Genomic DNA, 57671 nt, shown 5'->3' with positions numbered 1-57671 from the left:
AACGATTAATAAAATGCCACCCGCAGACTCTTGGCTTAAGAAGTTCTTAATTGCTCGTTCCATATAACACTCCTAAAAAAACAATGGGATCAGTCTATCTGATATGTTCAAACAATAATAATCGATTGTTTCTTGATGTTAACTCGGCTTAACCGAGGTGTCGATCGTAAAGTTAGCTCTAAAAGTAAAAATAATTAATTGAACCTGCATTTCATTTGGCAATGATTTGCCGGCCTTGATTAGGTATAATCGATAAAAGCAAAAAAGGAATTGGGACCAATGAAACAGTATTTAGACCTGTGTAAACGCATTGTCGAAGAAGGCGAATGGGTTAATAATGCACGAACAAACAAAAAGTGCCTAACTGTCATTAATGCCGACTTAGTTTATGATGTTGGTAACAATCAATTCCCTTTGGTGACCACACGTAAAAGCTTCTGGAAGTCTGCCATAGCGGAGATCCTCGGTTATTTACGTGGCTACCAAAATGCGGCCGATTTTAGGGCATTAGGCACTAAAACATGGGACGCTAACGCCAATGAAAACCAAGCATGGCTAGATAACCCAAACCGTAAAGGGCCCGATGATATGGGACTGATATACGGAGCGTTAGGGCGTGCATTTCCAAAGCCTGATGGTGGCCATGTCGATTTACTGCAACAAATCGTCGATGATCTCAGTAACGGTATAGATAATCGTGGTGAAATTTTAACCTTCTTGCACCCTGGCGCATTTGACTTAGGCTGCTTACGGCCATGTATGTACGAGCACCATTTTTCATTACTCGGTGATACTTTATACCTTAACAGCACACAACGCAGTTGTGATGTTCCACTAGGGTTAAACTTTAATATGGTACAAGTATATGTATTGCTTGCGTTAATGGCTCAGATTACTGGCCATAAACCGGGTAAGGCATACCATAAGATAGTCAATGCTCATATTTACGAAGATCAACTCGAACCAATGCGAGATGTTCAGCTCGCGCGTGAACCCTTTGCATCGCCTAAGTTAATCATCAATCCAAAGATTAAAACCCTAAAAGACATCGAAACCTGGGTAACCTTGGATGACTTTAGCGTTGAAGACTATCAACATCACGATGCGATTAAGTATCCTTTCGCTGTGTAATAGCTGTTAGGTTAACTAAAAACGCCTTTGTTCAACTACTTGAACAAAGGCGTTTTTGTAATCATTTAGAACAATTTAGAATTAACTTAATAGTAGTTTTAGCCCTACCACAACAAGCAAACAAGCAAATATTTTTTTCAATACTGGTGTCGGCCAAGAACTCGCCGCTTTTACGCCAATAGGCGCACACAACATGGAACTAATGATAATGCCGATTAATGCCGGCAAATAAATAAACCCAACCGAGCCCTCGGGTAAATTGGGTACATCGAAACCTGCGATAATGTAACCAATGGTACCGGATACTGCGATAAGCATCCCGGTTGCCGACGAAAACCCAACAGCTTGACGCATTTGCAAACCGCAATAACTTAAAAATGGCACCAGCAGAACCCCGCCACCAATGCCCATTAAACCAGCAATTAACGCTATCGCTGTCGATATCACCAGTAACACGGCAAAATTTGGCATACTGCCACCCGTTTTGACTTTAAACGGAAATGCCATTTGTACAGCCATTAACACCACAAAAATAGCAAAAGCCTGTTGCAAATCATCTGATGCAATTTGCTCAGACACAAAAGCTGATGCTAACGACCCTATTACAATACCCGGAAATATAGGCTTAAATAGCTCCCAAGGTATATTTCCACGTTTGTGATGCGCGGTGGCTGATGACATAGACGTTAAAATAATCGATGCCAGTGACGTAGCGATAGCGACATGAGTAATTTGGGTTGAACTGATACCTACTGAAGGTAAAATATACAATAGCGCAGGTACGATAATTAACCCACCACCAATACCTAACAGCCCAGCCAAAAAACCCACGACAGAACCTAAAACAAGGCAAATTAAAAATACCTGCAGTAAACTATCCACGATGACATCCTTAAAATGACGCTTGATTATGTTACGAACCACTAGGAAAATCATTTAAGGTTTTCCGAAGCAGATTCAATCGTACTGCTAATCGATGTTGATTAAATCTAAAAGGTTATGTTTTCGCAAGAAACTGGCTAACAAGCCGCGAACCTGGTTTCCATTTGACTGTTGTAAAATAGATCCTAATAACTCAGTGAGCTCTTGCTTTGATACACGCCTGAGTAAAAAATTGATTCTGGCTAAGCTGCCTTGGTTCATACTAAGTTTGTTATAGCCCATTGCGACTAAAAGCAGTGCACCATAAGGTTCACCAGCAAGTTCACCACAAACACTCACATCTAAATCATACAATTTACACTCATCGACAGCTCGTTTAAGTGCCCTAAGAATACCTGGATGATAACTATCAAATAACGAACTCACACTCGGATTATTACGATCGACGGCCAGTAAATATTGCGTTAAATCGTTACTGCCCACCGACACGAAGTCGACCCGTTTTGCCACATCTTGCAATTGATACAACAATGCAGGAACTTCAAGCATAACGCCGACCTTCGGCCTCACTAAAATAGTCTTTAGTTCTTGGCTTAGTTCGGTAAACGCTTGCTCTAAATATTTTAATGTTTGATCTATCTCATCCAGATTACTCACCATTGGTAGTAATATTTGTAATTGATTGCCGTTTCCAGCAGCTTGCAGCATCGCGCGCAATTGCACTAAAAACAACTCAGGATGATCAAGCGATAAACGAATGCCACGCCAACCTAAAAACGGATTGTCTTCTTTAATTGGAAAATACGGTAACGGTTTGTCGCCGCCAACATCCAATGTACGCATCACAACAGGTCTATCACCAGCGGCACTCAATACCTGACGATATACATTGATTTGTTCACTTTCGCTCGGAAAGCGTTGATGGAGCATAAAGGGAATTTCAGTTCGATACAGCCCAATACCATCTGCGCATTCAGCAATTTCAGAAGCGATACCACTCAATAAACCTGCATTTAAATACAAATGGATCCGCTGACCATCTGTAGTCACTGATGGTAGGTTTAATTCGGCAGAAAATTGCTTTTGCTTTTCAACATCGGCATCAATCAGTAATTGGTACTCTTCAATCACTGCTGGCGATGGCGATACCAATAGCTGGCCACGATTCGCATTGAGGACTAATAGTTTTTGATCGATGTCGATTGATAACACATCATCAACGCCAACAATGGCAGGTACACCCAAGGCTCGCGCTAAAATAGCCGCATGGGCATTAACCCCACCACGTTCAGTGACAATACCAGCGAGTTTTTGCCGTGGAAACTCAGCCAATAAAGTGGCATCCACTTCTTTAGCGACTAAAATAACCGGTTTATCTGGCTCTAACTCTAACCGACCCGGTTCAATAAGCTGTCGAAGTAGTTTTTGCCCAAGCTCACGAATATCACTGGCGCGCTCTTTTAGATATGGATCTTCCATTTCTAAAAACTGTTTGATATAGCGCAATGACACTCGGCTCACCGCAGACTCAGCCTGCCAGCCTAAAGCGACTTCACGGGCATATTCACCACCAAGGCTAGAGTCGTCTAGCAATAATTGAAATGCGGTAAAGATAGAGGCCACATCAGCAGACTTTTCACGCTCAAAACGTTGCGATATAGACGACAACATGTCTTTACAACGCTGCATGGCCAACTTTAAGCGCTGAATTTCAACATCTATATCGAAGCAGCTGACCTCGGGTTGTTCCAGAGAAATAACACCGCCTAATACCAGGCCATGAGCAATCGCAATACCACTTGATGCATTAACACCACTGAAAACCACTTGCTGTTGCACATTAGTAACAGCCGCTTTGTGTTTCAAGCTGCGCACAACCACCGCCAACTGAGCGGCTAAGGTCATTAAAAATGCTTCTTCACTTTCACTGAACTGACGGGCTTCTGGCTGTTGCACCACAATAACGCCCACAACCTGTTTTTGAAAAATAATCGGCACAGCCAAAAATGCACGATATTCTTCTTCTTCAGCTTCGGGAAATAATTTAAAACGAGGATGAATACGGGCATCGGCAAGATTAACGGCTTCTTCACGCTCAGCAACTAAGCCTACTAAACCTTGCGATAATGGCATGCTCACTCGGCCAACGGCAGATTGTTGTAAACCTTCGGTAGCGGATAACACTAGATGTTGTTGTTCAAGGATATAAATAGAACAGCAATGGGTAGCCATCGCTAATCGAGTTTGTGACACTAATATATTTAATGCACTTTCAAGGCTGCTGGCTCTGGCAACAGCTTGAGTGATATCCCTGAGCATATTTAACACTGTTTCAATCCTCTTTGAAATCAGTTAACTCCGTTGTTTGCTTCGTTTTTTACTAAACTCGCGCGTTTGCAGCGCTAATGTCGTCGATGCGAACTCTTTCATTACCTTTCTATATACGTCGCGCTTAAAAGACACAACCTGACGAACAGGATACCAATAACTCACCCAACGCCAATCATCAAACTCAGGATGACCAGAAGAATTCAAGTTAATAGTATTATCGTGACCTTTCAATTGTAGTAAAAACCATTTCTGTTTTTGGCCAATGCAAACAGGTTTGCTTTCTTGGCGTACCAAACGCTTGGGTAACCGATAACGTAACCAAGATCGAGTGGATGTTAAAATTTGAACATGCTCAGGTCTGAGTCCCACTTCTTCGTAAAGTTCGCGATACATGGCTTCTTCTACTGATTCGCCATCATCTAACCCACCTTGTGGAAACTGCCATGAATGTTGACCAAAACGTCTGGCCCACATAACTTGTCCAAATTTATTACAGATAATGATGCCCACATTTGCGCGAAAGCCGTCGCTATCAATCACATGGACTCCAAAAATAACAAATTTTATATCGTCTGATTGTTTCACAAAGCATGCCTATCGGCAAACCTCTATTTACTGTGGATAATTGAATAACAATGTTAATAAATCAAAATTATCAACAATTAAACCAAGCTACCCTGTGGATTATCCACAAAATCTGTGGATATCTCTGTTCGAAACTTTGCTAAAGCTTGATAACAGGCTAAAATTTAGTTGCACCCTTTCTAAGGTAAACTGCTTTTTATTATAATATACTGCAATATAATTAGTAACTTAAAAAAAATTGTAAATTAACATTATAGCAAATCGCCGCTATCGTACAAAAAACAAACAACACCAATTAAGATAGCCAATCACTCATTTAGCAACTTAAGTTATACACAAATAACAAGGCTTATTTTAAATTAAACCCGCTAAAAAGCTGTTTTATTGCGTTGACTTGGTGTTTTTAATCAGTTAAAGACAGGTTTTATTACACTTATCCATTAAATCTGTGGATAAGTATGTGTGAAATGTAGGGGAAAAACGAGTGTAACTCGGGACAAGTATAATATAAAAACAACCACAACCTAAAAAGAACTTTTAAAACAACCGATTACAAAGGAATTCAATCAAATAACTTTAACCAACTAAAACCTGGTCGTTTTTCAACCACATCGCAAATAACTAACTAAACTTGTTCTCGACGAATATTACTTGATAGCATAGCCTGTTGATTTTGATCGTCTATTCATTCTTTTTTCCAGAGGAAAATACTCATCCATGGCTAAATCATCGCCATTAGATATAATCGAATTAATGCAAAGAGCGCACAATATGGCTGGCATTCGTTTAGCTGATATTGCGGCCGATAATGACATCATTGTACCAGCCGATTTACGCCGAGATAAAGGTTGGGTAGGCCAACTGATTGAATCTGAATTAGGCGCGCTGGCAGGATCAAAGCCTGAACAAGACTTTTTACATTTAGGAGTTGAACTCAAAACGATCCCGATTGATCGCAAAGGCAAACCGCTTGAGACCACTTATGTCACCGTGGCACCGCTGACAAACATTCAGGGTATGACTTGGGAAAACAGTTTGGTTTATCATAAATTGCAGAGAGTGTTATGGGTTCCTATTGAAGGCGAACGTAGTATCCCAGTCGGTGATCGTCGTATAGGCACCCCCATATTGTGGCAACCGAATACGACACAAGCCGGACAGTTGCAACAAGATTGGGAAGAGATAATGGAGTTAATTGCACTAGGTCAAGTTGATAAAATTACTGCACGTCATGGTGAAGTACTGCAATTACGTCCAAAAGCAGCTAATAGCAAAATACTCACCGAAAGCATCGCCGAAGACGGCAGCATTCAGTTATCTAATCCCCGAGGCTTTTACCTTAAAATTGATTTTACTCAACAGATATTAACCAATGCCTTTTCATAATCTGCCGTTGTTACTTTGCTTGGTATCTAGGGTCTGTTGATCATTAACATCAATTTTTTAGTGGTACATGGCAATGTTTTACAAAGCAGAGCTTACGACATCTCGTGATACAACATGAGTAAGCGATAACACACAGAAACAAACCACAAATGCAGCTCAAACGAACCGGCTAAAGGGTGTTTTTAATCTTTATCGAATAAATTGGTTACAAACCGTTAGCCTAATTGGAAGTTTCGTCTCTAATATTTATGCCGCCTTGTTAAATAAATAACAAGCCGTTTATCTCGAACAAATTTCAGCCACTAAAGTTCAACAAGCCCTAGTAATGTTGAAAAAACTTTGCGTTAGTGCACATATTTCTTCACTTCTATTGATCTAAATCACAAATAAACTATCACATGTAAGCAAATTTTCTATAGACTACCCCCCTTATATACTAAGTCATTTGGGCAACCACATCCTCCGTGAAAGCACGCCGTCAAACTCAAAAATTATTGTTCGCTATTTTTGCCTGGTGTGTAGCAATGGCTTCTTTCGTTTTTTTTCGCTACTCACAATCATCGCAACTGCCTGAATGGGCTGTTGGCAATGCCGATCTCGCCACGCTTGCCATAATGATGGGTGTTGTATTTGGCGGCTTGCATTGGATGTCCAATCTCATTGCAGATTTTAGCGCCATCAGCCGTTTACCTTATTTATTTTCAGTGGTGTTTAAAGGATTGTTTTTGCTCCTTGGGGCAACAACCTTGGCGTATGTGACACAATTTTTAAACATGTGGGCCATAGAGAACCACATGGTGACATTACGACAAATGCTCACAGTGCAGATTATTTATAGCCCATCGTTTCAGGCATTAGTGGTTTATCTTGTTGTGGTAAGGGTCAGCTTAGCTTTTATCGAACAAATGTCGCTGTTGGTTGGCCCTAAAGTCTTGCTCAATATAGGCCTTGGCAAATACCACAAACCACGTTACGAGCAACAATTATTCTTATTTATCGATATGGTCTCATCAACAGCTCATGCAGAAACCTTAGGTGATTACCGCTTTAGCCGCCTAATTCAAGATAGCTTTAGCATGTTAGCGGACACAGTAACCGATAATGAAGCTGAAATTTATCGTTACATGGGTGATGCCGTACTTATCCACTGGCCATTAGAGCAAGGTATTAAACAAGACCGTTGTATGAATATCTATTTCGAATTTTGCCAGCAATTGCAGTGGCAAAGGCAATACTTTGAACAACAATATGGTTTTGTGCCAAAATTTAAAGCTGCGGCGCATTGTGGCCAAGTTGTAGCAGCGGTAGTCGGCGTACATAAGCAAGAGATTAGTTTTTTCAGTGATGTATTAAATACCTTGGCACGGCTACAAGACCAATGTAATCCGCTCGGTCAAAGAATGTTGCTATCTGGAGATGTGGTACATCGACTTGAGCAGCAAAATAGTCAATATGACCTGACTGATTTAGGCCCAATCATGCTTAAAGGTAAAAAACATCCGACTGAAGTGTATGGTGTTGCACCGATAAAACTGACCAACGCCTAAAACTGAGGTTAATTGAATTTAGTTAAGCTCAATTTCAATCATAAACATGCCTGAAACGCACATTGCTACGCGACAGATAACAAAAAGGCTATTGACGCTTCAATAGCCTTATTAACGACACAAATCGCACCTTTGATATTGCTAACCTGAAATAAACCATTTTATCGATTCATCCCATATCTCATTTATCCCAAGTTGCGGTTAACCTGGTAACGATTGTGCTAGCAGCTTTTGTTGAATCGCTAAGCCTAAGGTTCTAAACGTTGAAATACGGCTGGTAGTTTGACGCCAAACTAAGCCAATATCACGATAAGGAGCTTCACCCGGCGGATCCATTGCAACAAGATCAGTATCAGTTAAAATACCGGTATCAATGGCCATTTGGGGTAAAAATGTGGTGCCTAATTTACTGTTTACCATCTGCACCAAGGTATGCAAACTGGTTGCAGCAAATGGATTGATTTTGGCACTATCACCCAATTGGCATGCTGTTATCGCGTGACCGGTAATACAATGTTCAGCTTGGAGTAAAAAAATGCTTTCGTCTGGCATTTTTTGATAGTCAATGGGTTGCAAAAATTGTTGCGATACCTCTTTATGCATCACCATTTTAAACGGATCGATGCCGACTTTCATGCTATGAAAACCACTGGTGTCGACAGGTAACGCTAATATTAATAAATCCAACTCACCTTTTGCTAAGGCATCTAATAGACGCTCGGTCGTGTCTTCTTTTAATAACAAACTGAGTTTGGGGTAGTCTTGCTGACATAACTTAACGACTCGGCTAAGTAAGAAAGGCGCGATAGTGGGAATACAGCCTAAACGAATTTCTCCGGTCATCGGTTCGCCTTGATTTTTCACTAATTCAACTAAGTCATCAACATTAGTTAAAATATTTCGAGCACGCTCAACCACTTCTTCACCGATAGCGGTAAACATAAATGATTTATGATCACGTTCAATCAACTGATAACCCAGTTGTTCTTCAAGGTTTTGGATACCACTAGATAAAGTCGATTGACTCACAAAGCACATCTTAGCAGCACGATTAAAATTTTGCTCTTGATGTAAATGAACCAAATAATAAAGGTTCTTGAGGCTAGGAAGATTTTTCATATAAACGATTACCCTTATCCATATTAATTCAAATAATGAATTAATTTAGCCAAAATAACAAGACACTGATGGTCAATATTGAACAAACGGCCATAAAAAATGCCTCTTCAATAAAGAGGCATTTCAACAAACCGATTGTAGGCACTAATGTAGATGTTAATCTAAACTGATTATGCTGCCTACTCTACTCGTAATTACGCTTTCGCTTCTAAGTAAACTTTCAGTTGTTGTAAATCTTGTGCAGCATGCGCAACGATTTCAGCAAGCCATACTTTATGTTCTGTTTCCCATTTAGCTTCTTCACCGTGTTGTAGTAACTGTGAAAATTGCTGAATGCGTTTAAGGCCAACAGATCCTGCTGCACCTTTAAATTTATGAGCTTCTGCACATAACGTTTCTTTATCATTTGCATCGCCAGCTTTCACTAGGCTACTGACATACTCAGGCATTAACTGCTCGAATAACACTACGCTTTTCAATAACGTTCCAGCACCAATGGCACTGATATATTGCTCAAGCGTATTGAGATCCAATATTGAGTCTAACTGCGTTGTGGCCATAAAGGCACCTCTATCAAAATCTAACTCTATAAAATTACAAATATGATACCGAGTAAAATACCCTATGCAAGGCTTGCTAATATTTAGCCGCTATTTAATGGTAAAAAATCACATTTTTACAACATAACTACTCAACTGGTATTACCAATGTTTAAAAAACACTCACTTTGGTAATGTTTCGTCCAATTTATAACTAATAATAGCGATTAGTCTGATACATCTTCACAAAACCTAGCGCTATCTTTACTTTGTCCATATTCAACAGAGACATAATATATCTGCCTAAATACACCACACTAGGCCGTTTTACTTTGGCTAAACATTAATGCACTGCCTTGGCCACCGTATTCTTTAAGCTCATCCACAATGGCCACTAGTCCATCCCATCTAAATGCGCACCAATGAGGGGCGAGTAACATTGGTTTTTTGGCATAGGCGGTTACGCGGTGAAAGATAATCTCTTTTGGGGTGTGGCGGATAAGTTTTGCCGCCTCATAGGCATACTCTTCAAGACTTATTAGCGGCATAGGATGATAGCGCCATTGTTTCGCCATAATACTGCCTTCTACAATATGCAAAGGGTGCAGTTTTAGTCCGTCAACGCCAATTCCTAATACGGTTTGTAAACTATTAAAATAATCAGCAGATGTTTCACCCGGCAGCCCTAATATTAGATGGGTACACACCTTAATGCCTTTATCGCGAGCCTTTTTAACTGTCTGACGATACTCACACAATTGGTGACCACGATTAATCCGTTTTAACGTGTGATTATTGGCCGTTTGTAGGCCAAGTTCCAACCACACCTCAATACCTCTTTGTTGATACTCAACGAGTAAATCAAGTACTTCATCGGGTACACAGTCAGGACGAGTGCCTATATGAAGCCCGACAATATCGGCATCTTCAAGTGCTTGATCATACTTTTGCTTTAGCACTTTATACTCGTCGTAAGTACTGGTATAAGCTTGAAAATAAGCGATGTATTTAGCGGTAGGAATAGAATTAATATCCGCAGAGGTAGTACATTTTTTTGCAGATTGGGCGCGTACTTTACCTTCGGTTAACTGCATCGCAATCGGCTGTTCTCTACCTTGTTCGCCACTAAATGAAACAACATTACAAAAAGTACAACCGCCTACCCCTAACGTGCCATCTCGATTGGGACAGGTAAATTGGCCATCAATAGTTAATTTTTTTACTCTTTGGCCATATAAATGTTTGCAATGTGCCCCAAACGTATTAACGTAATCATCTAAACCCACAACTTACTCTCATCATCATTCCAAAGTTCGCCAGTGTAGTCAGACGGTAAACATCTGTCTTGGTGCTAAATCAATAAATGCTCTATCAATTCAAGCGCTCGCTAAAGTTGTGCACAAACTCAAAAAACGTTTAAAACAATTTAAGTAATTTATACATCACCTAAAATGAATATTTAGTCATTTAGAATAATTTTTTACCCAAAGACTGTATTTGAAATAAAATTCACTATTTTTATTTCAAAAATAATTCCCTGTTGTTGTTGCAAAAAGGTAAACAATTGTTTGAATATTTTCTAAAATTCTTTTTATTCAGAACGTTATAGGTGATATATCACAGTTTACGTTAACGTAAGGTTGGTGGCTTATAACGTTTTTTTAGTAATAATATTTCAGTTTGTTGCATTTTTTTGGTTTGACCTTTATTCATTCTCAGTTTAATTTGAATGGTTCGGGTGCATATCTATGGATATTCTTCAAATTTACCCCGAGTCGTATCAAGTAGAGGTTTAGGGGGTTTTTTGTATGAGCTTGTATCATCCCAGTTTTGAGCGTGACAATTGCGGATTTGGTTTGATTGCACAAATGGACGGCGACGCGAGTCACCGCATTGTGCGTACCGCGATTCATGGTCTCGATCGAATGAAGCATCGTGGTGGTATTGCAGCTGACGGACGCACAGGTGATGGCTGTGGTTTATTAATGCAAATGCCTACAGATTTTTTTGAAGCTATTGCGGCAGAAAACGATTGGCATTTAAGCCGAAAGTTTGCCGTAGGTATGCTATTTCTCAGCCAAGATGAGCAACGCGCTGATGAAGCGAAGTTTATCTTAGAAAAAGAACTACAACGAGAAACACTCAGTGTCGCTGGCTGGCGTAAAGTACCGATTAATCCGGATGTCTTGGGGGAGATTGGCCGGGAAAGCTTGCCACAAATTTATCAAGTATTGATCAACGCGCCGGTAGGCTGGCGGGAAAAAGATCTTGAGCGTCGCCTATATATGGCTCGTCGCCGTCTTGAACAACAGATCACCGATGACAAAGACTTTTATGTCGCCAGCCTTTCTGGACAAGTCATTGTCTATAAAGGCTTAATGATGCCAGCAGATCTGCCATCATTTTATACCGACCTAGCAGATATTCGTTTGAAAAGTGCGATTTGCTTATTCCACCAGCGCTTTTCAACTAACACATCGCCAAAGTGGCCATTAGCTCAACCGTTTCGATACCTCGCTCATAACGGCGAAATCAATACCATTACCGGTAACCGCCAATGGGCAAGAGCGCGCGCCTATAAGTTTAATTCGCCTTTACTACCAGATTTACAACAAGCCGCCCCTTTTGTTAACGAAACAGGTTCAGACTCGTCTTCTTTAGACAATATGCTTGAAATGTTGTTATCTGGAGGGATGGATTTATATCGAGCCATGCGCTTGCTTATTCCACCTGCATGGCAATCAAATCCTGAAATGGATGACGAGTTAAAAGCCTTTTATGATTTTAACTCAATGCACATGGAGCCGTGGGACGGCCCTGCAGGCATTGTAATGACCAATGGTCGCCATGCTGCCTGTGCGGTAGATCGTAACGGTCTACGCCCTTCTCGTTACGTTATAACCAAGGATCGTATCCTCACCTTAGCGTCTGAAGTCGGTATTTGGGATTATTCCGCCGATGAAGTGATCGAAAAAGGCCGCGTTGGGCCCGGTGAGTTACTAGTACTCGATACCTTGAATGGTCGTTTGTATCATTCATTTGAAATTGATAATGACTTAAAGCGTCGTCATCCTTACAAAGAGTGGATGGCTAAAAACAGTCAGACATTGATCCCTGCTGAGGAAATGGCTCCAACCAAACAAGGTTCAAGTGGTTTTGATAGTAAAACATTACTGCAATATCAAAAACAGTTTGGTTTTACCCGTGAAGAATTAGAACAAGTTATTTGGGTACTTGCGAGCAAAGGTGAAGAAGCCATTGGCTCAATGGGTGATGATACGCCTATGGCAGTATTGTCGAAAAAGTCGCGTTCACTATACGACTATTTCCGTCAAAAATTTGCTCAGGTAACCAACCCGCCTATTGATCCATTACGTGAAAAACACGTGATGTCGTTAGCCACTTGCGTCGGTCGCGAGCAAAATCTATTTAGCGAAACCACCGGTAATGCTTACCGAGTGATGTTCAATTCACCGATTTTGTTATTCAGTGATTTTAATCAGTTACTGGGATTAGACAGCACTAACTATCGCGCCAACACAGTTGATTTAAACTATGATGCCAATGAAACACTAGAGCAGGCTATTCGCCGTATTACCGACGAAGCTGAACGCTTAGCTCGCAGCGGCACAACATTGTTAGTATTGTCTGACCGTGCAGTAGCGAAAAGTGCTCAAGTTATCCCTGCCGCTATGGCTGTGGGTTCTGTGCAAACTCGATTAGTCGATAAAAGCCTACGTTGCGACACTAACATTATTGTTGAAACAGCTTCAGCACGCGATCCGCATCATTTTGCGGTATTAATTGGTTTTGGTGCCACGGCTATCTACCCTTACCTCGCCTATGAATCTATTTCAGCGATGGCAAAACTGCATCAAGTCGATGATGTAACCCATTTAATGCTTAACTTCCGTTACGGCATTGAAAAAGGCTTACGTAAAATCATGTCTAAAATGGGCATTAGTACCGTAGGTTCATATCGTTGTAGCCAACAATTTGAAGCTGTGGGTTTAGCCAGTGATGTGATTGAGTTATGTTTTAAAGGCGTGATAAGCCGTATTGAAGGTGTCAGTTTTAACCATATTGCCGATGACCAGAAAATACTCCATACCGCCGCCTATCGAGCCCATGTACCGTTACCACAAGGTGGTTTATTAAAGTACGTTGAAGGTGGTGAATATCACTGCTTTAATCCAGACGTGGTGAATACCTTACAAGCATCATTAAAAGACAAAAACTACGCTGAGTACAAAAAGTTTACTCACTTAGTTGATGATCGCCCAGTGGCCACTTTACGTGATTTAATTGGTATTAAAGGTCAACTTAACGCCATTGAAATAGACACGGTAGAAGGCGCTGAAAAGCTTTACTCTCGCTTTGATAGCGCAGCCATGAGTATCGGTGCATTAAGCCCTGAAGCTCATGAAGCGTTAGCGGTTGCGATGAACCGTCTTGGTGGACGCTCAAACTCAGGTGAAGGTGGCGAAGATGCACGTCGTTTCAATAGCGAACGTAACTCGGCCATAAAACAAATTGCATCGGGTCGCTTTGGCGTGACCGCGCATTACTTAGTTAACGCTGATGTGTTGCAAATTAAAGTAGCTCAAGGTGCAAAACCGGGTGAAGGTGGGCAATTACCTGGCCATAAAGTTAGCGTTGAAATCGCAGGACTTCGTCATGCTCGTCCAGGTGTGACCTTGATTTCACCGCCGCCACACCACGATATTTACTCAATTGAAGATTTAGCTCAGCTGATTTTCGATTTAAAACAAATCAATCCAAAAGCCTTAGTGTCGGTCAAGCTAGTATCAGAACCCGGTGTTGGCACCATTGCAACCGGTGTTGCAAAAGCCTATGCCGATATGATCACCATATCAGGTTACGACGGTGGCACTGGCGCAAGCCCTATCACCTCGGTGAAATACGCCGGTTCTCCTTGGGAGCTTGGTTTAGCGGAAGTGCATCAGTCGCTAGTAGAAAATGGTTTACGTCATAAAATCCGTCTACAAGTGGATGGCGGGTTAAAAACCGGCACCGATGTTATTAAAGCAGCCTTATTGGGTGCCGAAAGCTTTGGCTTTGGTACAGTGCCGATGATTGCGCTTGGGTGTAAATACTTACGTATTTGTCATCTTAATAACTGTGCGACAGGTGTCGCAACCCAAGATAAAAACTTACGCGAAAACCATTATCACGGCTTACCAGAACGTGTCATGACCTACTTTGAATTTGTGGCTCAAGAAGTGCGTGAATGGATGGCTGCATTAGGGGTAACTCAGTTCGAAGATTTAGTCGGACGAAGCGACTGGTTATATACACTTGAAGGTCAAACAGACAAGCAACGTGGTCTTGACCTTGCGCCAATTTTATATAAACCCAAAGTGCAGGCAAACTCGTCACTCACATGGAAAGAAATTAACCCTCCATCTGATATTGGCAAGTTAAACCAAACATTGGTTGCAGATTGCAGTGCTGCAGTTGATGCGGGTGAACCGTATTCAGGTCAATATACAATCAACAATACCGACCGTTCAGTTGGCGCGGCATTATCTGGTTATATTGCAACTAAAATTGGTGTCGCAGGCGCAAAACAACCAATCAAACTTGGCTTTAGCGGTAGTGCAGGCCAAAGCTTTGGCGTATGGAATAGCCCTGGCCTTGAACTTAAGCTGTGCGGCGATGCTAATGATTATGTCGGCAAAGGTATGTCTGGCGGTAAGATCGTTATTCACCCACCTATTGGTAGCCCGTTCCAAAGTGAACGCAGTGCCATTATGGGGAACACCTGTTTGTATGGTGCTACTGGCGGCAAACTGTTTGCCGCGGGTCAAGCGGGTGAGCGTTTTGCTGTGCGTAACTCAGGGGCCATAGCGGTCGTTGAAGGAACGGGTGACAATGGTTGCGAATACATGACCAGTGGTATCGTGGTTATCCTAGGCAAAACGGGGGTCAACTTTGGTGCGGGGATGACTGGCGGATTTGCCTATGTATTTGATCAGTTTGGTCGCTTTAATCGCCGAGTAAACACCGAAATGGTCGATACTCAAAAATTAGAATCGACCATCCACCAGCAACACTTAAAAGGCCTGATTGAAACTCACTATGCTGAAACCGGCAGTGAACATGCTCATATGATTTTAAGTGATTTTGAAAACTGGTTGGATTGTTTCGTATTAGTTAAACCAAAGAATATTGCCGTTGCTGACCTGCTAAAAATTGAGCAGAAGAGTCCGGAATTAGTAGTAAAGGCAGGGTAATTATTATGAGCAATGACTTTCAATTTATAGAAGTGGGTCGAGTAGACCCCATTAAACTTGAAGCGAAAAAACGTGCTACACAATTTATTGAAATTTATCAGCCGTTTACGCAACCAGAAGTAAAACAACAAGCCGATCGCTGTCTTGACTGCGGTAACCCGTATTGCGAATGGAAGTGCCCACTGCATAACTACATTCCAAACTGGTTAAAACTGGCAGAAGAAGGTCGCATTATGGAAGCGGCAGACTTGGTGCATGAAACCAACACTCTGCCAGAAATATGTGGCCGGGTGTGCCCACAAGACCGTTTATGCGAAGGTGCTTGTACCTTAAACGACGACTTTGGTGCGGTCACCATTGGCAGTGTTGAAAAATACATTACCGATACTGCAATTGCCCAAGGCTGGCGTCCAAACATGAAGGATGTGACGCCACGTAAAGAGCGTGTTGCCATTATTGGAGCGGGTCCTGCGGGTCTTGGCTGTGCTGATGTGTTGGCTCGTAATGGTGTGCAAGCCGTGGTGTATGATAAATACCCACAAATTGGTGGTTTGCTCACTTATGGCATCCCTTCTTTCAAGCTTGATAAAGATGTTATGGCCACTCGCCGTTCAGTGCTTGAAGGCATGGGCATTCAATTCAAAATGGGTGTGACTGTCGGCAAGGATGTGAGTTTTCAAAGCCTATTAGACGAGTACGATTCTGTCTTTCTGGGTATGGGTACTTACACGGCCATGAAAGCTAAACTGCCCAATGAAGACGCTCAAGGCGTGATTCAAGCGTTACCGTATCTTATTGGCAATACTCATCACATTATGGGTACTCACGACGATGCAACACCGTATTTAAGCCTTGAAGGTAAAGATGTGGTGGTGTTGGGCGGCGGTGATACTGCAATGGATTGTGTGCGTACAGCCATTCGTCAAGGCGCAAAGAGCGTGACATGTGCTTATCGTCGTGACGAAGCCAACATGCCGGGCTCTCGCCGTGAAGTGCAAAATGCGCGCGAAGAAGGCGTTAACTTCTTATTTAATCGTCAACCAGTGGCAATTAAAGCTGAAAACGGTCAAGTAGTCGGGATTGAATGTGTTGAAACTCAAATGGGTGAAGCTGATGCTAGTGGACGTCAACGCGCCGAAATCATTGCTGGTAGTGAGCAAGTATTAGCAACCGATGCGCTGATTATCGCCTTTGGTTTCCAAGCGAGCCCTGCTGCTTGGTTTAGTGATTTTGGCATTGAAACCAACGAATGGGGATTAGTTAAGGCCAAGAAAACCGACGACAACCCTTTCCAAACCACTAACCCTAAAGTGTTTGCCGGTGGTGATATGGTGCGAGGTTCTGATCTCGTTGTAACGGCTATAGCAGAAGGACGAGATGCTGCATTAGGCATTTTAAACTATTTAGATTAACAGCTTGCTAGCCTATATAGGGCTAAAGACAGGCTAAAGGTAGCTTACCTTTAGCCTACTTTCAGACTAACAATAAAAGCTGTAATACCGTGTTTGCTTGTGAATTTTCGCGCATCTTTTGATGCGTTTTTTTTTATCTTTTTTAAGGACGATGATTCACACGGATAGCCCACAACTAGGATTCACTTAGGGTCATGATTTTGTAGTTGAACTGACTAAAAAATAGCTGAAAATATTATCTTTTAATTGTGGATGCTCATCTGAAAACCTCACCCCAATATTCAATACACCTTCAATGTTTTGAACTTTGACCATGCTACCCGTTAAGATCCCTGAAAGATCAGTGTTAATAGAGATAGCCACATGTATCTCTTCGCCTTGTTCAATATTCACCGTTTTGGCGTCTACCGTCAGTAAGCAGCCAGTAGAAGAAAAGTCGAGCATTTTTGCACTGATTTTATTGTCATTGTGCATAATAAACACTTCTTGCTCGATATTAACTCGCAACTGCTCTCTGACTTTTTTCTTGATGATGGTTTTAGGCACACTAAGGCACAGCATTCTAATCGGTTGATTAACCACAGAGAATATGGTCGACTTAAAAGCAATAATGTCTTTAAAACCACTATTCGTCATCGCCCTTACCACAATTTCAGCATTCACTAGCATATGTTGATAAGCCTCAGAAAAACCTTTATTGGGATACTCAATCAAGATAAACCGCCCAACCTGATAACCAATTAAGCTCGAACGTGACTGCACTGTTTTACCATTGGCAAAATGAATTTCAATAAACAATTCCATACCTATGTCAATTAGGCGAAGATCAGCATACAACGAAGCACTTACTGGCGTTGTCATTGGTTATTTACCATAGTGTTACTCATCATAATGGACCTCATTTCTATCAATCTATCGACTCCAATAACACTTAATAACATTAACATATCAGGTTTAGTTTGCTAGTAACTAGCGTAGTGCTAATCCTAGCTAACCTCAAGCCTGAGCAATCGATACAAAAATCATTAGCGGCCATGGATAATTATTTCGAGACTGGCTGATGTCGAAATTATGATAGCAAATTTGGCATGTATTTTATTAATAATACGTATTGGCACATCAATCGTTAACCTACAGTAAGTCCATAAAATGCAGATAACAGCACAAAGGCTGTTTCATAACCTTCAGTTATAAACATCTAAGGTCACTTATACCAAACAGCAATAATTAATACTGACTATTGTATATCAGCAAGGCACAAGGCTAATGCTTATATGGTACCAATATAACAATTATCTAATTGTTATAAATAGACAATATCTATTTGAATGCTGTCTCGAAATAATTATCCATGGTCAACAATCTCATCTCAAATCGCTTTTTACACTGACAGTATTATCTAACAAGCCTTCAGAGTGATTGATTAGCCTCAAGCAAGAAAGTAGAATAGAAATCATTATCATTTATTTAATTTAGTTTAAAGAATAATTCCTTCATTCCTATTAAGGCAATACCTTGAATACTTTCTTAAGCAGCTTCACGTTATGGCGACAACAGCTCACATCTTCGGTCTTCAATAGATGCCTATTGATTGTCATTACTTCGGTGTTTTCAACTTCTTTATGGGCACAGAGCCCGGCAGTCTCGTCACAAGAGATATCACCAGAGACATCGCAAGATCTCTTAAAACAAACACGACAAATTCTTCAATTAGCTGAATACATTGGTGTTGATTACTCAGAAGCGGTGACCGAAGGTCGTATCTCTAATCCTGATGAATTTGCTGAAATGCAACAATTTGCTAGCATCATTATCGAAAAAACTAACCTGCTCGCCAATGATGTGCCAAATTCATTAACAGCCGATGCATTGCAATTACAGCAAGCCATTGCAGAAAAAACATCACTGGATGTTATTCAAGGGCTTAGCCAAAAAATACGTAACCAGTTATTAAGCCAGTCTCCAGCATTAGTGTTACCAACACAGCTATTAGCCAAAAACCATGTTAAACAGCTGTTTATCGAAAATTGTTCGACCTGTCATGGTGATTTAGGCCAAGGCGATGGGCCTCTGGCAAAATCATTGTCACCAGAGCCAACCAATTTCACCGATCAAGAAAGAGCAATGAATCGTTCATTATTGGGACTTTACGATGCGATTTCCGACGGTTTAGATGGCAGTGCTATGCGTGCTTTTAGTGAGTTAAATGATCAACAGCGTTGGTCACTGGCTTTCTATGTAGGTAGTTTAGCTTTTGAGCCAACAGCTACTGCCACGGAGCACATCAAGTATGATGCGAATATTGAATTACAACAGTGGGTCAATAGCAATCCAACCCAGTTAATTCAGCAAAATGTCGGTATTGATAAAGCCCAACTATCATTACTACGCTCACAACCTGAGCGACTGTTTCAACATGCTGACTCACCTATTTCAGTCGCGCGTACTAACTTGCAGGCTGCTGTAAAAGCATATAAAGCCAATGAGTTTGCTCAAGCACAAACCTTAGCAGTGAGCGCCTATCTCGACGGTTTTGAATTAATTGAAAACAATTTAGATGCTCACGACAGTAGTTTACGTAAATCAATCGAAAGCCAGCTGCTTAATTTTAGAAACATCCTAAAAACAGCAGGACAGGACAGCCAGGTAAATCAACAGTTGACCAGCATATTGGCTCAACTAGACCAAGCCGACACCTTATTAACAGGGCAATCACTATCGAATAACGCCATGTTTTCGGCTGCATTAATCATCCTGCTACGCGAAGGATTAGAAGCACTGCTCGTTATCATTGCTTTAATGACAGTGTTAATTAAAACCGAACGTCAAGATGCGATTAAATTTGTTCACTTTGGTTGGATATCAGCACTCGCTGCTGGCGTATTAACCTGGTGGGCAGCAGATAACCTAATTAGTATTAGCGGAGCCTCAAGGGAGTTAATGGAAGGCGGCGCGGCATTGCTAGCCGCTTTGGTGTTGTTTTATGTTGGTTATTGGATGCACAGTAAAACCCAAGGTTCTAAATGGCAAAGTTACATTAAAAATAATGTCGACCGCCATTTAAACACTGGCACCTTATGGGGTCTCACTGGGCTTGCATTTATTTCGGTCTATCGTGAAGTCTTTGAAACGATTTTGTTCTATCAATCATTACTGACACAAGCCATAGGCTCTGCCAGCAGCAATGAACAAGTCAGTTACTTGGTTTACGGCTTGCTAGCAGGTATGGCTATTTTAGCGGTGATTGCTTGGTTAATGATGCGCTACTCAGTTAAATTACCATTAGCCCGCTTCTTTGCGGTGAGTTCTTACTTCATGCTTATTTTAGCGTTTATCTTGGCAGGAAAAGGGATTTCAGCGTTACAAGAAGCAGCAGTAATTAGCCTTACTCCCTTCCCTATAGATGTGTCGATTAGCTGGTTAGGTATAGCATCAACATGGCAAGGCTTGAGTACGCAAATGGTGATTGTAGTGTTATTTAGCTTTTTGGTTATCCGTAATCGTGACACAAAATAAGGTTTAGCTTTGACAACTAAACCTTGAGTGCTTAACGCTTAGCATTAGCGTTTAACATTGAGCGTCTAATAAAAAGGCCGGCTAAATATATTTAGCTGGCCTTTTTGTGTCGATAAATCGTTAGTAATTTATTTCACTGTAAACTTAGTGTCTTCATCTCTTAACATGTACAACGCAAAACACGCGGCCCACATTGGCCATGCAGCAAAAAACAATAGGTTATTAAATGCATCAAAATATTGATTAAATGCCGATAACGTTGAAGCACCGTGCATTAGAAAGATAACCCCGTAAGTGATACGCTTTTTAATACCCAATACAAACGCAAATACTAAAGCTAATTGCAGTGCGCCCATAACATAAGCAGCAACCTCACTCATTCCGCCGATGCCATAAAACTTTTCGAAAATCTTCATACTATGGCCAGGATTGACAAACTTATCTAATGTCCATACCAGCATCACCACAAACACGCCTAAGCGTAAAGAAAGTAACGACCACTGCAGTTTTTTCTGAGTATCATTGCTAATTGATGTTTGCATCTTAATTCCTTAAAAAATATATAAAATAACATCATCTAGGGTCTGTTGACCGTCTAAATAAGCTAAACTGACTATTACTGAAAATCATCAGCCGTTAATTGACCGAGTAAAACGCAACTATGTTGCACTAGCAGTTATGCCATTTAGATCTAACACAATGAAAATTGGCATAACATGATTGAAATAAACTTGTTAACAACAAGGTCTTTTTCACCAAGTTCATTACAGCAGAAAAAATTATGCCTATTTATCGTTATCCTAATCGTTCACTTACCGCACTCGCTATTAGCCTAGCCCTGTACTCATCAATAACGTCATCAATGGCTACAGCAGCCGAAAACCCTGAATCTATTGAAGTCATTCAAGTATCAGGTAAAGCGATTAACGATAAAGGCATGTCACCTAAAAACAGCACTGTAGATGGCCCATTTGGTGATGGAATAGCATTGAAAGATATCGCACGTTCGGTTACGCCTATCACCAGTGAAATGATTGAACAGCTCAACATCACTGATTTATCTGACATACAAAAAGTCAGCCCAAACAGTTATTCAGCCAGCGGCTTTGGCGCATCAAGCCTACCCACTATTCGTGGTCAGTTAGGTGAGTTATATCAAGACGGTGTGCGTCGCCAAGCGGGCAACAATGGCTTTGGTGTACCCATGTCATTTAACGCTGTCGAGCAAATTGATGTGGTAAAAGGTGCGCCGCCAGTGCTATTAGGCACCAGCCAACGTAACGGTGGATTTGTTAACATACATTCTAAAGTCGCGCCTACTGACGAGCAATTTAATAAGCTCACCCTATCTGGCGGCAGTTGGGATCATTACCGAGCTCAAATAGATGTTGGCACTGACATTGTCGCCAATCAAAGCGGTGTTCGCTTAAGTGCAGAACATATCGATAATGGCAGCTACTACGATTATTCAGGCTTTAAAAGCGACAGTATTTTTGTGGCATTTCGTTTACTGCCAGACGATGCCAGCACCTGGGACATTAATGTCGAATACTATGATGTTGAGTTTACCGACAACGCGGGGATTAACCGTCCAACTCAAGCATTAATCGACAACGGTTTATACGTTACAGGTCAAGGTGTACAACCTAACGGCAGTACTATTGCTGGCGCCAATGCTATCGTATCGCCAACAGGGTTAGTTGAGATAGATCGCAGCCAAGTATTAACCGACCCCGACAATATCAATAACGCCCAAACCTTCTTACTTCACAGTACTTATGTGCGTGAGTTAAGCGATAAAGCGACCTTTAAAAACATTACCTATTATCAGCATTTAGAACGTGAAGAAATTGCTCAAAATAGTTTTGTTGAAATTATTGATGGTGCAGATACTGCACAAAACAGAGTTGAATTAGCCTATAAATGGAGCGATGCTCAAAGCACCATTACTGCGGTGGATATCCGCTACAACAAAGTGTTAGGTTACAGTCAATTTACCACCGAAGCTGACTTACCTATCGATTTAACTGGCCCCATTGAAAACCGCCGTATTCCGCTTACTGCAGCACAACAAGGTCGATTAGTTGAACTGCGCCCTGGTGTGTTTGTGTCACCCGGTGCGCAGTACGATACCAATGCCGATGGCAGCGGCGATTTTTCATTATCTGACACCACTGACTCAACCAGCTGGCAAACCGGTCTAGCCATTCAGCATAACAGCCAATGGACAGATAAGTTTTCCACCAGCGTAGGTTATCGTGCCGATTTTTATAATGTAGATGCGCGCGATGCTATTGCCCCACAAGGACAAGTTGCTGCTAGCGATTCGATAAGTGAAATGCTTGAATCTGGTCAAGTCAGTTTGAGCTATCGCCTTAGTGACGATATCACTACCTATGCCAGTGCCAGTTATAACGAATCAACTTCAAACAGCATGGCTGGCGGCACCACGTTAGGCGCCAACAACCAAATTAGTAGCCAAAACTTTGCCACCGAAAATACCTTAACCGAAGTGGGCATTAAATATTCACCCACGGACAGTGCTTGGTATGTTGACGCTGCCGTGTTTGACCAAAAACGCAGTCTACGTAACCGTGATGGCAGCAATACCGGCATTCGCACTAAAGGCTTTGAAGCCCAAGCTTTTTATGATGCCGATCCGTTTTGGTTAAGCGCGGGCTACAGTTATTTAGACGCTCGCTATGATGATTCAGCCAGTAGCCAAGATACGGTACAAGTTGCCGATACATTTGATAACTCAAGACCAGATATCATTCAAGGCACAGGTATTGGCGCACCAAACTTCGCTTCATTTGCACCGTCGGACCGCCGTGTACAAGGCTTACCTGAACAAACGTTCACAATTAATGGCGGAATGTCTATTACTGAGAAATGGAAAGCCGGTTTCTCCGGTCTATATACCAAGAGTTACCCATTGGACTATTTAGCGACTGTGTATATTCGCGATCAATACACGCTTAACATTAACACTCGCTATGATTTTACCGAGCAAACAAGTTTAAGGCTTGACGTCAATAACGTGACTAACCAAAAGAACTGGCGTCCGGTGTTTGAAGGCGGTTATTTCGGATCAACATTGGTTTTTCCTGAACTACCGGTTAACGCTACCCTTACCTTACAGCACTCATTTTAAGGCTATAAATTATGTTTAAAAAAATTGTGTTATTACTGATTGCTGCATCATTAGTGGGATTATTTTTCCACTTTAACTTGCATCAATTACTGACCTTAGAGGGCTTAAAAAGCTCGATGAATGACTTTAGTCAATTACGTGAAGAGTCACCTTTGTTGGTTATTGGCGGGTTCTTTTTATTGTATGTGGCAGTAACAGCATTGTCCTTACCTGGTGCCGCGATTCTTACCATTGCATCGGGTGCCTTATTTGGCATCATCGAAGGATTAATTATTGCGTCGTTTGCCTCTAGTATCGGCGCAACACTAGCATTTTTAGTGTCGCGTTATTTATTGAGGGATTCAATTAAACAACGTTTTCCTGAGCGCTTAGCGGCTATTGATGCCGGCATTGAAAAAGAAGGTGGCTTTTACTTATTTACCTTACGTTTGGTACCAATATTCCCGTTCTTTTTAATCAACATGTTAATGGGTGTGACCGCCTTTAAATCGTGGACTTTTTACTGGGTAAGCCAAGTTGGTATGTTTTTGGGCACCTTTGTGTACGTTAATGCGGGTACCCAGCTGGCGCAAATTGACAGCTTATCGAACATTTTATCGTTTAACCTTATTGTGTCGTTTGCACTATTAGGTTTATTCCCCATTATTGCAAAAGGTATTGTTAACATGATCAAAAAACGTCGTGTATACAGCAAATGGACCAAGCCAGCTAAATTTGATCGCAACATGATTGTGATTGGCGCAGGTGCTGGTGGCCTAGTAACCAGTTATATTGCTGCCGCAGTAAAAGCTAAAGTGACCTTAATTGAAGCCGGCGAAATGGGCGGCGACTGCTTAAACTATGGCTGTGTGCCGAGTAAAGCGATTATTAAAAGCGCTAAAATTGCTCAGCAAATACGAAACGCCCATCATTACGGCTTAGAAGACAGCACTCCTGAATTTTCATTTAAAAAAGTCATGGCGCGCGTGCATCAAGTGGTTGCCGATATTGCTCCTCACGACAGTGTTGAGCGTTACACTAATTTAGGTGTCGACGTAGTCAAAGGCTATGCAAAATTAGTCGACCCATGGACAGTTGAAATTAGCCACCCAGACGGTAATACCAGCCGCTTAACCGCGCGCAGCATTGTTATTGCCACAGGTGCTCGCCCGTTTGTGCCACCGTTACCAGGCATAGAAGAAGTCGGTTATGTTACCAGTGATACCTTGTGGGATGAGTTTGCAAAACTCGATACCGCACCACAAAAATTAGTGGTACTAGGCGGCGGCCCAATTGGCTCTGAACTGGCACAAAGCTTTGCCCGTTTAGGCTCACAAGTGACTCAAGTTGAAATGGCTGAGCGCATCATGATCAAAGAAGATCTTGAAGTGTCTGAGTTTGCCACCCAAGCCTTGCAAAAAAGTGGCGTGAATATTTTAACCTCACACCAAGCGCTGCGCTGCGAACTGCGTGACGGTAAAAAATACCTTATCGTTAAACATCAAGAGCAAGAGTTAGCGTTAGAATACGACCAACTATTATGTGCAGTCGGTCGTAGTGCTCGCTTAAGCGGTTACGGCTTAGAAGAGTTAGGCATTGAAACCAACCGCACTATCGTCACCAATGAATATTTAGAAACCTTATACCCAAATATCTATGCGGCGGGTGACATTGTTGGGCCTTATCAATTTACTCACGTGGCTGCGCATCAAGGCTGGTACGCGGCAGTCAATGGACTGTTTGGCCATTTGAAAAAGTTTAAAGTGGATTACCGCGTTATCCCATGGACTACGTTTATCGATCCAGAAGTGGCTCGTGTGGGTATTAATGAATATGAAGCCAAACAACAAGGTATTGATTACGAAGTGACTCGCTTTGATTTTGCCGAGCTTGATCGTGCCATTACCGACAGTGCTACCGAAGGGTTTATTAAAGTGATTACCCCTAAAGGTAAAGATAAAATATTAGGTGTGACCGTGGTGTCTGAACACGCTGGTGATTTAATTGCTGAATTTGTGTTGGCAATGAAACACGGCTTAGGGCTTAACAAGATTCTAGGCACCATACACAGCTACCCAACGTGGGCCGAAGGTAACAAGTACGCTGCGGGTGAATGGAAGCGTAACCACGCTCCGGAAACCGTATTGCGCTGGTTAGAAAAATACCACACTTGGCGTCGTGGCTAACCCTACAGAGTAATCGCTAAGGCTCGTGAAAATGGGCCTTAGATTATTGATCCTAAAAAGATGAAACTTAAGTAAATGCTCTTGATTATGACGCTTAGAAAATAACTCGAGATAACGGTTCTTACAAACTCAAAGTAGGTCTCAGATAATGAAAAAATTAACACGATGTACTCAATCGTTTGTACTGACAGTCGGTCTATTGCTGAGCTTGCTTGGCAGTAATGCGGCTATTGCGGCTGTGGATGAGTCTGAAGCGCTTTCTGATGCGAATCGTCTTGTGGAGACCCAGACGAAAATGGTGCTACATGATGAGTGGAACACCTTACTCAACCGTCATGTTAAACCGATTAATTCAGGCCACAGTAGCGCGATAGATTACGCAGCAATACAACAAGATCGAGCCATATTGACCAGGTATCTCAACCAACTGAGTCAGATAACCCAAGCTGAATTTGATGCTTGGGACAAAGCATCGCAATTGGCATTTTTAATCAATGCTTACAACGCGTGGACCGTTGAACTTATCTTAACTAAATACCCTGATATAGACTCAATCAAAGAGTTAGGCGGGTTATTTAGCTCACCTTGGGATAAAAGTTTTATTCCATTATTAGGTAAAACCCGCAGCCTCAATGATATTGAGCACACACTCATTCGTGGTAGCGATCGTTACAACGATCCCAGAATCCACTTCGCGGTAAACTGTGCCAGCATTGGTTGCCCTGCACTGCGTGAAGAAGCCTATACAGGTGCTAAACTCGAACTGCAATTAACCGAGCAAACTGAACGTTTTCTTGCCGATAACAGCCGAAATTATGCCAAGGGAGACAGCTTGTATTTGTCTTCTATCTTTAAATGGTATGGCGATGACTTTACCAAAGGGTTTCGTAACACTCATTCGATTGAAGCGTTTTTACTGCTTTATTCTAATAGTGATAAAGGTGTTCTGACACTTACGCCAGCACAGCGTCAAGCGGCAGAAAAACAACAACTTGATATTGAATTTTTAGATTATGACTGGTCACTTAATGTTGCTGGCTAATTTACGCTGGCAGCATATCGTTAGCACAGCCTTTTACAGCAACCTTATAAAATCTAAGGTTGCTGTAAGCTTTGGGCTTAGTGCTTTTTTGCTTACTGCTAGTCTTTGGGCTGGTATGGCTAATGCATCTAGCAACGGTGTTGTAAATGTTGCAGACAAACCGTCAACACGAATTCAAACATCAACATCAATCCGTGAGTCTGCTCAAACATCAGTTCAAGCATCAGTTAAAACAGCACAAACATCAAAGTCATCATGGCCAGAGGTTGAATCTCGAGGCGCTAATCAAGATGTGTACTTTCATGCTTGGGGTGGCGATCCGCAAATAAATCGTTATATTCAATGGGCCGCGAAACAAGTTAAGCAGCAATATCAGATCAATTTACACCATGTAAAACTCACCGACACCAGCGAAGCCGTCAGCCGAGTATTAGCCGAAAAATCAGCAAGCAATGATCATCAAGGACAAGTCGATTTAGTGTGGATTAACGGTGAAAATTTTGCCGCCATGGCCAAGCATCAACTGCTAGCGCCAAATTGGGTTACGCAATTACCCAACTTTGGTTTAACCGATCCAGATAACAATCCCGCGATGACCCGTGACTTTGGCGTGCCAACACAAGGGATGGAAGCACCATGGGGTAAAGCTGCGCTGACGTTTTACTACGACAGCATAGTGACCACATCACCACCGCAAACTTTGCAACAACTAAGCCTATGGGCCAAACAACACCCAGGCAGATTCACCTACCCTAAGCCACCTGACTTTTTAGCCACCAGCTTTTTAAAGTACGCCTTAATTGTACTGAACAACTCACAACCTGAGGCGATTAAAAATCTGCTTTATCAACCCGCAACAACGCAAAGCCAGGCTTTGTTATTACCGGTATTGTGGCAATATTTAGATGAGCTACATCCGCATCTATGGCGCAAAGGTCAACACTTTATGTCCAGTGGCATGGAGCTACGTCGCTTAATCGGCGATGGTGAACTTGCCCTAGCGTTTACCTTTTCAGCCGCCGAAATTCCCGCGGCCGTTGCACGTTTTGAATTACCCGACAGCAGTCGTAGTTATCGTATGCAAGATGGCAGTTTGAGTAATATTCACTTTATCGCCATTCCCTATAATGCCGCTCACCTGGACAGCGCTAAATTGGTAGTCAATTTTTTACTGAGTCCACAAGCTCAAGCACACAAACAGCAAGCGAATATATGGGGCGACACCAGCGTGTTAGCACTATCAAAGCTGACAGCCGAAAAGCAAACTTGGTTTGAGCCACCCGCTCAGTCACATCCCAGTGCCACTATTGCTAACCAAGCAATCAGCCCAGCGTTAAGTGAGCCAGATCCAAGTTGGAGTAAGGTTATTACAAAGCTATGGTTACAACGCTATGGAGTGATGCAATGAACACGGTAGCCAAGCTGTTCAATCCAATTGTGCGCTTCAGTCCATTTATGATGATGGCTTTGTTACTGATCCCGGTATTGGGTGGGTTAATTGGCGTTATTCTGCCTGCATTTGGTTGGATCCCAGCACTGGATCAAACCTATTTTAGCCTGAATGGTTTTAGCCAATTATGGCAAACACCAGGCATTGGCCACATGGCGTTATTGAGTATCACCACCAGCTTTGTTAGCACCTTGTTGGCCTTTTTAATCACAATATTGATCCTAGCAAGTTACTTTACCAGCCCGTGGCTGGGTTATATTCAACGCCTTTTAGGGCCAATTCTGGTTATCCCTCATGCTGCCGCGGCCATTGCTATTGGATTTCTGATTACCCCGTCGGGCATGTTGTCTCGCTTGGTATCGCCTTGGTTAAGTGGTTGGGATGCACCACCCGATTGGCTATATCCACACGATGCGATGGGACTGAGTATTATTCTAGGCGTGACCTTAAAAGAACTGCCTTTTTTATTGCTGATGGCGCTAGGCGTATTAGCACAACCCGACCTTGGGCAAACACTACGGGCGCAACATAAAGTGGCATTGAGTTTAGGTTATTGCCCAATGACAGCATTTTTAAAAGTGGTGTTGCCAAGCCTCTATCCTCACTTACGCTTGCCAATATTGGCAGTATTGGCCTACGCCAGTGCCAGTGTAGAAATCCCATTAATTTTAGGCCCCAACAATCCGCCGACATTGGCTGTAGCGATTATGCAGTGGTTTCATGACGTGGATTTAAGTTTACGGATCAAAGCGTCTGCGGGGGCGATATTACAAATTCAACTGACGTTATTCGTATTAGCCTGCTGGTGGTTACTGGAACGCTTGGTGAGTCGATTCGCTCAATCGATGTTAACCAATGGCCAGCGCGAATACGGCGGCGCTATCATCCAAAAGATAACCCATGTCATCACCGCCTTAATGTTGACCATCATAGGTTTGGCATTAGTGGGAATGCTGCTGTGGTCTTTTGCTGGCTTTTGGCACTTCCCTGATGCCTTGCCGCAACAATTTGTAATGCTGCACTGGCAAACGGCATTGCAACAAATGCACACGCCACTTATCGACACGGTACTGATTGCCCTCTGCGCAACCGCCCTAGCGATAACCTTAACCTTACTCACCTTAGAAGCGGAGCAGCACAGCGGAAAATCGCTATCGCTGCTGGGCAGTGTATTAATTTATCTGCCCTTGCTTATTCCAAGTATCGCGTTTTTATTTGGTTTGGTGTGGTTACTTGAGCAAGTAAACAGTCAACATACCTTTATCAATGTGGTACTGGCCCATTTGTTATTTGTATTACCCTATGTGTTTTTATCGCTGGCCAGTAGCTATCGTCGTTTAGACCCACGCTTTAGTATTGTTGCGGCCAGTCTTGGGGCCACCAAAGCAAAAATATTTTTCCGGATTAAACTGCCCATGCTAATTGGGCCGATATTCATTGCTTGCGCACTCGGTTTAGCCATTAGCTTTAGCCAATACTTACCAACCTTACTCACTGGTGGTGGACGCATCAATACCATTACCACTGAAGCTGTTTCGCTCGCCAATGGAGGAAGCCGCAGGATAAGTGCCGTATATGCGTTAATGCAAATGATCCTCCCAGCTTTAGGTTTTTTACTGGCTTGGCTATTGCCTAAAATGTTAGTCAAACGCCACCAACAAGGATAATAATGCAAACATTCGCGAGTACAGCCAACGGCTCAAATACCACCTCAACATCAGAACTCACCATTGATGGGCTGATCTTGCGTCGTCAGCAACAAAGCTTATTATCATTAAGCGCGACCATTCGTGGCGGTGAAATATTGACTATTATGGGCCCATCTGGCAGCGGCAAATCAACGCTATTAAACTGGTTAACTGGCATGTTGCCAACGGGATTTAGTGCTGAAGGTCAGTTGCATTTAAACGGCCAAAATATCACCACAACAGCCAGTCATCTACGCCATATTGGTTTGCTCTACCAAGACCCATTATTATTTCCGCATTTATCCGTGGCAGGAAACATCGGCTTTGCCATGCCGCCAAGCCCCAAAGCACAGCGACAAGCCGCAATTAGTGAAGCGTTAACCCAAGTGGGTCTGGGTGGATTAGAACAACGTGACCCGCAAAGTTTATCTGGCGGTCAGCAAGCTAGGGTGGCATTGCTGCGGGTATTGCTTAGCCAACCCAAAGCCATATTATTAGACGAGCCCTTTAGTAAGCTAGACAGTCAGTTACGTCAAGAAACCCGACAATTAGTATTTGATCAAATACGCCAGCATCAGCTACCTGCCATTATGGTGACTCACGATCAAACAGATGCCGATGCCGCTCAAGGTAAAGTCATCTCACTTTGAGTTGTGGTACTAAATGACTAAAACCCTACTCAAATAGAAAGTACTGTAATCAACTGTACTGATGTAGGTAATACACAGATAGCTAAAAAATAGATAAGTCGTGGCATAACAAACTCGCGACTTTAAAAAATTGAACAGATAATCAAGAGATTAATTGGAATGACATCATGTTAGATAAATTTATCACCCCAGTAATAAAACCACTGTTAGCCCCAGTTGTGCTGCTACTAGACAAAAAGAATGTCCATCCCGATCAGCTCACATTAGTCGGTTTCGGTTTAGGCATGCTGGCAGTGCCGTTACTGGCATTACAACTTTGGTATGGCGCCTTGTTTTTTATCACACTGAATCGGATTATCGACGGACTCGATGGCGCCCTTGCTCGCCACCAAAAACACACCAGTGCCGCAGGTGGCTATTTAGATATTTGTGTCGACTTTCTATTTTATGCGGCCATTCCGCTAGGATTCGCCTTGGCCAACCCTAATGAAAATGCCTTAGCCGCGGCAGTGTTGTTAACCGTATTCATTGGCACAGGCTCAAGCTTTTTAGCCTTTGCCATACCGGCCGAAAAGCTGAATCTGCCTCGACCACAATTTGCCAATAAGAGCTTTTACTTTTTAAACGGCTTAACTGAAGGCACCGAAACCATCGCCTTCTTTGTCGCATTTTGTTTGTGGCCGGCTTATTTCCCAGAACTTGCCTATAGCTTTGCATTTTTAGGCGCAATTACCATTTTCACCCGTATACATGGTGGCTATCACACTCTGAAAAATCATACGTTGAAAAAAAACACTTCAGTTAATCAATCTCAACGAGGTAAATCAACATGATGGACGATATTTCATCCATTCGACTCGGGGCATTTTTAACGATATTGATAATCATGCTTTTACTGGAGTTTTGGTTGCCTGCTAGGCATTTGCCCAATAGAGCCAACGCACCGAAACCAGCTACGCGTTGGGTAGGCAATATCGGTATATTGGTTATTTCAGCAGTAGCAGCCCGAATGGTATTACCAATAGGATTAGCAGGTATTGCACTGTACTGTCAGCAACAACAATGGGGACTGTTCAATTATATTGCATTACCTGATTGGGCTAGCATCACCATAAGCTTATTGTTATTAGACCTGCTTATTTATTGGCAACACAGGCTGTTTCATCGTGTCCCATTATTGTGGCGATTACATAAAGTTCATCATGCTGACGTTCATGTCGACAGTACGACTGCGTTGCGATTTCACCCACTAGAAATTATCGCCAGCATTGGGGTTAAAGCATTAGCGATCATCCTACTAGGGGTACCAGCCAGTGCAGTGATCTTATTTGAGATTTTATTAAATGGTTTAGCCATATTTAACCATGCCAATATCCGACTATCACCAAGGCTAGAACGCGTCGTCAGAACCGTATTAATAACTCAAATATTGCACCGAATTCATCACAGCCAAATAATGTGCGAAACCAACAGCAACTTTGGTTTTAGTATTGTGTGGTGGGATCGTCTATTTGGTACTTATTCTGCTAAGGCCAGTAAAGCAGACGAGGATATCGACATAGGATTAATTGAATACCAAAACGCGAAACAAAACGCTTGGTTAACAGGGTTGCTATGGATGCCGTTTACCCATAAAAAATAACGGTTTACGTTGATTTTGACCAGCACTAATGATTAAGCAATAAACAGAATAATACTACGTTCTTATTTAATTTATAAATAGGACTTGGTACGGTTAAAGGTCAAAGATTAGAAGTATTTATTATGCATTTTTGTGATATGTGACTGCTGAAGCACTTGATTAATCGATGATAGTTTATCAAAATATTATTAATATATTGCTAAAGGATAAAGAGACTATGATCGGTTTTACCCAAGGTTTGAAAACTAAAATAGCCGACTTAGAACACCAATTAGTCACTCATAAACAGCAACATTCAGATGAATTAAATCAATTACAACAGACTATTACGCAATTAAGCCAGCAGTTAAACCATTCTAATAGCCAATCTGAATACGATACTGCACGCGCTAATTTACAATTGCTGGGCGCAACAATGCTCAATGATATTCGCGACACCACCTTGGCAAACTCAATTAAGTTAGACGAAGAAAAACAAATGCTATCTGAATTAGATAAGTTATTTAATCAAACACATGTCGCGATTGGAAACTTAAAAAAACGAGCTGGGCATCTAAATGACCATGCAGAAAAAAGCATGGCTACTGCCGCAGAATTAAGTCTTTCGGCTAATGGAATAAGTAGTTTAGTTTCATCTATCCAGCAAATTTCTGAACAAACCAATCTACTTGCTCTTAATGCAGCCATTGAAGCTGCACGAGCTGGTGATGCAGGCCGTGGCTTTGCAGTGGTGGCAAGCGAAGTGCGCCAACTGGCCAGTAATGCTCATGATGCCAGCGCTAATATTGAAAAATTAGTCGCCACAGTTATTGAACAAACTGAACAAATTAAGAATGTAGTCATTACCAACCAAACTTGCTCTAGGGATATTGCTGTATCTTCAGAACAAATTGATCAAGTGGTGACTGATGTATTACAAAGCTCAGGCGTGATGAAACGAGTCATTGGAGAAGCCTCTATGACCGCTTTCTTAACCACGGTAAAACTAGATCACAGCGTATGGAAAAGTAATGTATACAGCGTGTTGGCAAATAAAGATCTAAATGCCAGTGTTAATAGCCACACTGAATGCAGACTTGGTAAATGGTATTACAAAGGCGAAGGTCAAAATTTTGCCAGTTTATCCAGTTTTAAAACTATCGAACAACCACATACAACCGTACACAGTGCAGGTAAAGCAGCTGTTATAGCCATGCAGTCGGGTGATGAGTCGACAATTTTGACTCACCTAGAAACTATGGAGCAAGCGAGTATAAATGTAGTTCGAGCAATCGATCATTTGCTAACACAAAGTCAGCAAGTAAAATAATAAAACTATTACTGTCCTTAATTATAAACCATTAAAAATCATCACTTAATCAACGGTTATCTGATGATTGGTTGTATTTACAATAATTTGCACTTTATTCAAGTCTAATCAATGTGCAATACGTTGATTTAAAAAAAGTATTACTGTCTAATAACATCATGGTAATTAGCACATAGTATTGTATGAGTTTTCTGAATAATTTTTTCCTGCTAAACGATGATAGCAACGCACACGAATCAATACCCAATTGGCGAATAAGTGCACTGAGGATAATTCTATCTTCGGGAATGTTGCTGTGCTTAGCCATTGCGTTTGATACATTTAACTCAGCCTTACAATTAAATTACTTGTGGATAATAGCGATTACTATTGGCTTCACTTCGGTATTATTTTTACTGTTACTTGCCAGTAAGCATTTTTACCATTTGGTTGCTCATTTACTCCTTGTCGCATTGGTGTTGGCCAGTTTAGCAATAAACTTGACGCTTCCAGAATTAGCATTAGCAAAAATAGGCAGTATGCTGATGTTTGTATGCCCTGCCATCGCGCTAATGCTGTTAGGGAACCGAGTGGCAATCTGTTACGCCTTACTAAATATCGTGCCATTCTATATGATTTTGCATGATATCGACCTGTCTCAATACACCAATATAGATAAGCAACTCCCTGACGCAAATTGGTATATTATTGGAGTGGTTTTTCTATTTTTTAATATCTGCGTGCCTTTAGCAGTAGCAAGAACCATTGTAGCGGCTAAACGTCTCAATAAAGCCACGTTAAGCTCAAACGCTTATTTGAAAAGTAAGAACGAATTATTTCGCACTTTTTTTGCAGAATCGACTATCCCAAAAATCATTGTCGATGATATGGGAAAAATTACAGATGCAAACCAACAAGCTATTGATTTACTAAAATTACCGAAACAATTAAATAGCGAAACGTTACTGCTTTCATCTGTCATACCAAACTTAACGATCTGTAACACAGATCAACAAGAACCAATATTGCACTTCAACAATACCTATCAACGTGTGGTCCATCAGCAACTAACCGATGCTAACTTTTGTGTTTATGAATTTCATGATTGCAGTGCAGAAAAAAGTATTAAAGATAATTTGGCCGCCATGGAACAAGAAAACAGACGTCTACGTTATCGCGATGCACAAACACAATTACCAAACAGAGATTGGTTTGAACTACAGTGTGATCGCCTAATAGCAAAATATCGCAAAGGCTTTTATGTGGTTGTGGCTCAAAGCGCCAATAACGACTATTTAAATATAAAATTTGGTAACCATAATTCCCAAACCATCACTAAAACAGCCTTTAAACGGCTGCGTAACGATATTGAAGGACCTTTATTATGTGCTCATATTGGCCCAGGGAAAATTGCCTTTATTCTTGGTAGCCTTAACGAAAATGATCTTTATAGTACTTTATCTAAAATAAAACATATTTTAGATGAAGATTACAACTTACTTGGGGTTAAGTCCTCGCAGTCATTTTTATTTGGTATTGCCCACTGCCCTGAACACGGAGACGCAAGTAGTAAAGTTGTCGCTCACGCTATCGAGGCGCTTAAGTTGGCCAATACCCACGATGTATTTAGCTTGTATAACCAAACCAATTCACAAAGCTTTTTAGAAAAATATGAAATATCGATGTTGCTCGATGAAGCCCTGCAACAAGGCGAGCTAACCGTTCATTATCAACCTAAAGTTACTGCATCAGGACAGTGTATCGGCCTTGAAGCATTGGCTCGATGGCACAGTCCAATTTTAGGCTCTGTGTCGCCAGCGGTATTTATCCCTATTGCAGAAGAGTACCGGATGATCAGTCGCTTAACCGATTTGGTTGTCCAAAAAGTGTGCTCGCAAATTAGCCAATGGACCCTGCAAGGGTTTAACTGCGTACCGGTGGCAATTAATATTTCATTAATTGATTTCAGCCAAACCGACTTTATGTCTAAATTAGTTAAACATTTAGCTGACTTTACTGTCAGCCCGAAACAAATAGAACTCGAGTTAACCGAAACCTCACTAGAAGCAAATCAAGCCCACTCGTTAATGCTGATGAAAACCTTACAATCATGGGGTTTTACCATTTCGGTTGATGATTTTGGCGTCGGTTATTCTAATATTGCTCGCTTGGCTGACTACCCAATTAATAAACTCAAATTAGATCGTTCATTAATCAGCCAGGTCACCTCTTCTGCTCGCCAACAAAGTTTAGTAAGAGCAATCCATAATATGTGTGAAGAATTAGATATCAAGTGTGTGTCAGAAGGTGTAGAAACAGCGGAACAAGTAAGAGTTATGGCCGAAATGGGCTGCAAAGAATTTCAAGGATTTTATTTTTCAAAACCCATTACGCCAGAACAGTTTTTTGCCCATGTCAGCCAGAAAGGGCTTAAATTTGAGCATCAAGACACTTTAATAAAAGCTTAGCAATAAGTACAAAAATAATGAGGAAACTAATCATATGAAACGTGACATACATAATAATAAAATGAGTCGGCTTTTTTACTAACTTAAAGCGACCATGGTATATTAGCGCCCATTAGAATTTGCACATTCAGTTAAGGTTTACACATGAAAATCGGTATTATTGGCGCAATGGAGCCAGAAGTTGTTCATTTAGTTCAAGCTATTGTAGAACCAGTACATACAACAATTGCTGGCATCGAATTTATTAGCGGCACCATTGCCGGTAAAGACGTGGTTGTGACCCGCTCAGGTATCGGTAAAGTAGCAGCCAGTATTGCAACCACATTATTAATCGAAAAGTTTGCCGCAACCCATGTGATTAACACCGGTTCTGCTGGCGGTTTTGTCGATTCATTGGCAATTGGCGATATTGTCATTTCATCAGAAGTGCGTCATCACGATGTAGACGTCACAGCATTTGGTTATGAAATTGGCCAAATGGCTCAGCAACCTGCGGCATTTATGCCAGATAGCATCTTAGTCAATGCGGCCAAAAGTGCTGTCGCTGAATTAGGTGAAGTTAAGGCTATTGAAGGGTTAATTTGTACTGGCGACAGCTTTATTTGCGATCCTGTACGCACAAAAATTATGCGTGAAAACTTTCCAACGATGGCAGCTTGTGAGATGGAAGGCGCAGCGATTGCACAAGTATGTCACCAGTTTAACGTGCCATTTGTGGTTATTCGCTCGCTATCAGACAATGCAAACAATGACTCACCCGTTGATTTTGACTCGTACATTATCAAAGCAGGTATGCATTCAGCAATGATGGTTATCGCGCTATTACAACAGCTGTAATCGGTCTACACTTAGCTCGGACCCGCTATGGGGCCGAGCTAAGCAGGCTTCATTAACAATACAACAGCACATTATTGAGTCTCTATGGTCAATCAATTATTCAATCCTCAATTACTGAGCCAAGACGGCGGATTACTTCAGAGCTGTTGTATTTTATTTTGCGCATTAATATTGGCTCGGTTTGCTCCTATTCCTAGAGAGCTGCAACCATTATTATGGTTTAACCGTTTAGCGGTATTAATTTCCAGTAAGGTTAACCACCCAGACCGAGCTGTGAGCCAACAACTTATCGCTGGGATTTTAGCCACACTTATTTTGATAGTACCTAGCGGGATTATCGTCAGTTTTTTACTCAGCCTTGCCGCCTACCCATGGTTTTTTGAGCTAATCATCTTGTATTTTTGTTTATGCGACTCAGCATTTAAACCCGTGGCTGAAAAGGTCGTTACAGCAATAAAAACCGGTAATAAGCAAGACGCAAAACAACTACTCACCCCATGGGTACGTCAAAATACTCAAGTGTTATCTGAAGTCGGTTTAAGTAAAACCACCATTGAAAAACTTTTTACCACTCCCATTTACGGCACCTTAGCGACTATATTGTTTTTTAGCTTAGGCGGCGCTACCATGGCATTAGTAGTGCGGATGTTAAGACAACTAGAACATTGCTGGCCGCCATATCATCCACATTTTCATATTTTTTCGAGTTTTGTAGGCCAATTCAATCGGGTAATTTTTTTCATACCAACCTTATTATGGCATTGCTCGTTAGCGATTCAGTTTGGGCAACTGGGTATTAGGTCTATTTTTTCGCAGCCAATATCAGCTCAAGCCAATAAAAATCAGTTGAATAATCATTACAGCAGTTATGCGTTAGCGGCTAAGTTATTGAAGATAGAGCTTGGTGGCCCCCAGCAATTTATCGAAAATGGTAAGACAATTCGGGTCGATTTACCGAAAGTAAAAGCGGGTCCCTTGCCAGATCATCGCTACATAAGCCAAGCAATCACAGTGACACAAACCGCGAACCTATTTTGGATAAGCTTAACGTTATTATTGCCATTAATATGGACAGGATTAAGATTACTTTAAACGTATAAATCTTGTTTTAAACAGGCTATTATTTAGCAATTATGAATCAATATTTGTCTATTTTGTCTGTGCGTCATATTCGCTTGTTAATATAAGAATATTACATCACAAGGTCATTGCATTTTTACAACATATTAACCTTTTAAATAACAAAAAATTGATTATTGTCTGCTTAAAAACCTGTTTAGGAATATCGCTTTGTTGAACAACTTACATGTATCGTTAACGACTCCGGCATTATTATTCCCGGCAATTTCCTTATTGCTATTGGCCTACACAAATCGATTTTTTTCATTAGCGGCATTAATCCGCCAACTCAGTAACGACAAAAAACCAGTGCAAGGCGAGCAAATTAAAAATTTACGCCAACGCATCATTATCATCCGAAAAATGCAAGAAGCCGGTGTCAGCAGCTTTGCCCTATGTGTGTTTTGTATGATTTTGATTTATGTTGGTTTTAACCAAATTGGTTCGATAGTTTTTGGGTTAAGTTTATTGTTGTTATTGTATTCGTTAATTTTATCTGTAATCGAGATCCGTATTTCAGTAGATGCTCTGACTATTCACCTTGAAGAGTTAAGTAAATGAGTCAGTGGATTTACTTTTTTGATTTATGTGGTACTGCGGTATTTGCCCTTTCGGGAGCGTTAGCCGCGGGTAAACATCGTATGGACCCCTTTGGCGTTATCGTGTTGGCTTCTGTTACAGCAATTGGTGGAGGCAGTATTCGCGATGCGCTAATAGGTGCTACACCGGTTTTTTGGATCCGCGATCCTAACTATATTCTTGTCATTCTTGCGACCGTAATAACCTGCTTAGTGTTAGTGCGAAAACCGCATAAATTACCGCCACGCTCATTATCTATTGCCGATGCACTCGGTTTAGCACTATTTACCGTAATTGGTGCGGAAAAAGCCTTATTACTCGGATTATCTGGTATGGTCGCGGTGGTAATGGGATTAATAACCGGTGTCGGTGGTGGTATTATCCGAGATTTGTTATGTCGGCAAATTCCAATGGTGTTGCGAACGGAAATTTACGCAACCGCTTCCATCGTTGGAGGGATCTGTTATACCTTAAGCATATTTGTCGGCATGGATAGCATGACATCGATGTTGATCGCTATGTTCAGCACGCTAATCATCCGTCTGAGTGCTATCCGCTGGCACTTATCTTTACCGGCTTTTGATTTGAAAACAAAGAGAATTTAATGTGCGAATAATCTTCATATTATGCTGTTTGCTATTGAGCTTTCCGAGCAAAGCCAATATTGGTGATATGCCACGAGAACAACAACTCGCGATGCAATACATGGAAGCGCTTACGGATCATGACTATACCGTCCTGCGTCGTTTCTACTCTCGCGACACGGTATTTTACGATAAAACAGCCAATACTACTTACACTGGCGGTCGGCATATTATTGCGTTTTTACAGCGGGCTCATGAAGGTGTATTAGAATACCGTTTAAACGTAGAACACATGTTTAATACCGGCTCTCTCGTGGTGATAATAGGCAGTTATCGATTACGAGGCCCCGGCGATCAATATGGTAAACCCGGTAAAATTATCGACCTTGCGGTACCAGGTGTCACCACACTAAAATTTGATAACAATACTGAGCGTTTAATTGAGCAAATGGACTTAATGGACTATCAAACCATGTCTGATCAACTTGAGTCTCAGTAGTGTTGCACGTATAAATTAGCCATAAATTAACCATGGTTCAGACATAAAAAAACGGCTTACATTATAAGCCGTTTTTTATTCGCTAACATCCGTGATTACTTTAAAATCACTTTAGCAAATTTGCGTTTACCCACTTGGAATACCGCTTCAAGACCTGCATTAAAAATTTGGCGACTGTCTTCAATCTTCTCGCCGTCCATTTTAACTGCGCCTTGCTTAATCATCCGCATACCGTCAGAGGTTGAACCCACAAGGCCTGCATCTTTAAGTAAGTTAGCAATAGCTAACCCGTCGCCCGCTTCTAATACCACTTCTTCGATGTCATCAGGGATGGCACCTTTTTGGAAACGGTCGATAAAAGCTTGATGCGCCGCTTGTGCTTGCTCTTCATCATGAAAACGAGCAATGATTTCTTTGGCTAACAAAATCTTGATGTCGCGTGGATTTGTGCCATTTTCAACGTCTAACTTGAATTGGGCTAACTCAGTTAACGGACGGAATGACAACAGTTCAAGATAACGCCACATTAAGTCATCAGAAATCGACATCAGTTTGCCAAACATTTCGTTGGCAGGCTCGCTCACACCAATATAATTATGCGCCGATTTAGACATTTTCTTAACGCCATCTAACCCTTCAAGCAATGGCATCATGATGACAGTCTGCGGCTTTTGGCCTTCAGATTTTTGCAGTTCACGACCCATAAGCAGGTTAAACTTTTGGTCTGTACCGCCTAATTCAACATCGGCTTTCAATGCAACCGAATCGTAACCTTGTAATAAAGGGTACATAAATTCATGAATCGCAATCGATTGACCTGATGCATAACGCTTTTTAAAGTCATCACGTTCCATCATTCGGGCAACAGTTTGCTGTGATGCTAAGCGAATCATGCCAGCAGCGCCTAATGGCTCTAACCAGCTAGAATTAAATTCGATGCGGGTTTTTGCAGGGTCCAAAATTTTATAGACCTGCTCTTTATAGGTTTCGGCGTTAGCAAGCACTTGTTCACGAGTCAGTGGCGGACGGGTGCTGTTTTTACCACTAGGATCACCGACCATACCGGTAAAATCACCAATCAAGAAAATCACTTCGTGACCAAGCTCTTGAAAAGTGCGCATTTTATTCAAGATGACCGTGTGGCCTAGGTGAATGTCCGGAGCGGTAGGATCTGCACCTAACTTGATGCGTAAGGGACGCCCTTCTTTCAGTTTCTCAAGCAAATCCGCTTCAAGTAATATCTCATCGGTACCGCGCTTAATCTCTGCCAATACTTGATCTAAATTCGCCATCTCTACTGCAACTCCCAGGGCTTGCACAAAAAATAAAGAGGTCTATGTTACTTGTTAGCCACAGCAAATGAAAGAGTGTACACTTAGCCGATAATAACGAAAGAGAGAAATTGGTAACAGAGTCAATGGCAAAGCTTCTTACTTTATTCACATTGCTGCCAAAAGCACATCAAATCACATTATCTTTATTGGTGATTCTAACGACAATTATTCTGATGTTTCCATCGGAAGACGCTCAAGCATCTAAGCAAACCCAACTGGTAAGCCAATCTGCTGACAAATCAGACATAGAAACCAATAAACGTTATGATATTCCGTTAGCCTTTCGCAGCCCAACACCACCGGGTAATAATGACAGTGTCGCTGAAGATGAATCGATTGATTTCATATCAAATGATGCCCTTGCATCACGAGATAATAGCGAAGAAGTAAACAGCGGCGAAACCCCTGACGATGAAGCGTTTGCCCATCATCTTGCCATGTTGCAAACAAGTACCTCTGATATTGATGGCATGATCAATGACATCGATCAGCAAGTTGCCACTCAAAAAGCCAAATTAAAACAACAAGCGGCTAATGATGATTATAGCGTTGAATACTATGAAGTGGCTAAAGGCGATACCTTAGGCGGTTTATTTAGCCGTGCAGGACTCAGCGCGAAAGATGTTTATGACATTACCCAATTACCCTTAGCGAAAAAGAATCTACTAAAAATCATGCCGGGCGAAGAAATCGCCATCAGTAAAAATGCTCAAGGTGAATTACAAGAATTAACCTATCGCATGGATAAAGTGTCGACATTAATTATCAGTCAACACAATGAGCAATACAAAGAAACGGTTAACACTAAAGAAGTCGTTAATCGCACCTCGTTTATTAGCGCCAATATCAAAAGTAACTTTTGGAATGCCGCTGCCGATGCAGGCTTGTCTGGTAACCACATTATGGAATTGGCCAATATTTTTGGTTGGGATGTCGACTTTGCTCTAGATATTCGTAAAGGCGATCACTTTTCGTTGTTATTTGAACAAGAATACGCCGACGGTCAATTTTTGCGTAATGGCAATATTCTCGCAGCAGAGTTTATTAACCAAGGTGAACGCTACACCGCAGTACGTTATACCGACGGTGAATACTATTCTGAAAATGGCAGTAGCATGCGCAAAGCTTTTTTGCGTTCGCCAGTAGACTTTAAATACGTCAGTTCTAATTTTAACCCCCGTCGCTTACATCCGGTAACAGGCCAAGTTAAAGCCCACCGCGGTGTCGATTATGTTGCTGCCATTGGCACGCCGATTAAAGCGGCAGGTAAAGGTAAAGTGGTTGAGGCCGGTTATAACCAGTTTAATGGCAACTATGTCTTCATTAAGCACAACGAAACCTACACCACTAAGTATTTGCATTTAACTAAGCGCAAAGTAAACCGTGGTGAAACGGTTAAACAAGGCCAAATAATCGGTACTCTAGGTAAAACAGGCCGAGTCACTGGCGCTCACTTACATTACGAATTTATTGTAAATGGGGTTCATCGCAATCCACGAACCATCGATTTACCTAAATCAATGCCAATTGATAGCAGAGAGAAGAACAAATTCGCTGCACTCAGCAAGCAATTGATGACGCAACTAAAATCAAATCAACAACAGCAATTGGCAAGTAATTAATAAGCGGTTTTATTGCTGTTAACAGAGAGTCACTTCATGTCTAAGCCAGAGTATTTTATCGGTCTAATGTCAGGCACAAGCATGGATGGTGTAGATGCAGTATTGGTTGATTTTTCGGCCGAACATCCTGTGCTAATCGCCAGCCATACAGAAGCCATTCCTGCGCATTTATTAAAAGGCTTACAGCGTTTATGTCAACCCGAAACAGATGAAATTAACCGCTTAGGTAGGCTCGATCGCAGTGTCGGCAAACTGTTTGCTCAGGCAGTAAATCACTTATTGGCAAAATCAACAGTGACTGCCGCTGAGGTGATCGCGATTGGTTCACATGGACAAACCGTGCGTCACATGCCCAATTTAGAAATGGGTTTTACCTTGCAAATTGGCGATCCAAACACCATTGCCATTGAAACCAATATCGATGTTATTGCTGATTTTAGACGTAAAGATATCGCCCTTGGCGGCCAAGGCGCACCGTTAGTTCCGGCGTTTCATCAACAAGTGTTTGCTCAGTCTGGTCATTCAAGAGTTATTTTAAACATTGGCGGCATTGCCAATGTTACTTATTTACCCGGCAATAGTGAGCAAGTATTAGGCTTTGATACTGGCCCAGGTAACAATTTAATCGATGCCTTTATTCAACAAAACTTAAACCAACCTTTTGATGAAGATGGTGCCTGGGCAGATTCTGGCACCACCCAACCAGACTTACTCAAGCAGCTATTATCACACTCTTATTTTTCACTAGCCTATCCCAAAAGCACTGGCAGAGAGTTATTTAATCAAGCTTGGCTTGAACAACAACTCGCTGACTATAGCCATTTAGATCAACAAGACATTCAATCCACTTTACTTGACCTTACCTGTCATAGTATTGCCAATGACATTAATAAATTATCACCGACTGGCGAATTGTTTGTTTGCGGCGGTGGCGCGTTAAATAAAGCCTTAATGCAGCGACTAGCCACTTTAGTTCCCGGTTATAAAGTCGACACTACCAGTGCCTTAGGTGTTGATGCTAAGTGGGTTGAGGGAATTGCTTTTGCATGGTTAGCAATGCGTTATCACCATGATTTACCCGCCAACTTACCGGCCGTCACAGGTGCGTCACGTGCTGCTATATTAGGTGGTCGCTTTAAAGCAAGATAAATACACCAATATGTGCGGTTTACTTTTGCAATTGTGGCCTCAATGTTATGATGCCCACAAATTTGCCCAATCGTTTGAAATTGGGCAAAGCCGTAACTTAAGATGAGAGTCAATATGAGCAACAAAACCAAAAGTGTGTCTGAACTGATGAATCTAACGCCAGAAGGCCGTTACGATTATATGGTTGAGCAAATTAAAGCAGAAAAAATCATTTGGACACTTCAAGACCAAGATGGTTGCGTCATGCTAACTACAGAAGATGAAGATTGTATTCCAATGTGGCCTTCTGAAGAAACGGCTGCACTTTGGGCCGTTGATGAATGGAAAGACTGTGAACCATTAGCGATTCCACTAGACGAGTTTCAAGAACGTTGGGTGAGCGGCATGGAAGATGATGATTTATTTATCGCAGTATTCCCGGTACAAGAAGACTTAGGTGTCGTTGTACCACCGTTTGAAATGAACGAACGTATTTCGCCAAAGAAACAACAAAAGCATTAATGTGTTATGACAATAATCAGCTCGGAATCAAACCAAATAGATAAAGTAACGGTCAAACCACGTTTACCAAAACGACTTATCGGTTTAATGGTTATTTATACATTATCGTCTGTCAGTGGGTTAATGGCCGCCAGCTCACTATCAGAGTTAAGTGCAATGTTATGCATTTTGACCTTGATGATGGTATTGGCAATTATCGGTCGCCAGAAAGCGGGCTTATATCTTCTGCGGGTTTATTGTCTGTTGCAACTGCTGTTGTATAGCCTATTACCGATCATAATGTATGACCCAGATAATTTGGTTGCCGGACCAACGACATTTGATTTTGGTTTATTTCAAGCCGTAGTGCCTGATTGGCTTATATACTCAGTGCTGATTACGCTAGGTATTATACAAGTGTGGATTAGCTTTAATGCCAAAGTGAAAGCGTGGTTTAAACCGCGGATGAACCTCAACATTATGAGTAGCTAATAAGCGGTTGTATTATTTAGAGATGTTGTCCAGAAATCAAAAAAGCCGTCGAAAGACGGCTTTTTATTATATAAATCCATTCTACAGTGAGATTGTTATCTCATTTATAGCGTGGTTTATCGCTGCTGTAAGACTCATTACACCGAGAAACTAGCCCCGCAGCCACATGTGGTGGTCGCATTAGGGTTTTTAACAAAAAAGCGTGAACCTTCAAGACCCGATGTATAATCCACTTCACCACCAACAAGGTACTGAAGACTCATTGGATCAACAACCAACTGCACACCTTGCTTTTCAATGGTGAAATCACCTTCGTTGACTTTTTCATCGAATGTAAAGCCATACTGGAAACCAGAGCAACCGCCACCTGTTACATATACACGTAGCTTTAATTCAGGATTCTGTTCTTCTTCTAACAGACCTTTTACTTTTATCGCCGCCGCATCGGTAAATTGGATCGGCATTGTTGCATCAACTTGTTCAGTCATTACTACCTCTTACTTCGGTGTCTACTGAGAATTATCCTTTACCTGACTATTTTGTTCAAGTATTACCCGCAGTTCTTTTTCACCCATCAACAGCTCTGGCACATTAAAGACTTGTTCAATCTCCCCGCCTTTCACCCCACGACTCGCAGCGACCTTCACTTTAACCATAATTCGTTGTAAATTAAAACCACTTGGCAGCACAAAATCGCTGTCCATTATTTGAAAATAATTAAACTCAAAATCCAGCTTTTTATTAATTAACTCGCTCAAAGACAGTTCAGCCGGCTGGTTATTTAGTGTGCCAAGCAACAATACTGTGGCGTTGGTTTTCACTTTTACTTTGCGTTTTTGCAACTGAGTTAAGATTAATCGTAACTGATATTGCTCGGGAGCTACACCTTGAGATAATTCCACCCCATGAATTGCCACCCCTTCAACATCAGCATCGGTAACCATAACACTGCGATAAAATGCTAATTCTTTTTCTAACGCTTTCTGTGCAGATAATTGCTGACTAAATATTTCTTGCATTTCTTTATTGGCATTATCAGCAATACTTAAGGCTAAATTTCGACTGGCAAGCGCTTGCGCTTGCGTCTCTAGTTCTTGCAATAATTTACGCTTACCACTGGCGCTATTTGGTGTAGCCTCTGGTGCAAATGAAAGCCATAGGTTAAAACTTATCGCTCCCAGCAAAAAACACACTACCATTAACCCTATTAAGTATATGCTTGATGTCCGGTTTTTGCGTTCTAAAACTTGCAGTCTGTCTAACCAGCGGTGATAATTTAACATTACGTTACAACCTTTTAATAAAATACAGTATGCTTGATGAAGCTTATTTGCTTAGGGCTTATATTTCTGTAGAGCTTAACATCTTGTTCAAATCCTATGCATTGTAAATAAGGTTCTAATGATAATAATTTGCTTGCCAAATAAAGCTTTTCCAGCCAACGTAAAGAGCTAAAAAAACATGCGCAGGCAGTACTTTGACCTGTTAAAAGGCGTTAGTGCAAATTGATGGAGAGACATAACATGACACATACGCGTTATCGGTCAATCAATAAAAAATTGCCAAACATAACCCTAAAATATCAACAGACTTTAGAGTCAAACCGTGCAATTTAAGATAAATAAAGCCGCTATTATTCACGCCAAAAGAACTACGCGCAAATATCTACGTAACGAATTTAGAGATAAGTTATCTCAGGCTAAAATTAGTGTGCAACTTTGTGCACTCGCACTGTTATTTGCCATCATCGCCTCATTAGTGATTATCTTATTCCGGTTAAGCTTGGTGTGGGCAGAACAATACCTGCATGCAGATTCCATGAGCCTTAGCTCAACCTTAAGCGATTGGCGCTCTTACTTACCTTTAATCGGCGCGCTGCTTATTTGGTTGCTGTCATTGTTGGGGTCAAAGCGTTACCGGCGCATGGGCATTGCTTATGTATTGCATCGATTTAAATTGCACTACGGTAAGGTACCGCTTCAATCAGCTGCTGGACAGTTTTTTCAAGCATTAATCGCACTGATGACCAATTTTTCTGTCGGAAAAGAAGGCCCAGCGATTCATTTAGGTGCGGTGAGCGCAAGTGTTATGGCTGAGAAGTTTTCATTACCAGACAATAGCGTACGCATTATGTGTGCTAGCGGTATTGCCGCCGGTATTGCCGCCACCTTTAACGCACCGCTGGCTGCGGTTTTGTTTGTGTTTGAAGTCATTGTACGAGAGTACAAAATTCATTACTTCTTCCCTATTATGCTATCTGCTATTTGCGGCGCAGTATCAAGCCAACTTGTATTTGGTAATATTCACGAATACGATTTGATCAATGTGATCCACATTCCACTCGATCATTATCCTATTTTACTCATTGGCGGGCTTGCGCTGGGATGTGTCGCTGCCCTGTTTAACTTTTCACTGATGAAAGTCACTGCCACTGGCCAGCACTGGCCATTAATTTATCGTCTGCTCATTGCTGCAGTAGTCACCACTCTAGTTGGTTTAGTCATGCCACAGGCATTAGGCTCAGGTGATTTTGCCATCAATGAAGCCATTAGTGAGCATCCTAGTTTGTTGTTTTTAATCGCGCTGTTATTAGCAAAAATGTTGGCGACCATTGCTGCTATTGGCTTTGGCGTACCTGGCGGACTTATCGGTCCGCTCTATGGTATTGGCGCCTTAATTGGGGCAATTCTAGCGTTAATCAGTAGCCTAATATTCCCGTCAATTGCGCCTTATGTTGGCTTATATACCGTGATTGGGATGACGGCGATGATGGGGGTTTGCCTGAGTGCGCCCCTAGCAGCATTAGTTGCATTACTTGAATTAACCAACGATGCTTCGATTATTTTACCGGCCATGTTTGTCACCATCCCAGCATTTTTGGTGGCGTATCAGGGATTTAATACCAATTCTATCTTGCTAAAACAACTTGATATTATGGGGCTTGGTTACAAAATTGCTCCGCTTAACCAAGGGCTGCAAAAGAAAGGTGTGAGGGTACTGATGGATAAACGCTTTGTCATTGTTAATGATGATGACGAACTGCTACTTGAAGTACTCAAACGGGCGGCAGGTCGCCCAGTACTAGTGCGTAATGCTGAAGGAGAAATTGAAATGCTGCGTCTTGAAATGCAGTCATTTGAAGATTCAACCACGCTATCACGCCTCCCTATGCCGGGGTTACCAGACACTGCCACCTTAAATGAAGCCTATGAAGCGCTGGTCGCGAAACGCTCCGGTGAAGTGTATATCTATCGAGGCACTAATCAGAAAGTGGTTGGGGTAATAAGTTGGGCTAATTTACTTCAAGAAATCCGCTCCGGGCAGGTATAGTCCCAGCCTATCCTCGGCATAAGCTCTCACCGAGTGAAAAAGGAATATACCTATCCAATCAACCTATTTTCAAAATAGGTCTACTGGCTAGCAATACGAATTAAAACCTTGAAATCGTTACCTTTTTATAAGGTTAGACAGCTTAAATAGTGAGGCGGAATGCTTTAACAAATATTCATTAACCCATACAGGGGCTGCTATAGCACAATGAAATTTGAGGTAGCTCGGTCAGTATGCCGCTCATTCAGTGCTGAATGAGTCATAAAGGCGCGCAACTTAATTCCATTAAAAAGTAAACTAAAGCCCTGCGAATGTTCTTCATAGCAGCAAGTGAATCTCAAAGTTCAGCACGGTTATTATATTTATCTGGCAGTTCTTTTCTGCTACAATTTTGCCTCAGCCACCCTACACATAACCTATATAACACTCTATATAATGCCCTATATAATAATACGGTAAAATAGCATGCTGTTCTGGTGAATATTTTGCCCCTAAACTTTGGAAATCAGGCTGATGACACAGTTCGAAGGTTCACATATCCTTTCAGTAAGCCAGTTAGATCTGGATTCGATTAACACTATTTTTAATGTTGCTAACAAAATGACCCCTTATGCTTTGCGTGAAAAACGCACCAAAGTGTTGGAAGGTGCCATTTTAGGCAATCTTTTTTTTGAACCTAGCACCCGTACTCGTGTCAGCTTTGGCTGCGCTTTCAATTTGCTTGGAGGACATGTACGAGAAACCACAGGAATGGCATCATCGTCATTATCAAAAGGCGAGTCCTTGTATGACACGGCTAGAGTACTATCAACTTACTCAGATGTGATTGCCATGCGTCACCCAGATGCCTACTCCGTCAAAGAGTTTGCTGAAGGCAGCCGAGTGCCAGTGATCAATGGCGGTGATGGACCAAATGAACATCCAACTCAAGCCTTGCTGGACTTATTTACCATCAAAAAAGAATTAAGCCATTCAGGTATGGGTATCGATGGTATGCATATTGCCATGGTAGGTGACTTAAAATATGGTCGCACTGTGCATTCACTTTCGCGCTTACTTTGTATGCACAAGGACATTAAGTTCACATTGATATCGCCAAGTGAGCTAGCAATGCCTGACTATGTGATCGCCGACATTGAAAATGCTGGCCATAAGATCACAATAACCGAACAACTTGAAGGTAATTTACATAACGCGGATATTTTATATCTTACCCGTATTCAAGAAGAGCGCTTTCCGTCACAGGAAGAAGCCAATAAATACCGGGGTAAGTTTCGCTTAAATCACAATATTTATACGCAACATTGCAAATCAAATACGGTGATTATGCATCCATTACCTCGTGATTCACGCGCGCAAGCAAATGAACTCGACAATGATTTAAACAGCCATCCAAGTTTGGCTATTTTTAGACAAGCCGACAACGGCTTACTTATACGTATGGCACTTTTTGCATTAACACTTGGAGTTGAAAACCAACTCGAAAAGTATGAGTGCCCAGTAAACTGGTATTCACGTAAAGCCGATAGATAATTGGCACACAATATTAAGGATTAGACATGACCCGTTCCGAAGTTTTATTTGAACAGGCTAAAAAAACCATTCCTGGTGGCGTTAACTCACCTGTACGTGCCTTTAATGGTGTCGGTGGTTCACCTTTGTTCATTGAAAAAGCTGATGGCGCTTATATTTTTGATGCCGATGGCAAAAAGTATGTCGACTATGTGGGTTCATGGGGACCGATGATTTTAGGCCATAATCATCCTAAAATTCGTCAAGCAGTGTTAGCTGCTGTCGAAAACGGCTTATCATTTGGCGCACCGACTGAACTTGAAGTAAAAATGGCTGAAAAAGTCATTTCAATGGTGCCATCGATGGAACAAGTTCGTATGGTAAGTTCGGGCACCGAAGCTACCATGAGTGCAATCCGTTTAGCCCGTGGATTTACTAACCGTGATGATATTTTAAAGTTTGAAGGTTGCTACCACGGTCATGCTGACTGCTTGTTGGTTAAAGCGGGATCAGGCGCATTAACGTTAGGCCAGCCAAGTTCACCTGGTATTCCAGAAGACTTTGCCAAGCACACTTTAACCGCGACGTATAACGACCTTGATTCTGTGCGCGCTATATTTGAACAGAACCCAGACAATATCGCTTGTATCATCCTTGAACCCGTTGCGGGCAACATGAACTGTATCCCGCCAGTAGAAGGTTTTTTACAAGGCTTACGTACAATTTGTGACGAATTTGGTGCGTTATTGATTATCGATGAAGTGATGACAGGCTTTCGTGTCTCTATGAGTGGTGCACAAGGTCACTATGGCGTAACGCCAGACTTAACCACACTTGGTAAGGTCATTGGTGGTGGCATGCCTGTAGGCGCATTTGGTGGCCGTAAAGACGTTATGCAATTTATCGCACCAACAGGTCCAGTCTATCAAGCGGGTACATTATCAGGTAACCCAATTGCAATGACTGCAGGTTTAGCGCAAATGGACGCTTTATGTGAACCCGGTTTGTATGAAGCGCTTGCAGACAAAACTAAACGTGTTGCTGAAGGCTTTAAAGCCGCAGCAGACAAACATGGTATTCCATTAAATATTACTTATGTGGGCGGCATGTTTGGTTTCTTCTTTACTGAAGATAACACGCCAATGACGTCATTTGCCCAAGTCACAAAATGCAACATGGAGCATTTCCGTCATTTCTACCATGCCATGTTAGATGAAGGTATTTATTTAGCGCCAAGTGCTTATGAAGCAGGCTTCATGTCTATGGCTCATGGTGATGCTGAAATTGAATATACTTTAGCTGCTGTTGATCGCGTTTTTGCGGCAATGAAATAGCTCAACTTCATCAGTTAACCTCTTTTTAGGTTAAGCAAACTGTTGGTAACAAAAATAGGATAAATAACTACGTTGTTTATCCTATTTTTATTTATGTTAACAAATTCCTATTACCTTTCTCTGTGTTAATTATTTTATCCACGACTTTGGTCGATAATTGACGAAAAAACTGTGATCTATATTGCGAAAATGCCCGTGGTGTGATGTGATCGCCCCGCCAAACGGAAAGCTTAATTGAACCTTAAAAAAAAGGCTGAATTAGGTTAGCAAAAATTCATGGTAATGATGTTGATTACCTACAACACAAAGTTGGAATTGCAGTCATGCTACATACCTTTCTTATCTCACTTGCAGTGCTTGCGCTGTTAAGTATCGTGCTCGAAGAAATTACCCATATTAATAAAGCCAAAACCACCCTGTTCCTTGGCTGTATTGCTTGGATCACCTTATTTATTGCCTCTGGTAGCCCAGAGAAAAGTAAACTGGTCGGTGAAGAACTCAATGAAAACTTATTAGAAATTGCCACCTTATGGCTGTTTTTAATGTCTACTATGACCTTTGTTGCTTACCTTAACGCTAAAGGTATGATCCAAGTACTGGTGCAAAAAATATTTCCGCAGCAAGTGTCTGTTCGCATGTTGATGATACAAGTTGGGATGTTTTCATTAGTACTGTCGACTTTTTGTGACAACGTGACAGCCACATTGGTGTCGTTAGGTTTACTGACCACCTTTAATTTAGACAAACAAATGCGTCGCCGTATGGCAGTGCTCATTATCTTTGCGGTGAACTCTGGTGGGGTTGCATTAATCACCGGCGATGTAACGACTCTGATGATTTTCCTTGCCGGTAAAGTGCATATTTCTGAATTATTAATTCTGTTCATTCCTGCCAGCATCAGCGTTATGATCCTAGCAATATTGTTCTCACTCAAAGCCGAAGGGCATGTGAGCACATCGCCAATTGAGCAAAACTACAATACCGTTGATATCGTCATTGGCTTGATTTTCTTCACCACCATCGTATTAACCATGGTACTTAACGTGCTGTTTGGTATTCCACCGGTATTGACCTTTTTATTCGGTTTATCAGTAATGTTCTTAGTCGGCACTACCCATAAGAGTAAAACCGAAGAAGTTCAGGTATTAGAATACATTCGCCAAGTTGAGTTCGATACCCTGCTGTTCTTCTTAGGTATCTTGTTACTGGTTGGTATGCTTAAAGAGATTGGTACGCTTAACCTATTAACAGAAGTCTATGGCATGTATAACCCAAGCATTTCTAACTTCTTTACCGGTGTCGGTTCTGCATTATTAGACAACGTGCCACTAACTGCAGCATTATTAAAAGCAGATCCCGTACTGACAACAGCACAATGGTTAGGCTTAACTTATTCGGTTGGTGTAGGCGGATCGTTATTAATCATCGGTTCGGCATCTGGCATCATCGCGATGAGTAAAGTTGAAGAACTGACATTCGTAAGCTACTTAAAATATGTTCCAGCATTACTATTATGCTACTGCATAGGTTATGGATTAACGCTGTTTTTAGCCAATAACATTCACGGCTAATATTAGTACGAGGGTTTTTCAGATAAAACAGAGGCGCTAATAGCGCCTTTGTTTTATGCCTAACATTCCAACATCGCCTTAAATTGCTGGCACTCTAAATTGCTCACCATCAATTTCTAATACGATATCTCGTGGCCGAATTTCTACAATCGTCAGCTTATTCTTGATCATATCGCCCTGTTGTAATTCAACCCCATCGACATTTAACCAACGGTTACTTGGTTCTGTCGAATACACATGAGCATTAATATTAAACTCCGGTACTTGCAACTGCACACTCGCGGGTAAGTCACCATACTTAGGAATTTGCTGATTGGAAGGTCGAGGGATAGGATCTAATTTTGCTGACGTCACTTGCTGATTAGCCGACTGTTCATATTCAACGTCTTTAAGCGCAGTTTCAAACGCAGCAATCAAATTACTCTGCTCTTTAATTGATGGTGCTTTAACAGAGGCAAAATCGACGTCTTCTGCGGCGGCATTTACTTGCAAGCGCAATGCCTCAAGCTCTGCTAAACCTCGGCGATTAGCCTTAGCACCTAATGCAATGGCTTCTTGCTGCTGCGCCTGTTGACGATTGCTCTCTTGTGTCTGATATTCATCAACGCTGCTATCTTGCCCGCTTTGATAATTATCCTGTTCATAACCTGCTTGCTGCTGATAGCTTGGTTGCTGAAAATTGGCTTGTTGGGCGTTGGTTTGTTGAGAGTTGAATTGCTGGGAGTTAGCTTGTTGAAAATTGCGCTGGCCATCATTTGCTTGCAGATATGGTTCATTCACCCCAGAAGACTCAGCGTAACCATTGTTATTATAACTTGCCGCTTGCGTGTTCATTGCATTCGTATTGAAAGGTTTGGCAATAGGTAATGCCACCTTACCCGCTAAACGAATATCATCGTTATTTTGTACCGCAGATTCATTTTTGTTACCGGCTAATGCTTCAGGTGTTTTATGTGGTGTAACAACAGCAACTGGCGCCGTGACAGTTTGTTGTGCATTAACGCCATTATGCTGGATAGTTGATAACGATGCAGACGGTGACTGTAATAGCACACTCATGCCCCATGCAGCGCCAATGCCCAAAGCAATGGCTACAGCCAATACACTATACTTATTCAACTTATTTGAGCTGTTAGATTGCGATATATATTGAGGCGGCTGCGTCGACATAATATCGACAACATCACCTTGTTGCTGCTTTTTACGGTTAACCGCATCCAATAGAATTGACATTAACTGCGCACCTCAGAGGCACTTAAACGAGGGCCTTGCTGGCTCAGATATAAGTTAAGCTGCACCAAGGTCTGATTGCCTGCTATACCGTCTGGCTTTAACCCATGCTGACGTTGAAAATTCATTAATTGTTGTTCTAAATCACTATCAAACTGCGTCAGTAGCCGTGCACGTCGCTTGTTGACTAACGCTAAGCTATTTTCGAGCCATTGCACTTGTGCCAAGCTAGAGGACTGACCAATCTCACGCGGCAAGACACTGTCTGGTTGCCACAAAATTTCAAAAGTGCCGCTAAAGTGGCGGTCAAACCAATCTTTATTCACCCAAAATTGTTGCTCGCCCAGTTGCAATAAAATCTGTTCGGCTTGACGCTCAACAATTACGCCATAAAACACGTTCGTTTGCGTATCTTGCAAGTAAACAACTGCGGGGTAATTAAGACGCATAATACTGTGCCAATTACCTTGTTGCTGATAACAGGCTAAATCTTGTTGCTGCGCAGCTTGGCAGGCAGACAAGCCGATAATAGGCTGTTTATTCCACAAGCCAAATAATCCGGCAAAGGCATTATCAATGCTACTGCTTTGTAGCATTGCTTGGCGCATAATTTGTTGTTGTGCATTGGCAACTGGAGTTGCTGCTTGTACTTGTTGAGTTTGTGCTGCTTGGTTTATCTGGCTAGGCATAACTGCAGGCGTTTGATTGGCTAAGCTAGATTGCGCTTGAACATCTGCTATCGCCGCATTCGCATTCATATTGTTTTCAATGGCTGAACGATTAAACAGATAAAATGATAAACCAAAAGCGAGCACCAACGCAGTAGCGGCAATAAATGGCCAGCGTTTATCGCCTGGTACATCAATATCACCCAATACTTCGACCGCAGCTTGATTAACCATTTTGTGATCAATCGGAACCTTAGCTTGTCCATAACCAGCCATTAATGCACGTTCACATAATAAGTTGGTTAAACGCGGAATACCGCCAGAATGTTTATGTAACGCGGTTATCGCCTTACGTGTAAATAGCGGCTCATGCCTACCGGCAACCTGCAAACGGTGCAACACATATAGAGCAATTTCATCTTTATTTAGCGGTAATAAATGATAGCGAGCGGTGATCCGCTGTGCTAACTGACGTAAGTCTTGACGTTTTAGCAGTTGTTGTAATTCTGGCTGGCCAATCAAAATCACTTGCAGCAGTTTTTTGGTGTTGGTTTCTAGATTGGTCAATAAACGCAGCTGCTCTAATACTTCCGAACGCAAATGCTGTGCTTCATCAATAATCAGCACCGTATTACGACCATTTTTGTGATTATTCAGTAAGTACATGCTGATTAAATCAGTCAACTGCTTTAACGTCGGATTTTCACCGTATTTAATTTCCAGCTCATCACATAGGGTGGCTAAGAGTTCAAGCTCTGTTAACGATGGGTTTAGAATAAACGCGGTGTCGGTATTATCGGGTATTTGTTGTAATAGACAGCGAGAAACAGTGGTTTTTCCAGTGCCGACTTCACCCGTTAATAATACAAAGCCACCGGTTTCACCTAGGCCGTAGGTTAAATGAGCCAACGCCTCACGATGACGGTCACTTAAGAACATATAATGAGGGTTAGGTGCGATAGAAAATGGATTATCGTTTAATCCATAGAAGGCTTTATACATTCGACCAAAAATCCTTATTTGAAACTGACGGCTCACGTTAATGCTTGTATGACAGCTTGTCAAAAGTTAGCCGTAAAAATCTAACTCTGATAAGATTTAAGCAACTTATTATTACACGTTGTGGTACGCCATGAAGATTTATTTAGTAGGCGGGGCCGTACGCGATACCCTTCTTAAACAAACTGTCGTTGATAAAGATTATGTGGTTGTTGGCAGCAGCGTAGAAGAAATGCTCACATTGGGTTATCAGCAAGTCGGTAAAGACTTTCCTGTTTTTTTGCACCCTAAAACTCAGCAAGAATATGCGTTAGCCAGAACAGAACGAAAAACCGGTAAGGGTTATCAAGGTTTCAGTTGTGATGCCAATAAAGATGTCACCCTCGCCGAAGACTTATTGCGCCGTGATTTAACCATTAATGCCATCGCGCAAGATGAGCACGGCACACTGACGGACCCGTTGCACGGTATTGCAGACATTAACGCTAAAATACTTCGCCATGTGTCAGATGCCTTTGTTGAAGATCCTTTACGCGTATTACGAGTGGCTCGTTTTGCCGCTCGATTTCACCACTTAGGGTTTACTATTGCACCTGAAACCTTACAGTTAATGACCGACATAGCTAATAGTGGTGAATTAGATCACCTCACCCCAGAACGCGTATGGCAAGAATGTGATAAAGCATTAAGCAGCCAAAGTCCGCAGGTTTTTTTCAATGTATTAAAGCAATGCCAAGCATTAACAGTGTTATTTCCTGAAATTGATGCGTTGTTTGGCGTGCCACAACCTGAAAAGTGGCATCCTGAAATAGACACTGGCATTCATACCCTCATGGTTCTCGAGCAAACGAGTCTATTAAGTGACAATAAAGCAGTACGTTTTGCCGCTCTAGTTCACGATCTAGGTAAAGCGTTGACCCCAAAACAAGATTGGCCGAAGCATTATGGCCACGGGCAGAAAGGTTTGCCGGTCATTAAAAAGCTTTGTGAACGAATTAGAGTGCCAAACGAATACCGTGATTTAGCATTATTAGTCAGCGATCAACACCAAAACATTCATAACGCGTTTGAACTAAGAGCAGAAACCATCGTCAAATTATTTGATAAAGGTGATTTTTGGCGAAAACCTCAACGCTTAACAGAGCTACTATTATGTTGTCATGGCGACTTAAGAGGACGAACTGGATTTGAACAATCTTCCTATCCACAAGCCGAATATTTACTACATTGCTATGAGTTAGCGAGCAACGTCGATGTGCAATCGATTATTGCCGCGGGTTACCAAGGATCGCAAATTAAAAGTCAACTTCAGCTAAATCGAGCCGAAACGATTAATAACTATAAAATACAATACATTGAAAGCAAGCAGCTACATTAGCTATTGCCTATTTAGGGTTTTATGAAAAAAAGCGGAAAAAAGCATTTTTTAACAGGGAATAAGCAATAAATCACTAAGATTTATATAAATTCGGCAATTAATGATGCTTTTGGCCCGGTAGACTTGCAATTTTCATTTATTTCGCTATTTTAAATGAACAATCTTATATTTGCCTATAGCAAATAAAAAAATCTGTGACATAATTACGCCGTTGCAAAGGCACATGCCGTTGCACTATTTAACAACCTATATATTAAGGGATTTACCCATGAACAAGAAAGTACTGATGATTGCTGGTGTTGCGATGACTGCTTTATTAGGTGGTTGTGCTAACACTACTGCTTTAGAAGAAAGCGTAGCAAACCTAGGTAACAAAGTTGATCAACTATCAGCACAAGTTGGTTCTTTAAAGTCTGAGCAAAGCAAGCTATCTGCTGATGTTAAAGGCGCTAAAGCTGCTTCTATGGACGCACAAGCTGAAGCTAAACGTGCTAACGACCGTTTAGACAACATGGCTTCTTCTTACAAAAAGTAAGAATAGTTATTAAAAATTAGCTTATTTACATAGGTTGATTATTAGGGCTTGATTGTTGATACCACTACTCTAAGTAGTACTTCAACATCAAGCCTTAATTATTTGTGCTTCGCGTAGAAAAGTAATAGTAAGCGGTATCAAGCGGTATCAAGCGGTATCAAGCGGTA

General features: G+C 41.7%; 45 protein-coding genes (1 of these 45 running past the window's edge). 31 read left to right on the top strand and 14 right to left on the bottom strand.

From position 1 onward, the window contains the following. On the bottom strand, positions 1-63 hold the beginning of the coding sequence (gene nhaA, locus H5125_RS11020; RefSeq protein ID WP_101086341.1) for a Na+/H+ antiporter NhaA. It extends 1113 nt beyond the left edge of the window; the window shows 63 of its 1176 coding nt (coding positions 1-63); the start codon lies at positions 61-63; its stop codon lies beyond the left edge, outside the window. Between the two features lie 216 nt (positions 64-279). Here nhaA and H5125_RS11015 point away from each other — a divergent pair, with 216 nt between their 5' ends. Further along, positions 280-1131 carry a thymidylate synthase gene (locus H5125_RS11015; RefSeq protein ID WP_101086340.1) on the top strand — a complete coding sequence of 284 codons (852 nt, stop codon included), beginning with the start codon at positions 280-282 and terminating at the stop codon, positions 1129-1131. 81 nt (positions 1132-1212) lie between these two features. Here the strand turns inward: H5125_RS11015 and H5125_RS11010 are convergent, their stop codons facing one another. The 3 genes from H5125_RS11010 to rppH form a co-directional block, all read right to left on the bottom strand. Then, the gene (locus H5125_RS11010) at positions 1213-2013 is read right to left on the bottom strand and encodes a sulfite exporter TauE/SafE family protein (RefSeq protein WP_101086339.1); all 801 of its coding nucleotides are present in this window, start codon (positions 2011-2013) and stop codon (positions 1213-1215) included. Positions 2014-2100: 87 nt separating this feature from the next. Further along, positions 2101-4341, bottom strand: a complete 2241-nt coding sequence (ptsP, locus tag H5125_RS11005; RefSeq protein ID WP_162023690.1) for a phosphoenolpyruvate--protein phosphotransferase — start codon at positions 4339-4341, stop codon at positions 2101-2103. A gap of 24 nt (positions 4342-4365) precedes the next feature. Next, complete coding sequence (gene rppH, locus H5125_RS11000) at positions 4366-4884, bottom strand: RNA pyrophosphohydrolase (RefSeq protein ID WP_011638393.1); 519 nt, start codon at positions 4882-4884, stop codon at positions 4366-4368. Between the two features lie 762 nt (positions 4885-5646). On the opposite strand from rppH, the gene mutH reads away from it, so the two are divergent. Together mutH and H5125_RS10990 are read left to right on the top strand one after the other, a co-directional pair. Then, positions 5647-6315 (top strand): DNA mismatch repair endonuclease MutH, encoded by a 669-nt coding sequence (gene mutH, locus H5125_RS10995; protein WP_182744275.1) that lies wholly within the window; start codon positions 5647-5649, stop codon positions 6313-6315. A 524-nt stretch (positions 6316-6839) separates the two neighbouring features. Continuing rightward, complete coding sequence (locus H5125_RS10990) at positions 6840-7862, top strand: adenylate/guanylate cyclase domain-containing protein (protein ID WP_220487333.1); 1023 nt, start codon at positions 6840-6842, stop codon at positions 7860-7862. A 201-nt stretch (positions 7863-8063) separates the two neighbouring features. Here H5125_RS10990 and oxyR read toward each other — a convergent pair whose 3' ends face one another. The 3 genes from oxyR to H5125_RS10975 form a co-directional block, all read right to left on the bottom strand. Continuing rightward, positions 8064-8981, bottom strand: a complete 918-nt coding sequence (oxyR, locus tag H5125_RS10985; protein ID WP_101086335.1) for a hydrogen peroxide-inducible genes transcriptional activator OxyR — start codon at positions 8979-8981, stop codon at positions 8064-8066. 194 nt (positions 8982-9175) lie between these two features. Then, complete coding sequence (locus H5125_RS10980; RefSeq protein WP_101088857.1) at positions 9176-9541, bottom strand: Hpt domain-containing protein; 366 nt, start codon at positions 9539-9541, stop codon at positions 9176-9178. A gap of 296 nt (positions 9542-9837) precedes the next feature. Beyond that, positions 9838-10806, bottom strand: coding sequence for a TIGR01212 family radical SAM protein (locus H5125_RS10975; RefSeq protein WP_182744274.1), 969 nt, complete (start codon positions 10804-10806; stop codon positions 9838-9840). Between the two features lie 522 nt (positions 10807-11328). Here H5125_RS10975 and gltB point away from each other — a divergent pair. Both gltB and H5125_RS10965 read left to right on the top strand, forming a co-directional pair. Next, the gene (gene gltB / locus H5125_RS10970) at positions 11329-15777 is read left to right on the top strand and encodes a glutamate synthase large subunit (RefSeq protein WP_182744273.1); all 4449 of its coding nucleotides are present in this window, start codon (positions 11329-11331) and stop codon (positions 15775-15777) included. Between the two features lie 5 nt (positions 15778-15782). Continuing rightward, positions 15783-17189 carry an FAD-dependent oxidoreductase gene (locus H5125_RS10965; RefSeq protein ID WP_182744272.1) on the top strand — a complete coding sequence of 469 codons (1407 nt, stop codon included), beginning with the start codon at positions 15783-15785 and terminating at the stop codon, positions 17187-17189. 192 nt (positions 17190-17381) lie between these two features. Here H5125_RS10965 and H5125_RS10960 read toward each other — a convergent pair whose 3' ends face one another. After that, on the bottom strand, positions 17382-18050 hold the full coding sequence (locus H5125_RS10960) for a flagellar brake protein (protein ID WP_162023697.1): 669 nt from the start codon (positions 18048-18050) through the stop codon (positions 17382-17384). A 726-nt stretch (positions 18051-18776) separates the two neighbouring features. Here H5125_RS10960 and H5125_RS10955 point away from each other — a divergent pair. Further along, positions 18777-20705: a cytochrome c/FTR1 family iron permease gene (locus tag H5125_RS10955; RefSeq protein WP_259395441.1), complete on the top strand. Its 1929-nt coding sequence runs from the start codon at positions 18777-18779 to the stop codon at positions 20703-20705. Between the two features lie 128 nt (positions 20706-20833). On the opposite strand, the gene H5125_RS10950 is transcribed toward H5125_RS10955, so the two are convergent. After that, on the bottom strand, positions 20834-21247 hold the full coding sequence (locus tag H5125_RS10950) for a hypothetical protein (RefSeq protein ID WP_182744270.1): 414 nt from the start codon (positions 21245-21247) through the stop codon (positions 20834-20836). Between the two features lie 239 nt (positions 21248-21486). Here H5125_RS10950 and H5125_RS10945 point away from each other — a divergent pair, with 239 nt between their 5' ends. The 15 genes from H5125_RS10945 to H5125_RS10875 all read left to right on the top strand — a co-directional run bounded on the left by H5125_RS10945 (position 21487) and on the right by H5125_RS10875 (position 39870). Continuing rightward, entirely contained in the window at positions 21487-23859 is a 2373-nt protein-coding gene (locus H5125_RS10945) for a TonB-dependent receptor domain-containing protein (RefSeq protein WP_182744269.1), read from the top strand. 11 nt (positions 23860-23870) lie between these two features. After that, positions 23871-26024, top strand: coding sequence for an FAD-dependent oxidoreductase (locus H5125_RS10940; protein WP_182744268.1), 2154 nt, complete (start codon positions 23871-23873; stop codon positions 26022-26024). A gap of 148 nt (positions 26025-26172) precedes the next feature. Then, on the top strand, positions 26173-27066 hold the full coding sequence (locus H5125_RS10935; RefSeq protein ID WP_182744267.1) for a DUF547 domain-containing protein: 894 nt from the start codon (positions 26173-26175) through the stop codon (positions 27064-27066). A 115-nt stretch (positions 27067-27181) separates the two neighbouring features. Continuing rightward, complete coding sequence (locus H5125_RS10930; protein WP_182744279.1) at positions 27182-28474, top strand: ABC transporter substrate-binding protein; 1293 nt, start codon at positions 27182-27184, stop codon at positions 28472-28474. Further along, a complete protein-coding gene (locus tag H5125_RS10925) occupies positions 28471-30183 on the top strand; it encodes an ABC transporter permease (RefSeq protein WP_182744266.1) in 1713 nt (570 codons plus the stop codon). The genes H5125_RS10930 and H5125_RS10925 overlap by 4 nt, the downstream gene beginning before the upstream one ends. A 2-nt stretch (positions 30184-30185) precedes the next feature. Further along, entirely contained in the window at positions 30186-30854 is a 669-nt protein-coding gene (locus H5125_RS10920; protein WP_259395440.1) for an ATP-binding cassette domain-containing protein, read from the top strand. A gap of 167 nt (positions 30855-31021) precedes the next feature. Continuing rightward, a complete protein-coding gene (locus H5125_RS10915; RefSeq protein ID WP_182744265.1) occupies positions 31022-31687 on the top strand; it encodes a CDP-alcohol phosphatidyltransferase family protein in 666 nt (221 codons plus the stop codon). Next, positions 31684-32496, top strand: a complete 813-nt coding sequence (locus tag H5125_RS10910; protein ID WP_182744264.1) for a sterol desaturase family protein — start codon at positions 31684-31686, stop codon at positions 32494-32496. The genes H5125_RS10915 and H5125_RS10910 overlap by 4 nt, the downstream gene beginning before the upstream one ends. Before the next feature lie 217 nt (positions 32497-32713). Further along, a complete protein-coding gene (locus H5125_RS10905) occupies positions 32714-33805 on the top strand; it encodes a methyl-accepting chemotaxis protein (protein WP_182744263.1) in 1092 nt (363 codons plus the stop codon). A gap of 182 nt (positions 33806-33987) precedes the next feature. Continuing rightward, positions 33988-36252: a bifunctional diguanylate cyclase/phosphodiesterase gene (locus tag H5125_RS10900; protein WP_182744262.1), complete on the top strand. Its 2265-nt coding sequence runs from the start codon at positions 33988-33990 to the stop codon at positions 36250-36252. A 144-nt stretch (positions 36253-36396) separates the two neighbouring features. Continuing rightward, the gene (locus H5125_RS10895; RefSeq protein ID WP_101088844.1) at positions 36397-37089 is read left to right on the top strand and encodes a 5'-methylthioadenosine/adenosylhomocysteine nucleosidase; all 693 of its coding nucleotides are present in this window, start codon (positions 36397-36399) and stop codon (positions 37087-37089) included. Positions 37090-37173: 84 nt separating this feature from the next. Further along, entirely contained in the window at positions 37174-38181 is a 1008-nt protein-coding gene (locus tag H5125_RS10890) for a cobalamin biosynthesis protein (RefSeq protein ID WP_182744261.1), read from the top strand. A 198-nt stretch (positions 38182-38379) separates the two neighbouring features. Continuing rightward, positions 38380-38769 carry a DUF2721 domain-containing protein gene (locus tag H5125_RS10885; protein ID WP_101088842.1) on the top strand — a complete coding sequence of 130 codons (390 nt, stop codon included), beginning with the start codon at positions 38380-38382 and terminating at the stop codon, positions 38767-38769. After that, positions 38766-39392 (top strand): trimeric intracellular cation channel family protein, encoded by a 627-nt coding sequence (locus tag H5125_RS10880; RefSeq protein WP_101088841.1) that lies wholly within the window; start codon positions 38766-38768, stop codon positions 39390-39392. Before H5125_RS10885 ends, H5125_RS10880 begins: the two co-directional genes overlap by 4 nt. Before the next feature lie 67 nt (positions 39393-39459). Further along, entirely contained in the window at positions 39460-39870 is a 411-nt protein-coding gene (locus H5125_RS10875; protein WP_081430168.1) for a nuclear transport factor 2 family protein, read from the top strand. 95 nt (positions 39871-39965) lie between these two features. On the opposite strand, the gene tyrS is transcribed toward H5125_RS10875, so the two are convergent. Next, a complete protein-coding gene (tyrS, locus tag H5125_RS10870) occupies positions 39966-41162 on the bottom strand; it encodes a tyrosine--tRNA ligase (RefSeq protein ID WP_101088840.1) in 1197 nt (398 codons plus the stop codon). Between the two features lie 125 nt (positions 41163-41287). On the opposite strand from tyrS, the gene H5125_RS10865 reads away from it, so the two are divergent. From H5125_RS10865 to H5125_RS10850, 4 genes are all read left to right on the top strand, one after another. After that, positions 41288-42826: a peptidoglycan DD-metalloendopeptidase family protein gene (locus H5125_RS10865; protein WP_101088839.1), complete on the top strand. Its 1539-nt coding sequence runs from the start codon at positions 41288-41290 to the stop codon at positions 42824-42826. A gap of 36 nt (positions 42827-42862) precedes the next feature. Continuing rightward, positions 42863-43975: an anhydro-N-acetylmuramic acid kinase gene (locus H5125_RS10860; RefSeq protein WP_182744260.1), complete on the top strand. Its 1113-nt coding sequence runs from the start codon at positions 42863-42865 to the stop codon at positions 43973-43975. Positions 43976-44089: 114 nt separating this feature from the next. Continuing rightward, the gene (locus tag H5125_RS10855) at positions 44090-44476 is read left to right on the top strand and encodes a DUF2750 domain-containing protein (protein ID WP_162023702.1); all 387 of its coding nucleotides are present in this window, start codon (positions 44090-44092) and stop codon (positions 44474-44476) included. 6 nt (positions 44477-44482) lie between these two features. Continuing rightward, positions 44483-44947 (top strand): hypothetical protein, encoded by a 465-nt coding sequence (locus H5125_RS10850; protein WP_182744259.1) that lies wholly within the window; start codon positions 44483-44485, stop codon positions 44945-44947. Positions 44948-45084: 137 nt separating this feature from the next. On the opposite strand, the gene erpA is transcribed toward H5125_RS10850, so the two are convergent. Then, positions 45085-45435 (bottom strand): iron-sulfur cluster insertion protein ErpA, encoded by a 351-nt coding sequence (gene erpA, locus H5125_RS10845; protein WP_011638424.1) that lies wholly within the window; start codon positions 45433-45435, stop codon positions 45085-45087. A 21-nt stretch (positions 45436-45456) separates the two neighbouring features. Then, the gene (locus H5125_RS10840; protein WP_182744258.1) at positions 45457-46230 is read right to left on the bottom strand and encodes a DUF6776 family protein; all 774 of its coding nucleotides are present in this window, start codon (positions 46228-46230) and stop codon (positions 45457-45459) included. Positions 46231-46552: 322 nt separating this feature from the next. Here H5125_RS10840 and H5125_RS10835 point away from each other — a divergent pair, with 322 nt between their 5' ends. From H5125_RS10835 to nhaD, 4 genes are all read left to right on the top strand, one after another. Beyond that, positions 46553-48277: a chloride channel protein gene (locus H5125_RS10835; protein WP_182744257.1), complete on the top strand. Its 1725-nt coding sequence runs from the start codon at positions 46553-46555 to the stop codon at positions 48275-48277. Positions 48278-48790: 513 nt separating this feature from the next. Next, on the top strand, positions 48791-49810 hold the full coding sequence (locus H5125_RS10830; RefSeq protein WP_101088833.1) for an aspartate carbamoyltransferase: 1020 nt from the start codon (positions 48791-48793) through the stop codon (positions 49808-49810). Between the two features lie 26 nt (positions 49811-49836). Continuing rightward, positions 49837-51123 carry a glutamate-1-semialdehyde 2,1-aminomutase gene (gene hemL, locus H5125_RS10825; protein ID WP_162023705.1) on the top strand — a complete coding sequence of 429 codons (1287 nt, stop codon included), beginning with the start codon at positions 49837-49839 and terminating at the stop codon, positions 51121-51123. Between the two features lie 323 nt (positions 51124-51446). After that, positions 51447-52694 carry a sodium:proton antiporter NhaD gene (gene nhaD, locus H5125_RS10820; RefSeq protein WP_162023706.1) on the top strand — a complete coding sequence of 416 codons (1248 nt, stop codon included), beginning with the start codon at positions 51447-51449 and terminating at the stop codon, positions 52692-52694. Positions 52695-52772: 78 nt separating this feature from the next. Here nhaD and H5125_RS10815 read toward each other — a convergent pair whose 3' ends face one another. Next, positions 52773-53927 carry a general secretion pathway protein GspB gene (locus H5125_RS10815; RefSeq protein WP_182744256.1) on the bottom strand — a complete coding sequence of 385 codons (1155 nt, stop codon included), beginning with the start codon at positions 53925-53927 and terminating at the stop codon, positions 52773-52775. Then, entirely contained in the window at positions 53927-55594 is a 1668-nt protein-coding gene (locus H5125_RS10810) for an ExeA family protein (RefSeq protein ID WP_182744255.1), read from the bottom strand. The genes H5125_RS10815 and H5125_RS10810 overlap by 1 nt, the downstream gene beginning before the upstream one ends. Before the next feature lie 130 nt (positions 55595-55724). On the opposite strand from H5125_RS10810, the gene H5125_RS10805 reads away from it, so the two are divergent. Beyond that, positions 55725-56969, top strand: a complete 1245-nt coding sequence (locus tag H5125_RS10805) for a multifunctional CCA addition/repair protein (RefSeq protein WP_182744254.1) — start codon at positions 55725-55727, stop codon at positions 56967-56969. 268 nt (positions 56970-57237) lie between these two features. Continuing rightward, complete coding sequence (locus tag H5125_RS10800) at positions 57238-57504, top strand: Lpp/OprI family alanine-zipper lipoprotein (RefSeq protein ID WP_011638433.1); 267 nt, start codon at positions 57238-57240, stop codon at positions 57502-57504. Positions 57505-57671: the final 167 nt, after the last annotated feature.

This window comes from Shewanella sp. SR44-4, from assembly GCF_014163715.1.
GTDB lineage: Bacteria > Pseudomonadota > Gammaproteobacteria > Enterobacterales > Shewanellaceae > Shewanella.
This window is presented reverse-complemented; position numbering and strand designations above follow the sequence as displayed.

Bases quoted from the DNA above. Each gene is read 5' to 3' on its own strand.
- H5125_RS10910 (WP_182744264.1), top strand. From the start codon at position 31,684: ATGATGGACGATATTTCATCCATTCGACTCGGGGCATTTTTAACGATA.
- H5125_RS10960 (WP_162023697.1), bottom strand. From the start codon at position 18,050: ATGACAACGCCAGTAAGTGCTTCGTTGTATGCTGATCTTCGCCTAATT.
- H5125_RS10855 (WP_162023702.1), top strand. From the start codon at position 44,090: ATGAGCAACAAAACCAAAAGTGTGTCTGAACTGATGAATCTAACGCCA.
- H5125_RS10930 (WP_182744279.1), top strand. From the start codon at position 27,182: ATGGCTAATGCATCTAGCAACGGTGTTGTAAATGTTGCAGACAAACCG.
- H5125_RS10890 (WP_182744261.1), top strand. From the start codon at position 37,174: ATGGTCAATCAATTATTCAATCCTCAATTACTGAGCCAAGACGGCGGA.
- H5125_RS10875 (WP_081430168.1), top strand. From the start codon at position 39,460: ATGCCACGAGAACAACAACTCGCGATGCAATACATGGAAGCGCTTACG.
- tyrS (WP_101088840.1), bottom strand. From the start codon at position 41,162: ATGGCGAATTTAGATCAAGTATTGGCAGAGATTAAGCGCGGTACCGAT.
- H5125_RS10915 (WP_182744265.1), top strand. From the start codon at position 31,022: ATGTTAGATAAATTTATCACCCCAGTAATAAAACCACTGTTAGCCCCA.
- H5125_RS10895 (WP_101088844.1), top strand. From the start codon at position 36,397: ATGAAAATCGGTATTATTGGCGCAATGGAGCCAGAAGTTGTTCATTTA.
- H5125_RS10990 (WP_220487333.1), top strand. From the start codon at position 6,840: ATGGCTTCTTTCGTTTTTTTTCGCTACTCACAATCATCGCAACTGCCT.
- H5125_RS10880 (WP_101088841.1), top strand. From the start codon at position 38,766: ATGAGTCAGTGGATTTACTTTTTTGATTTATGTGGTACTGCGGTATTT.
- H5125_RS10805 (WP_182744254.1), top strand. From the start codon at position 55,725: ATGAAGATTTATTTAGTAGGCGGGGCCGTACGCGATACCCTTCTTAAA.
- H5125_RS10865 (WP_101088839.1), top strand. From the start codon at position 41,288: ATGGCAAAGCTTCTTACTTTATTCACATTGCTGCCAAAAGCACATCAA.
- nhaD (WP_162023706.1), top strand. From the start codon at position 51,447: ATGCTACATACCTTTCTTATCTCACTTGCAGTGCTTGCGCTGTTAAGT.
- H5125_RS10815 (WP_182744256.1), bottom strand. From the start codon at position 53,927: ATGTCAATTCTATTGGATGCGGTTAACCGTAAAAAGCAGCAACAAGGT.
- H5125_RS11015 (WP_101086340.1), top strand. From the start codon at position 280: ATGAAACAGTATTTAGACCTGTGTAAACGCATTGTCGAAGAAGGCGAA.
- H5125_RS10940 (WP_182744268.1), top strand. From the start codon at position 23,871: ATGTTTAAAAAAATTGTGTTATTACTGATTGCTGCATCATTAGTGGGA.
- H5125_RS10905 (WP_182744263.1), top strand. From the start codon at position 32,714: ATGATCGGTTTTACCCAAGGTTTGAAAACTAAAATAGCCGACTTAGAA.
- H5125_RS10935 (WP_182744267.1), top strand. From the start codon at position 26,173: ATGAAAAAATTAACACGATGTACTCAATCGTTTGTACTGACAGTCGGT.
- H5125_RS10810 (WP_182744255.1), bottom strand. From the start codon at position 55,594: ATGTATAAAGCCTTCTATGGATTAAACGATAATCCATTTTCTATCGCA.
- H5125_RS10950 (WP_182744270.1), bottom strand. From the start codon at position 21,247: ATGCAAACATCAATTAGCAATGATACTCAGAAAAAACTGCAGTGGTCG.
- H5125_RS10980 (WP_101088857.1), bottom strand. From the start codon at position 9,541: ATGGCCACAACGCAGTTAGACTCAATATTGGATCTCAATACGCTTGAG.
- H5125_RS10800 (WP_011638433.1), top strand. From the start codon at position 57,238: ATGAACAAGAAAGTACTGATGATTGCTGGTGTTGCGATGACTGCTTTA.
- erpA (WP_011638424.1), bottom strand. From the start codon at position 45,435: ATGACTGAACAAGTTGATGCAACAATGCCGATCCAATTTACCGATGCG.
- H5125_RS10860 (WP_182744260.1), top strand. From the start codon at position 42,863: ATGTCTAAGCCAGAGTATTTTATCGGTCTAATGTCAGGCACAAGCATG.
- H5125_RS10900 (WP_182744262.1), top strand. From the start codon at position 33,988: ATGAGTTTTCTGAATAATTTTTTCCTGCTAAACGATGATAGCAACGCA.
- gltB (WP_182744273.1), top strand. From the start codon at position 11,329: ATGAGCTTGTATCATCCCAGTTTTGAGCGTGACAATTGCGGATTTGGT.
- H5125_RS10850 (WP_182744259.1), top strand. From the start codon at position 44,483: ATGACAATAATCAGCTCGGAATCAAACCAAATAGATAAAGTAACGGTC.
- H5125_RS10925 (WP_182744266.1), top strand. From the start codon at position 28,471: ATGAACACGGTAGCCAAGCTGTTCAATCCAATTGTGCGCTTCAGTCCA.
- H5125_RS10830 (WP_101088833.1), top strand. From the start codon at position 48,791: ATGACACAGTTCGAAGGTTCACATATCCTTTCAGTAAGCCAGTTAGAT.
- mutH (WP_182744275.1), top strand. From the start codon at position 5,647: ATGGCTAAATCATCGCCATTAGATATAATCGAATTAATGCAAAGAGCG.
- H5125_RS10920 (WP_259395440.1), top strand. From the start codon at position 30,186: ATGCAAACATTCGCGAGTACAGCCAACGGCTCAAATACCACCTCAACA.
- H5125_RS10945 (WP_182744269.1), top strand. From the start codon at position 21,487: ATGCCTATTTATCGTTATCCTAATCGTTCACTTACCGCACTCGCTATT.
- hemL (WP_162023705.1), top strand. From the start codon at position 49,837: ATGACCCGTTCCGAAGTTTTATTTGAACAGGCTAAAAAAACCATTCCT.
- H5125_RS10840 (WP_182744258.1), bottom strand. From the start codon at position 46,230: ATGTTAAATTATCACCGCTGGTTAGACAGACTGCAAGTTTTAGAACGC.
- oxyR (WP_101086335.1), bottom strand. From the start codon at position 8,981: ATGAAAAATCTTCCTAGCCTCAAGAACCTTTATTATTTGGTTCATTTA.
- H5125_RS10965 (WP_182744272.1), top strand. From the start codon at position 15,783: ATGAGCAATGACTTTCAATTTATAGAAGTGGGTCGAGTAGACCCCATT.